The sequence below is a fragment of the Thauera sp. GDN1 genome (assembly GCF_029223545.1).
Lineage (GTDB): Bacteria > Pseudomonadota > Gammaproteobacteria > Burkholderiales > Rhodocyclaceae > Thauera.
Genome location: NZ_CP097870.1, coordinates 1 through 55829, shown reverse-complemented (window position 1 = coordinate 55829; position 55829 = coordinate 1). Strand labels below are relative to the sequence as shown.

The window sequence follows — 55829 nt, the reverse complement described above, 5'->3', positions numbered from 1 at the left end:
CGCGACCTCGGCGTGGCGGTGGACCAGGTGCCCGGCGCGGGCGCGGCGGGCGGCATGGGCGCGGCGATGCTGGCCTTCTTCGGCGCGACGCTGAAGCCCGGCATCGAGATCGTCACCGCGGCGGTGGACCTCGACACGCACGTGCGCGACGCCGACCTGGTGATCACCGGCGAGGGCCGCATCGACTTCCAGACCGTCCATGGCAAGACCCCGATCGGCGTCGCCCGCGTCGCCAGGCGCCATGGCAAGCCGGTGATCGGCATCGCCGGCTCGCTCGGCGCCAACGTGGGCGTGGTGCACGAACACGGCATCGACGCGGTGTTCAGCGTGCTGAGCAGGCCGTGCACGCTGGACGAGGCGCTGGGCGATGCGGCGGCGAACGTGGCGCTCACCGCGCGCAACGTGGCGGCGGTGCTGCGGATGGGCATGGCGCGCAGCTGATCCGGCTTCCCGCGCGTCGGGCCCGGGCTCCCGGCCAGGTGCGGAGCGGACGCGCGCTCGTCCCTCATTCGTGTTGTCACGACTGCACCGCGGCGCGGTGTGCGGGCATCATGCGGGTTCGCCCCGGCTCCCGAGAGCCGGCCGACTCCTCCGGCGCGGCAGCTGCGCGCGCATGAACGCCTGAATGGACATCATCTTCGGCATCATCCTGCCGGTCTTCGGCACGCTCGGTCTCGGCTACGCCGCGGCCCGCTTCGGCGCCTTCGACGAGGCCGCGAACCGCGGGCTGTCGCTGTTCGTGTTCAACTTCGCGCTGCCGCTGATGCTGTTCCGCGCGATCGCGCAGGCCGAGCTGCCGGACGCGATGCCCTGGGGCTACCTGCTGTCGTACTACATCGGCGCCTTCGGCGTGTATGCGCTGGCGATGGCGGGCGGCAGGCTGCTGTTCGGGCGCCGGCTCGACGAGCAGGCGGTGCTCGGGCTGGGCGCGGGCTTTTCCAATACCGCGATGCTCGGCATCCCGCTGGTGATGACCGCCTACGGGCCGGATGCGGCGCTGCCGCTGTTCGTGATGATCGCCTGCCACAGCCTGCTGCTGCTGCCGCCGAGCACGGTGCTGATCGAGGCCGGACGCGGCGGGAAGGAGGGCTTCGCCACGATGCTGCTGAAGCTGGCGAAGAGCGTGCTGGCGACGCCCATCATCTGGGGCCTGTCCTGCGGGCTGGCCTTCGCGCTGCTCGGCATCGCGCTGCCCGGCCCGCTCGACGCGGTCGCCAAGGGCCTGGGCAGCGCGGCCACGCCGTGTGCGCTGTTCGCGCTCGGGGCCTCGCTGACGCGCTACAGCCTGGGCGGCAACCTGCGCGAACCGGCGCTGCTGGTGGCCCTCAAGACCCTGCTCCAGCCGCTGATCGTGTGGCTGCTCGCCACCCAGGTGTTCGAGGTCCCGCCACTGTGGGTGGCGACCGCCGTGCTGCTGGCGGCGCTGCCGGCGGGGATCACGCCCTACCTGTTCGCCCAGCGCTACGGCGTGTGCCAGTCCACGGTGGCCTCGGCGGTGTTCCTGTCCACGCTGGTGTCGGTGGCGACCCTGTCGGCGCTGCTGTTCGTGCTGCGGCCCTGAGCGCCGCCGGGGGCGTCCTGCTCAGCGCTGCGCTGCCTCCGCGAAACGCCGGCAGTGCACCGCGGTGACATCCACCAGGTTGCCGGTGGCGGCGTGGAACAGCGAGCCGAGGGCGCGATCGTTCTGCCAGCTCTCGTGCACCGCCAGCGAGCCGCGCAGGCCTTCCAGCTGCACCGCATCGGGGGTCGGCGCGGCGAAGTCCACCATGCGCAGTTCGCCCTCGCCGTCGATCAGTACGGAAAAGCGCAGCGCGCCGGAAAGGTCGGGTGAGGCATCGCTCTCCCCGGCGGCGAAGCGCCGGGTTTCGGGCTGGCCGGGGATGCGCCACAGGAAGTCGGGGGTGACGAGCTCGAAGCGGCTCACGCTGCGGCCGTCGGCGGCGAGGCCGAGCAGCAGCCGGGTCTCGTCGGCGTCGTCGAGGCGGGTGCACACGATCAGCGCGGCGGCGGCAGGCGCTGCGGCAGGCGCTGGCGCCTCCGCCCTGCAGCCGGCGGCGAGGACGAGGCCGATCGACGCGAGCAGCATGGCAGCGGCGGTCGCCGGCGGCGGGGGCCGGCGCGCGGGAGTCGTTCGCATCGCTTCCATCCGGGAAAGGGGCAGGCGGACATTATGTCCGAACTCCGCACCGCGCCCGTGCCGCCGGCCGCCTTGAAAAGGCATATTCCGTGAGCTTAAGTGGGGAGACGGACCCACAACGGCGGACCGGACACGGAGACCCCCATGCTGATCACCCGCGAACTGCTGACCCGGATGGGTGCCACCGCGGCCAATGCCGACAGGTACCTCGACACCCTGAACGCGGCCCTGGCGATGCACGGCATCGACTCCCGGCTGCGCATCGCGCACTTCCTCGCCCAGGTCATGCACGAATCCGGCTGCCTCCGGCTCACCGTCGAGAACCTGAACTACTCCGCCGCAGGCCTGCGTTCGACCTTCCGCAAGTATTTCCGCACCGACGCCGAGGCCCAGGCCTACGCCCGCCAGCCCGAGCGCATCGGCAGCCGGGTCTATGGCGGGCGCATGGGCAACGGACCCGAAGCGAGCGGCGACGGCTACCGCTACCGCGGCCGCGGGCTGATCCAGCTCACCGGCAAGGACAACTACCGCAGCTTCGCGCAGTGGGTGGGCGCCGACGTCGTCGCCGATCCGGACTGGGTCGCCGAGCGCTACGCGGTGCAGTCGGCGGTGTATTTCTGGGAGCGTAACGGCCTCAATGCCCTCGCCGACCTCGACGACCTGAGCGCGATCACGCGCCGCATCAACGGCGGCCTCAACGGCTACGAGGATCGCCACGCCCTGCTGCTGAAGGCCAGGCGCGCGCTCGCCGAGCTGGCCGCGGCGGGGGCGGTCGAGACCGCGCCGCGGCCGTCGGCGCTGCAGCCCACCCATCGCGTCAAGGCCACGCAGCTCACCTTGCGCAGCGCGCCGGTGGTGGCCGAGCGCACCCGGCTCGCGCTGCTCGACCAGGGCGAGGGCGTGCAGGTCCTGGGTGCCGCGTCCGTGCCCGGCTGGGTGCAGGTGCGGGTGTCGCTGAGCGGCCTGCTGCGCGAGGGCGTGGTGGCCGAGCGTTACCTCGCGCCCCTGCCGCGCACGCGCAGCCGCGGCCCGATCGTGGTGCCGCCGCCGGTACTGCCGACCCTGCCGGTGGCGCACATGGAGCAGGCGCGCGCCGACGTCACCCGTCGCCGCGACGGCGGCCGCGCCTATCCGCTCGGCGAGCCCGGACGCCCGGCACGCGGCGGGCGCAGCGCCGCGACCCTGGCGCAATCGGTGGCGGCGATCGTCGATTACCTGGACGTGGCCGACGCCGCCCACCTGCGCTACCAGCCGCGCGGCGGCACCACCTACTGCAACATCTACGCCACCGACTTCGCCTACCTGTGCGGAGCGTACCTGCCGCGGGTGTGGTGGACCGACCGCGCGCTGCTGCGCCTGCGCGAGGGCGAGAAGGTGGCGGTCGAGTACGGCCGCACGGTGCGCGAGCTCAACGCCAACGCCCTCCACGACTGGCTGGAGGACTTCGGCCCGGCCTTCGGCTGGCAGCGCGAGATCGACCTGAATGCGCTGCAGGCCGCCGCCAACGCCGGCGAGGTGTGCGTGATCGTTGCCCGCCGCGTAGACCTCAACCGCCCCGGCCACATCACCGCGGTGGTGCCGGAAAGCGAGGCCGCGAAGGCGGTGCGCAACGCCCGGGACGAGGTGCTGCGCCCGCTCGAATCCCAGGCCGGCACGCGCAACGTGCGGCGCGCGCCGGCGGCGAATGCGTGGTGGCTCGCCAGCCGTTTCCAGAGCTTCGCCTTCTGGCGCCATCCCTGAGGCACCGCCGCGGCCGGCGGGGCGAATGCCGCCGCCGCGCCACTGAAAGCCAATCGAAAGCCCTCCTCCGTATCGTCCGCCCCACCCTGCGAGGCGGCACGTGTCCGCCGCGCAGCGAACACATTCCGATACGGAGGAGATCGTCATGTTGCTGAAGAAGACCCTGTTCGCCGCCACCACCGCGGTGCTGGCCACCCTCGCCGCGGGCGTCGCCCACGCCGCCCCCGAGAAGCCCGAATGCATCGCCCCCGCCAAGCCCGGCGGCGGCTTCGACCTCACCTGCAAGCTGGTGCAGAGCGCGCTGCAGAACGGCAACTACCTCGAGGCGCCGATGCGGGTGACCTACATGCCCGGCGGCATCGGCGCGGTGGCCTACAACACCGTGATCGCCAACCGCCCGGCCGAAGGCGGCACCGTGGTCGCGTTCTCCGGCGGCTCCTTCCTGAACCTGGCGATCGGCAAGTTCGGCAAATACACCGAGCAGGACGTGAAGTGGGTGGCCGCGGTCGGTGCCGACTACGGTGCGGTGATCGTCAAGGCGGACTCGCCCTACCAGTCGCTGAAGGACCTGATCGAGGCCACCCGCGCCAATCCCGGCAAGGTCATCTACGGCTCGGGCGGTTCGGTGGGCAGCCAGGACTGGATGAAGTCGGCGCTGATCGCCAAGCAGGCCGGCGTGAACTACAAGGACATGCGCTATGTTGCCTTCGAGGGCGGCGGCGAGGCGATGACCGCGCTGATGGGCGGCCATGTGCAGGCCTACACCGGCGACGCCTCCGAAGTCGCCGCCCACCTCAAGGGCGGCCGCGTGCGCGTGCTCGCGGTGCTCGCCCCCGAGCGCCTGCCGGGCGAACTCGCCGCCATCCCGACCGCGATCGAGCAGGGCTACAACGTCGACTGGACGATCGCGCGCGGCTACTACATGGGACCCAAGGTCGCCGACGCCGACCGCCAGTGGTGGACCGCCACCTTCGACAAGATGCTGGCCGCGCCGGAGTTCGACAAGTTGCGCCAGGAGCGCGGCCTGTTCCCCTTCGCCCTCACCGGCCAGGCGCTCGAGGACTACGTGAGCGCGGAAGTGAAGCGCTACACCGCACTCGCGCACGAATTCGGCCTGCTCGCCCGGTAAGCCACCGTCCTCGCCACCCCGGGCCGGTCACGGCCCCGGGCCTCCTCATCGGGAGATCGACATGAGTGAAAGAATCCTCGGCGGCGTGCTGCTGCTGGTCAGCATCGCCGGCATCCTGATCGGCTGGAACTACGTGCCGCCGGTGTCCTACGAGCCGGTCGGGCCGCGTGCCTTCCCGCTGCTGGTGCTGTTTCTGCTGGGCATCTGCGCGATCACGCTGATGCTCGACAAGAAGAGCGAGACGACGTGGGCGCCGCCGCCCGTGCTCGCCCGCATCGGCCTGCTGTTCCTGATCGTGCTGGCCTACGCCCTGCTGTTCGACAAGCTCGGCTTCGTGATCGCCACTGCGCTGATGACCATTCCGGTCGCGCGCTTCTTCGGTGGCAGCTGGAAGCAGTGCGTGCTCGGCGGCATCGGTCTGGGCGTGGGCATGTTCTTCTTCTTCGACCGCCTGCTCGACGTCGCGCTGCCGACCGGGCTGTGGCTCGACGGCATCCTGGGGTAAAGCCATGGAAACCTTGTCTATGCTGATGCAGGGCTTCGCCGTCGCCGGCACGCCCGAAAACCTGATGATCGCGCTGATCGGCTGCTTCATCGGCACCGTGGTGGGCCTGCTGCCCGGCCTCGGCCCGATCAACGGCGTCGCCATCCTGCTGCCGATCGCGTTCGCCATGAAGCTGCCGCCCGAATCCGCGCTGATCCTGCTGTGCGCGGTCTATGCCGGCTGCGAGTACGGCGGGCGCATCTCGGCGATCCTGATCAACGTGCCCGGCGACGCCGGCGCGGTGATGACGACCATGGACGGCTATCCGATGGCGAAGAAGGGCCTCGCCGGCCCGGCGCTGTCGATGTCGGCGCTCGCCTCCTTCACCGGCGCGCTGGTCGCCACCCTGGGCATCGTCGCCTTCGCGCCGCTGCTCGCCGAATGGGCGATCGCCTTCGGCCCCGCCGAGTACTTCGTGCTGATGGTGCTGGCGCTGTGCTGCCTCGGCGGCCTGGTCGGCGACTCGCTGCCCAAGGCGCTGACCGCGTGCCTGATCGGCCTGCTGCTGTCCACCGTGGGCATCGACGCCAACAGCGGCGTGTATCGCTACACCTTCGACGCGCTGCACCTGCAGGACGGCATCCCCTTCATCGTCATCGTGATCGGCCTGTTCGCGGTCAGCGAGCTGATGCTGATGCTGCAGAACGAGCATGCCGCGAGCGAGCCGATCACGCTGACCGGCCGGCTGATGTTCAGCACGAAGGAGTTCCTGATGGCGAAGTGGACGCTGCTGCGCTGCTCGCTGTCGGGCTTCTTCATCGGCGTGCTGCCGGGCGCCGGCGCCACCATCGCCTCGGCGATGTGCTACGCCGCCGAGCGCCGCATGGCGGGCAAGGACAGCGAGTTCGGTCGCGGCGACATCCGCGGCGTGGCGGCGCCCGAGGCGGCCAACAACGCCTCGGCGAACGGTTCGCTGGTGCCGATGCTGACGCTGGGCGTGCCGGGTTCGGGCACCACCGCGGTGATGATCGGCGCGCTCACGCTGTACAACATCACCCCGGGGCCGACCCTGTTCCAGGACCAGCCGGTGATCGTGTGGGGCCTGATCGCCTCCCTGTTCATCGCCAACGTCATGCTGCTGGTGATGAACATCCCGCTGATCCGCGTGTTCGTGGCCTTCCTGTCGATCCCCAACTGGCTGCTGGTGCCGGGCGTGGCGGCGGTGTCGCTGGTGGGCGTGTATGCGGTGCATGGCACGACCTTCGACCTGATCCTCGGCACCTTCATCGGCGGCATCGGCTACCTGCTGCGGGTGATGAACTTCCCGATCGCGCCCTTCATCCTCGGCTTCGTGCTCGGCGACATGATGGAACAGAACCTGCGCCGCGCCCTGTCGATCAGCGACGGCGACGTCGGCGTGCTGTTCGCCAGCCCGATCGCGATCGGCCTGTGGGTGGTGGCCGCGGGGATGCTGGTCGGTCCGCGCCTGATGCGCATGCTGGATCAGCGCAAGTCGGTGCCGGCTGCCGCGTAAGCCGCGACGCCCATCTCGGCGGCTTGCCGGCCGGTTCCTCCCCGGCCGGCAAGCCGCGCGGGCCGCGGCCCACTCCCGGTCCGCAGCCCCTTTCGACGAGCGCCTTCGGGCGCTCTTTTTTTGCTGCGCCCGGCATGGGGCACGCCTGCTTGTCCCGCCGCCGCCCCTCCCGCCCAGTCCGATCGCCTTCGGCCTGCACCACGCGCTTGCTCGAGAGGCGTGGCGGGCGGGGTGGATCGGCGTATCGTTGCCCGGAGCGGTCCTTGGGGAACGGACGATGGGGCGCTACGACGCGTTCATTTCATACAGCCACGCGCGCGATCGCGGGATCGCGACCGCGCTGCAGGACGTGGTGCAGCGCCTGGGCAAGCCCTGGTATCAGCGGCGGGCCCTGCGGGTGTTCCGCGACGACACCAGCCTGGCCGCGACGCCGGCGCTGTGGCCGTCGATCGTCGAGGCCCTGGAGGGGTCGCGCTTCCTGATCCTGCTCGCTTCGCCCGAGGCGGCGGCGTCGCACTGGGTCGATCGGGAGGTCGCGCACTGGCTGGCGCACAAGGGGGCGGACACGCTGCTGCTCGCGCTGACCGCGGGCGAGCTGAGCTGGGACGAGGCGGCGGGCGATTTCGCCTGGTCGGCGCAGACGCCCTTGCCGCCGGCCCTGAAGGGGCGCTTCGCGCACGAGCCGAAATGGGTGGACGTGCGCGACTGGCGCCTGCGCGCGGCGCTGCGCGCGCAGGATTTCGTGGCCCGTGCGGCGGACCTCGCCGCGGTGGTGCGGGGCATGCCAAGGGAGGATCTGCTGTCGGAGGAGCTGCGCCTGCAGCGCCGTGCATTGCGCCTGGCGTGGTCGGCGGCGGCGGCGATGCTGGGGCTGGCGGTGGCTGCGGCCGCGGCGGGGTGGATGGCGGCGAACGAGCGCGACCGCGCGCTGCGTGCGCTCGAAGGCGGGCGGATCGCGCAGTCCTTCGGCTTCGACATGGTGGTGGGCGGGCGGCCGGCGGGCGGCTTCGCGCCGGAGACGATCGGCGCGGTGGTGGAGCGTTCGCGCGCGATGCAGCAGCGCCTGGCGAGCACGCCCGAGATGCTGCCCGACCTGCGCCGGCTCGAGGCGATGGCCCTGCGCGAGCTGGCCACCACGCAACTGGTGCGCGGCGATGCGGCGGCGGCGCTGGCGGCGGCGAGCGCGTCGCGCGAGATCATGACGGCGCTGGTGGCGCTCGATGGCGCCAATCGCGACTGGCGGCGGGAGTTGTCGATCGCGCACAACCGGGTGGGCGAGGCCCTGCTGCGCAGCGGGGATCCGGCGCGCGCGCTGGCGGTCTTTCGCGCCGGCCTCGACGAGCGCGAGCGCGTTCGGCCTGCGGACGACGATGCGGCGCAGACCGGACGGGACATCGCGGTGAGCCACGAGCGCATCGGCGACGTGCTGCTCGAGCTGGGCGATCCCGACGCGGCGCGGACCCATTACCAGACCAGCCTGGCGCTGCGCCGCACGCTGGTCGAGTCCGACCCGGCACGTCCGCAGTGGCTGGCCGATCTGGCGGTGAGCCACGACCGCATGGGCCGCCTGGCCGAGCTGTCCGGCCGTGTGGACGAGGCCGAGCACGCCTATGCCGCCGCGCGCGAGCTGCGGCGCCGGGCGGTGCAGCGCGAGCCGCACAGCCCGGCGTGGCAGCGCGACCTGGCGGTGAGCGAGCACAACCTCGGCCGCATCCTGCTGCAGGCCGGGCGCACCGACGCCGCGCTGGCGGCCTTGCGCGCCAGCCTGGCGCTGCGCGAGGCGCTGGCGCAGGCCTACCCCGACGACGTGCGCCTGCAGACCGACGTGGTCGGCAGCCTGGTCGAGCTGGCCCGGGCCGGCGATCGGCCGCGCGCGCATTACGAGCGCGCGCTCGCGATCCTGCGCCGCCTGGACGGGCGTCTGGACGTGAACCAGACTGAATGGGAAGGGGCGATCGAGCAGTTGCTGGCCGAATTGCCCCCGTGAGCGGACCGGGTGCGCCTGCAGGGAGGTGGCGATGTGGCGAGCGATGATGCGGGCCGGCGTGGCCGCCCTGGTGCTGCTGGCGATGGCGCTGCCTGCGCGCGCGCAGTGCGTGGAGGATGCGCGCGCGGTGGCGCTCGACGCGGACAACGTCGTGCGCCTGCGCAGCCATGTATGCACCCTGGGCTCGGGCCCGGACGCGGCGCAGCTGAGGGTGGAGCAGCACCGCTTTTCGGACGTGGCGGCGAGCCTGATCGTTGCGCGACGGGCGTCCACGCTGCTGGCGCGGACGATCGGCCGGCCGGTGCTGGTGGATAACGCGGTGTCGCGCGCCTACGCGGAGCTGATCGCGCGCTTCGGGGTGACGATGGAGTTCACCGGCGAGGAGGTGAGCGACGGCATGCTCGCCGGGCTGTCGATCGACACCTCCGAAGGCGGCGGCATGGTCGGCGAATCGGAGGATTCGATGCCAGCGGGGCGCCTGAGGTCGGTGCTCGGCGCGGACGACCAGTGGAACGACTATCCGGCGGCGGACGAGATCGCCGCGCTGCGCCGCGGCATGATCCCGCCCGGGCTGCGCTTCTTCTACGAGGTGTGGTGCAACGACGAGGATGGCGACGCTCCCGAGGGCGGCGCGCGTTGCGCGGACATGGATCCGGGGTCGGCGCAGATGCGTTTCTGGCGCGGCATGCGGGAAGAGGACCTGCAGCTGCATGCGCAGCGGGTCCAGGCCTACAACCGCTTGTTGTCGCAGTTCAGGGCCGAGCTGCGTGCCAGTCGCGGCGGCGAGGCGCCGCTGACCGCAGAGCCGATCGGGCGCAGCGCCCTGCCGCGCGCACTGCAGCTGTACCGCTACGTCGCCGGCGAGGCGTGGCCGGAGGATTTCGTGTTCCTGGTGGGCGGCATCACCACCACCTGCGGTGACGGCATCGGCGGCATCGGCGGCTGGATCTTCCGTCACACCACCCGGACGCCCTTCCTGGAGGCGGTGCTGATCGAGAACGCCTCGGCGCGGCCGCTCGCGCTCGCGGCCGTGGTCGGCACCCGCGTCCAGGCGCCGCGCCTGCGGCCCATGCCTTACCCGGCCGCGGCCGGACAGCCGCTGCCGCTGCAGGTGACGCTGGCACCGGGGCAGCGCCTGCTGCTGCCGACGCGGATCGTGTTCGCGCCCGGCCGGCTCGACAAGGCGATGTTCCGCTACACCGAGACCTCGCGCGAGATCTGGCAGCAAGTGGGGACGAACGGCCTGCTCGGGGATGTGGCCGCACACGGCGCGCCGATCATGCGCGACTATGCCTACGGGCCGGAACTGGCGGTGAGCGGGCTGCAGGTGGACGGCCGGCGCGTCGACCTGGTGCGCCAGCGCGCCAACTTCACCGTGCTCGCGGTGAGCAGCCAGATCGGCTCCTGCCCCTATCTGCTGTCGGCCGACGCGCACGGCGCGGACTGGATCGAGCACGGCAAGGTGCTGCACCGCGCCCAGGGCAGCGCGCGCGAGGAGACCGCAAGCCTGGTGGTCCCCGGATTCCGGCCGCTCTTCCGCGTGGAGGAGCGCGAAGCGGAGGCGGCGTTCATCGACCTCGCGGAACTCGCGCTGCGCCTGAAGGATGGCCGGGTGCTCGTCCTGGCGCCGGCCGAAGCCCGCCTCGCCGCCCGCGATCGCGACTACCTGCGCCTGCTGTGGGGCGAGGCGGCGGAATTCGCCTTCGCCCTGCCGGCCGGCGTGAGCGCCGACGACGTCCTCGAGTCCCGCCTGTCCCTCACCGGCTTCTACGAGCCCTACCGCGCCCCTGTCGAACGCACCGTCTTCGCCCCCGCCCCCATGCGCTGCCAGCCCGGCAGCGCACTGTAGGCAAGCCGGCGCCGCGGCTGCGCGCTCGCCGCCGGGCCGGGTGGGGGGCTCAGAAGCGGTGGCGCATGCCGGCCATCATCACCTGGTGCTTGTCGCCCGCGTCCGGCGTCAGGTTGCCGATCGCGTAGTTGGCGCCGTCCTCGTTGTCGAGCTGCGAGTAGCCGGCGTACAGCGTGGTGCGCCTGGACAGCGCGTGCAGATAGTAGGCCGACCAGCCGCTGGCGTCCTCGCTCGCGGCGCCGTCGGATTCGTCGCGCTCGGCGTAGCTGATCGCCACCGTGTTCGCCGGATCGAGGCGGATCTCCGCGCTGAGGTCCCAGCTGCGCGCCTTGCCATTGCCCACGGTGCCGCGCTCCTCGTCCTGCGACCAGGCGAAATAGGGCTTCACGATGCCGAAGTCGTAGGACAGGGCGAAGCCGTCGGTGCGCACCTTGCCGCCGCTGGCGTCGCGCTGCACGGTCTGCGTGACCAGCGAGCCGGCGAGCGCGCCATTGGCGTAGAGCGCCGCGATGCCGTGGCCGTCGCCCTCCTGGCGCGCGCTCGAGTCGGTCCCGCTCTCCTTGCCGAACCAGTAGCCGCCCTCGAGCTCGAAGCCGGCGAGCTTGGCCGAACGGTACTTGATCATGTTGTCGAAGCGTACCTCGTAGGCGGGCTTGACCGCGCCGGCCTTGCGGATCAGGAGGCCGGCGCTGCGGTCGGCGTTGCCGGTGGCGTCGAAGGGGTCGAGGGCGTCGAAGGCCGGCGAGTACTGGCGGCCCAGGGTCAGGCGGCCGAGGCCGTTCTCGAGGCCGACGAAGGACTGGCGGCCGAACAGTCGGCCGCCCTGCTCGAGGGTGCCGGTCGAGGGGTCGAAGCCGCTCTCGAGCACGAACAGGGCCTTGTTGCCATTGCCGAGGTCCTCGTTGCCGCGAAAGCCGAGGCGGGAACCGTTGAGTTCGCCGTGACCCACGCCCTGGTAGCGCTGGGAACCGGATTTCTCGTAGCCGAGGTTGAGGTCGATGAGGCCGTAGACGGTGACGTTGGACTGGGCCAGCGCGAGCGACGGCGCGGCGAGGGCGGCGGCCATCAGGACCGGCGCGGAAAGGCGTTGCATGGGAGTCTCCTCGATCGTTCGGGTGCACGCGCCAACGGGATCGGGCGCGTGGCGCGCATTGCAGCGCCGACGCCTTTCGATCGGCTTTCAGTGCGGCCCGCGGGCGAGGAGAAAACGGGCGGGGGCGTTCGCAGGGGGATCCCGCGGCTCAGGATGCCGGTGCGCCGCCGAGCGGCAGCTCTACCTCGACGCACAGTCCGCGCCCACCCTCGCCGTCGTGCAGGCTGACGCGTCCGCCGTGGGCGAGCGCGATCTCGCGCACGATCGCCAGCCCGAGCCCGCTGCCCTCGCTGTCGCCCTGGCCGAGGATGCGGTAGAAGCGGTGAAAGACGCGCTCGCGCTCGGCCACGGGGATGCCCGGGCCCTGGTCGCAGACGCTGACCATCGCCTGGTCGTCGAAGGCGGCGACGGCGACGGTGACCGCCGAGTCGGGCGGGCTGTAGCGGATCGCGTTGTCGATCAGGTTGGATACCATTTCGCGCAGCATAGGGGCATTGCCTTCCAGGGTCAGCGCGTGGCCGATGCCCTCGTAGGCGAGGTCGATGTTGCGCTTGAGCGCGAGCGGGGCGAGCTCCATCGCCACCTCCTTGACCAGGCCGGCAAGGTCGAAGGGGGCGCGCTCGCCGATCACGCCGTTGACCGCTTCGGCGTGCGACAGGGTCAGCATCTGGTTGGCCAGCCGGCGTGCGGCGCGCGTGCTTCTGAGCAGGCTGGCGAAGGTCTCCAGCATTTCGTCCGGATCGGTCTGGCGCAGGCCGTACTCGGCCTGGGTGGTCAGCACCGCGAGCGGGGTGCGGATCTGGTGCGCGGCGTCGGCGAGGAAGCGCTTGCGCGCGGCGAGCATCGCCGACAGGCGCTCCATGTGGTGGTTGATGGCGTCGACCAGCGGCGCGACCTCGCTCGGCACGCGCTCGAGGCGCACCGGGGTCAGGTCCTCCTCGTCGCGCTTGCGGATGTGGTCGCGGATGCGCAGCAGCGGGCGGAAGGCGGTGCCGAGCGCGGCCAGTACCAGCAGCGCGCCGACCGCCACCAGCAGGGACTGGCGCTGCAGGCTGGCGACGAACAGATCCCGCGCCAGCGCCCGGCGCGCGCCGGTGGTCTCGGCGAACACGATCAGCACCGCGTCGCCGCCGGTGAGCGCGGGGTCGTACAGGCGCTTGCGCATCGCCGCCATGCGCACGGTCTCGCCCGCATAGGGCAGGTCGAAGATCCGCACCGTCCCGCCTTCGTCCGGCAGTGCCGGCGGGCGCAGGTCGGCGTAGCCGGTGACCAGCCCGCCGGCAGGGTCGAACACGGCGTGGAAGATGCGTTCTGCGGCATCGTCCTCGAAGCCCTCGAAGGCGGCGTAGGGGATGTCCACCTGGATCCGGCCGGCGAGCGAGTGGGTGCGCTCGCCGATCGCACGCACCGAGGCGGTGAGCGTGCGGTCGTAGGCCTGGTTGACCGCGTCGAGCGCGCTGCGGTAGGTGAAGAAGGCGTTGATCAGCAGCAGCGCCGCGAGCGGCGGCAGCAGCCAGGCGAGCACCCGCCGGCGCAGGCTGCCGCCGTGGGCGGGCCAGGCGGCTGCCGGTTCCGGCCGGGCGGGGGTGCCCATGTCAGTCCGCCGGCTTCTCGGCGAGCAGGTAGCCCAGGCCGCGCAGCGTGTTGATCGCCACACCGGCGCCCTCGAGCTTCTTGCGCAGGCGCGAGACGTAGATCTCGATCGCCTCCACGCGCGCATCGGCATCGAAATCGAACACCTTCTCGAACAGCGCCTCGCGCGCCACCGGACGACCCACGCGCGCCAGCAAGGCCTCGAGCACCGCCAGTTCGCGCGGCGTCAGCGCCAGCGGCTGGCCACCCACCGCCGCCATGCGGGTGGTGGTGTCGAATTCGAGCCGTCCGAGGCGCACCAGCGGCACCTGGTTGCCGGCGCGGCGCAGCAGGGCCTTGATGCGCGCCTCGAGTTCGGCGAGCTCGAAGGGTTTCGTCAGATAATCGTCGGCGCCGAGGTTGAGACCCTGCACGCGCTCCCCGGTGCTGCCGCGCGCGGTCAGCACCAGCACCGGGGTGGGCGGGCCGCCGTCCGCGCCGCTCTCGCGGTGGCGCAGGCGGCGCAGTACCTCGAGGCCGTCGAGGCCGGGCAGCGACAGGTCGAGGATCACCAGGTCGTAGCGCTCGGTGCGCAGGGCCTGGTCGGCGTGGTCGCCGCGGCCGAGCACGTCCAGCACGAAACCGGCCTGGCGCAACGAGCGCCCCACCCACTCGGCGAGTTCGGCGTGGTCCTCGACCAGGAGCAGGCGCATCGGCGGTTCCAGTGAAAGTGAATCGAAAGGCGTGTGCGGGATTATCTGTGCAAAGCCGGGACGCGTCCAAGGCGGCGGACGCCGCAGCACCCCGGGGGCCGGAAGCGTAAGGCGGGCATGCCGCCACCAAATGGGGAGAACGGAACGGTGAATTGCAGGGGCGTGGGCGGCTGGCTGAGATCCGCACTGTCGTTCGTGGCGCTGGCCGCGGTGACGGCAATGGCGCACGCCGAGCCGATCGGCGACCGCCTGGCCCAGGCCCGTGAGGAAGGCGTGGTGGTCGTCTACGCGGCGGCAGACCTCGATGTGGTCAGGCCGGTGGTGGAGGATTTCGAGGCCCTCCACCCGGGCGTGCGGGTGGAATACCACGACATGCATTCGGCCGAACTCTACGCGCGTGTCGTCGACGAGGCCCGGCGCGGAGTGGTCGGCGCCGACGTGGTGTGGAGCTCGGCGATGGACCTGCAGGTCAAGCTGGTCAACGACGGCCATGCCCAGCCGCACCGCTCGGCCGAGACCGCCGCGCTGCCGCGCTGGGCGGTGTGGAAGGACGAGGCCTTCGGCACCACCTACGAGCCGGCGGCCATCGTCTATAACAAGCGCCTGCTCGCCGAGGCCGACGTGCCCGACAGCCACGCCGGGTTGATCCGCCTGCTCGACCGCGCGCCGGCGCAACTGCGCGGGCGGGTCGCCACCTACGACCCCGAGCGCTCCGGCCTCGGCCTGCTGCTGCACACCCAGGACGCGCAGGCCAACCCGATCGTGTTCTGGCAGCTCGTGCGCGGCATGGGCCAGAACGGCCTCGAGCAGCATGCGGTCAGCGCCGACATGCTCGACCGCGTCGCCGCCGGCAAGCTGGTGCTGGCCTACAACGTGCTGGGTTCCTATGCGCACCGGCGTGCGCGCAACGATCCGGCGCTCGGCGTGGCACTGCCGCGGGATTACACCCTCGTCCTGAGCCGGGTCGCCTTCATCGCGCGCGGCGCGCGCCATCCGGCAGCGGCGCGGTTGTGGCTCGACCACCTGCTGTCGACCCGCGGCCAGGCCTTGCTCGCTGCCAACCTCGGCCTGCTGCCGGTGCGCACCGACGCCGGCACCGCGGGCGCGGACAGCGCCGCGGCGCTGCTCCACCAGAACCTGCAGCACGCCTTCCGCCCGATCCGCATCGGCTCCGGGCTGCTCGCCTACCAGGATCAGGCCAAGAAGGACGCCTTCCTGCGCCAGTGGGATGCCGCTACCCGGCCGGTTACCGAGTGAGATCGGTACCAGCGCTCCTGTTCAGCCATCACCGCAGGGCATGACGCCCGCGCGTTCCCTTCCGGGCAGCCATGCCCACGTCCCATCCCGCTCTGCCGCCGATGTCCCTCCTCTCCGCACTCCGTCTCACCGCCTGGCGCCAGGTCGTCCCCACCCTCGCGCTCGCCACGCTCGCCGGCTGGCTGGCCGAGCGCCTGCATCTGCCGCTGCCGTGGATGATCGGGCCGCTGTTTGCCGTGGCCGGCGCGCGCATGGCCGACATCGACCTGCGCCCGCTCCCCGGCGGGCGCCAGACCGGGCAATGGGCGATCGGCGCCGCGCTCGGCCTGTACTTCAGCCCGGAGGTGGTGGCGCAACTCGCCTTGCATGCACCGCTGGTGGTCGCCGCCGCGCTCGGCTCGCTGGTGCTCGGCATGGGCTACGCCTTCATCATGTTGCGTCTGGCCCGGGTCGATACGCCGACCGCCTTCTTCGCCGCGCTGCCGGGCGGCGCCTCGGAGATGGCCAACCTTGCCGACCGCTACGGCGGCGCGGTGGATCGCATCGCCGCGGCTCACGCCATCCGGGTGATGATGGTGGTGTCGGTGCTGCCCTTCGCGCTCACCTTCGCCGGTGTGCATGGCACGGACCTCTACGTGCCGCTGGCAAAGGCGGTGGATGCCCGGCACTTCCCGCTGCTGATCGGGGCGAGCCTGCTCGGGGTGAGCGCGTTCAAGCTGCTGCGCATCGCCAACGCCTGGGTGCTCGGGCCGCTGCTCGGCGTGGCGGTGGCAACGCTGGCCGGCGTGCCGCTGTCGGCGCTGCCGGCCTGGGTGGTCAATGGCGGTCAGTTGCTGATCGGCTGCGCCCTTGGTTGCCGGTTTTCGCGCGAGTTCTTCCGTGCCGCACCGCTTTTCATGGCGGTCGCAGGGCTGACCGCGGCGATGTCGATCGTGCTCGCCTTTGCTTTCGCTGCGCTGCTCGGGCTGGTCTCGGCGGTCCCTTTGCCCACGCTGGCGCTGGCGACCGCGCCCGGTGGGGTGTCGGAGATGTGCATCACCGCCAAGGTGCTGCAGCTCGGCGTGCCGCTCGTCACCGTGTGTCACGTGTTGCGCGTGGTGGTGCTGACCGTGGGCGCGCAGTGGAGCTTCGGCGTCTTCCGCCGCCTGGTGGCGGCGTGAGGGTGGATCGGGGGCGACGGCCGGCATGCCCGCGTGGACGCGCCTTCCGTCGCCGGCGCGGGTTCACGCGCCTTCCGCCAGCGTCGGATAGTCGGTGTAACCCTGCGGCCCAGGAGTGTAGAAGGTCGCCGGATCCGCTGCGTTGAGCGCGGCCTTGCGGCGGATGCGCTCGGGCAGGTCGGGGTTGGCGAGGAAGGCGGTGCCGAAGGCGACCGCATCGAGCTTGCCGGCGGCGATCGCGGCCTCGGCCTCGTCCGCGCTGTAGCCCATGTTGCCGATCAGCACGCCGCGGAAGGCGGCGCGCGCCGGCGTCATCACGTCGCCGTGCTGCTGGCCGAAGAAGTCGCCGCGCATCAGGTGCAGGTAGGCGAGGTGCCAGTCGTTGAGGCAGCCGGCCAGCCAGGCGGTCAGGCCGATCGGGTCGCTGTCGATCATGTCGTTGTAGCTGTTGAGCGGCGACAGGCGCACGCCGACGCGGCCGCTGCCCCAAACCTTGCACACCGCATCGATCACCTCGAACAGCAGGCGGGCGCGGTGCTCGCGCGGGCCGCCGTAGGGGCCGCCGCGCTTGTTGCTGCCGTCGCGCAGGAATTCGTCGAGCAGGTAGCCGTTGGCGCCATGTACTTCGACGCCGTCGAAGCCGGCGGCGCGTGCGTTCTCGGCCGCGCGCGCGAAGCCGGCGACGATGCCCGGCAGCTCGTCGTCGCGCAGCTCGCGCGGCACCACGTAGGGCTGCTTGCCCTGCGGCGTATGGACCTCGTCGCCGGTGATGGCGAGCGCGCTGGGCGCCACCGGCTGGCGGCCGTCGTTGAGCAGCGGATGGCAGGCGCGGCCGCCGTGCCAGATCTGCAGCACGATGCGTCCGCCGGCGGCATGCACCGCGTCGGTGACCTTCTTCCAGCCGGCGACCTGGGCCTCGGAGTGGATGCCGGGCTCGTGCCAGAAGGCGGAGTTGCCGTCCATCGCCATCGTCGCCTCGGCGATCAGCAGGCCGGCGCTGGCGCGCTGGGCGTAGTGGGTGGCCATCAGCTCGCCGGGCACGTGGCCGTCCTCGGCGCGGCAGCGGGTCAGCGGGGCCATCAGGATGCGGTTGGGCAGGGCAAGCTCGCCGGCCTGCAGCGGGGTGAACAGGTCGCTCATCGGAGGTGGGTCCTTGGCTGGTTGTGATCGGGGCGGCTGTCGGCAAGGGTAGCGCGCAGCCGCCGGTATCGGGATGCCGGCGTGTGACCGGCGGCGCGCGCGATCGTTTCCGCCACCGCTCAGTCGCGGGCGAGCGCGGCGAAGCAGCGGCGCGCGGCGACCTCGGCCCGCGCGGCGAGGCGCGCGGCACGCCGGTCGCGAGTGGCCGCCGGCTCGGCGAGCGCTTCATGTGCGGCGTGCACGACCGCGCTCGCGGGCGGCGTATCGAGCACCCCCAGGTGGGCTGCGTGGCGATGCCAGCTGCGCACATAGGCGCGCACCTTCTCGCCCTGCGCCGAGCCCTGCACCAGGCTGGCCGCCGGACGGGCGAAGGCTTCGGCGACGATGCGCACGTGCAGGCTGCTCGCCAGGCACAGCCGGGCGCCGGCGATCAGCGCGCAGAGCTGGAGCACATGGCGGGTGGTGGCGACGATGCAGTGCCCGGAGGCCTGCAGTCGTGCGCGCAGGCGGTGCAGGACTTCGGGCGAGTCGTGCCATGGCGCCCGTCCGGCGCAGAACAGCACCACGCCCCAGCCGGTGTCGCGCTGCAGCCGGTCGAGCGCGGCGGCGAGGGCGGCCAGGCTGAGGTCGTCGCCGAATTCGGCACCGAGCTGGGCGGCGATCCAGCCCCCGGGGAAGCGGGCGGACACGCGGGCCGCCGCCCCCCGCTCCGCTTCACGGGCGATCTCGCTGCCGAGCACGCGGGCGACCAGCACCGCGGGATCGGGCGCGAGGCGGGCGTCGATGCCGGCGGCGGCGAGCGCACGCCGGCTGTCGCGGTCACGCACATGCAGGACCGCCGCCCCGCGCAGGGCGGCGATCGCCTCCTCGCGCCAGGCCGCCGGCAGGTGCGCGAAACCGACGCCACCGCTGCCGGCATGGGCGATGCGCAGACCGGGCGGGAACAGCGTCGTCGGCGCCAGGTAGGGCAGGTGACGGGCGATGCCGAGGTGATGGCGTGCCCACGCGTCGCGGCCCCCGAGGTCGCGGTCGTGCGCGGCGATCAGGGCTTCGGCCTGCGCCGGGCGGGCGAGCATCACCGCCGCCTCCCATGCACCGCAGCCGAGGATCTCGCCGCCCACCTGCAGCAGATCGGGCGCCGGGCGGGCCGGCTGCAGCCGATGCCGGTGGCGGATGCGGTCGGCGATCGCGTCCAGCCGCCGCACCCGCGCGCCGCCGGCCGCACGCAGGTCGTGCTCGGCCAGTCCGGCCCAGAGCAGCGGGCGGCCGGGGGCGAGGCGCGCGGCCAGCGCCGCGGCGATGCGGCCGAGCAGCAGATCGCCCAGGTTGTGGCGATCGAAGGCGCCGAACAGGATCAGCGGCGGCCCCCCGTCCTCACCCGCGGCCTCCGCGCACGCCCCCGGCGCGCAGGCCGCGGATGGGCCGCGCGGACGCTCTCCGGGCGCGGGCAGTGCGTGCTTGGGCAGTGCGGGAGCGGGCATGGACGGGCGACCCAGGCAGAAGGGGCAGGCGTGCGCGGGGACTTGCAATCACGCCGGATGGCCGCATCTTGCTGGCTGTGGCCGGCATTTTCAATTCGACACCGGGCATCGCCGCCCTTTGCGCCACAATGCGCTGTCCGTGCCCCTGCGCCGCATGCGGGTCCGCCCGCAGTCACGTCCGGCGCGCGCAGCGAGCGTGCTCACGGAATCTTTTCCCCGCCGAGGGCTCTGACCCTTGCGACCCGGCACGGAACGCCCGTGCCCGCCATCAGGACCGACTCATGTACAGGGATCCCCGATTTTCCGGCATCTTCCAGACCCTTGGCGGACCGGCCGCCAAGCCGCCCACGCTGCTGCAGAAGATCGTCGGCGCGGTGGTGATGGCGGGCGTGTTCGTGCTCGCGCTGACCTTCTCGGTCGCGCTGTTCGCGGTGCTGCTGACCGTGGGCGTCGTGGTCTGGGGCTACCTGTGGTGGAAGACGCGCGCGGTGCGCAAGGCGATGCGCGAGCAGATGGACGCTGCGGGCGGACGCGGCCCCGGAGCGGGCGGCGCAGCCCGCAACCAGGGCCTGATCATCGAGGGCGAGGTCATCCGCGAGGTGCGCGTCGAGGACGAAGACGCGCCCCGGCGCCGCGACTGAGCCCATCCGCCCGCCGCGGGCAGGCCCGTCGCCGCCCGCGTGCGCTCCAGTTCCCTGCCCCTGACCCGGTGCTTCAGGCCTTTGCGGGCGGCGTCGGCTGAATCGGCGGCAGCGCCAGTTCGCGGCCGTCGGGCAGGCTGCGGATGTGCACATCCACCTGGTTGAAGGCGATCTCGAGGCCGTTGTCGCGGAAGCGACGGTCGATCTCGCGGCTGATCTCGTCGATCGCGGCATTGCGGTCGACCAGTTCGCGCACATGCACGCGCAGCTCGTGGTCGAGCGTGCTGGGGCCGAAGGCGAGCAGGAACACCAGCGGCGCCGGGTCCTTCAGCACGCGCGGGTTGTCGTCGGCGATCTGCAGCAGCAGTTCGCGGGTGAGCTCGAGGTCCGAGCCGTAGGACACGCCCACCTTCACTGTGACGCGGGTGACGGTGTCGGTCAGCGACCAGTTGGTGAGCTGGCCGGTGATGAAGGCCTTGTTGGGGACGATCATCTCCTTGCGGTCGAAGTCGGTGATCGTGGTGGCGCGGATCTGGATGCGGCTGACCGTGCCCGAGACGTTGCCGATCGTCACCGTGTCGCCGATGCGCAGCGGGCGCTCGAACAGGATGATCAGGCCGGACACGAAGTTGGCGAAGATCTCCTGCAGGCCGAAGCCCAGGCCCACCGACAGCGCCGCCACCAGCCACTGCAGCTTGTCCCAGCTCACCCCCAGCGTGCCCAGGGTGGCGACGATGCCGGCGCCGACGATCACGTAGGACAGCAGCGTGGTGATCGCGTAGGCGCTGCCCTGCGCCAGCTTCAGCCGCGACAGCACCAGCACCTCGAGCAGGCCGGGCAGGTTGGCGGCGAGCATGAAGGCGATGGCGGCGATCACCAGCGCGCCGATCACGTCGGCGAGGCTGATCGGCACCATGCTGGCGGCGTCGCCGCTGCCGCTGCCGTATTCGTACAGCGTGATGTTGTCGAGGTATGCGAACACGGTGATCAGGTCGGCCCACACCCAGTACAGCACCACCAGCAGGCCGCTCAACAGGCCCAGATGGAGCAGGCGCAGCGACTGCTGGTTGATCTTGGCGACGTCGAGCACCGGGATCTCGATGGTGGTCTCGGTGTCGACGGGGCCGGCCTTGTCCTCGCGTTCGGCGGCCTCGCGCCGGGCCACCGCGCGCTGGTAGTCGAGGCGGCGGGCGGCGATCGTCAGCGCGCGCACCAGGGTCGCCTCGAGCAGGCGCCAGACGATGAGAACGAACAGGGTGTCGATCAGGCGTCCGGTGAGCTTGAGCGCGGTGTAGTAGTAGCCCATCAGCAGGGCGCCGATCAGGGTCAGCGGCATCAGCGCCAGCGCCAGGCCGATCACCACGCGCAGCGGCGAGGGACGCGCGTCCTGCGACTTGTGCACCAGCAGGCGGGCCATCAGCCAGGCCATGGTCGCATAGCCGGCGAGCAGGGTCAGGATGCCGAACACGTCCTTGGCCAGCACCTCGGGCTGGCGTTCGGTGAGGGTGACGATGGCGACCACCGCGAGCACGACCAGGCCCAGTCGGCGCAGCGAGCGATGCAGCTCGCGCACCTGCCCCTGCGGCCACTGGAAGTGGCGTTCGGCCACGCCGCCCGGCTCCATGACCCGGTAGGCGGTGTAGAACACCAGCCAGGCCTGGGCCATCTGCATCAGGGCAGCGCCGAGCGCGGCGTTCTGGCCGCGCGCGTCCATCTGCAGGGCGAGGCCGCCGAGTGCCAGCAGCAGGCTCACCGGCAGCGCGAGCAGCATGTTGAACAGGATCGCCAGCGGCGTGTGCAGCTGGCTGTCGCGGCGCACGTAGCCGATGTCGGCGTGCAGGCGCTCGAGCTTGTCGCGCAGCCAGCGCCGGCGGCTGAACAGCGCCAGGCTCAGCAGCAACACCGGCAGGAACAGGAAGGGGCGCGCCTGCAGGCCGGCCCACAGCTCCATCGTCGCCGACTGCCAGGGGATGGCGGCCAGCTGGGCGCTGAGCTGGGCCGGCATGGCCCCCAGCCATGCGAGGTCGAGCGGGCGGTTGCTCGGGATCCAGAACATCCGTTCGTCGAGCGTGGTGCGCAGGCGGTCGGCGTTGGTCTGCAACTGGCGCTCGTTGAGCTGCAGCGTGATCGATTCGTTGAGCAGGTTGTTGAGCTCGCGGTTCAGGCGCTCCAGCAGCTCGGCGCGCGTGCTCAGCAGCGCGATCAGCGGCTCGCGCATGCTCGCGTCGGCCTGCCCCGGCGGGGCCTCGGCGAGCAGGCGGTCGGCGAAGGCCTGCGGGCGGGCGAGCTGCTCGCGCTGCTTGTTGACCTCGAACTGGTAGAGGCGGATGTCGGCGATCTGCTCGGCCAGGCTGCCATCGATCGTCGGCTGCGGCAGGGCGCGCTTCTGCTCGATCAGGATGCGCGACAGCAGCAGGCTGCCCTGCAGCACGTCGATCTGCTCGTCGATCACGGTGTTGCTGCGGTTGAGCGCGTCGAGCTGCTGGCGCACGGCGAGGTTGCGCTGGGTGAGCTTGTTGAGGTTCTCGGTGGCGCGCAGCAGGTACTCGGAGAGCTCCTGGTTGGTGGCCGTCTCGCGCGCCAGCAGGCTGTCGGCGGTGGCGGTGGTGCCGGCTTCTCCGGCCAGGGCCTGGACGGTCAGCGCCGCCTGTGCGCTGCGGCGCTGGTTGATCGCGGTCTGCAGGGCCTGGACCCGCGCCTCGAGGCGGGCGACTTCGTGGGTGGCGAGGTCCTGGCGCGCCTGGCCGAGGTCGAGCAGCGCGCTGCTGGCGGCCAGTTCCTCGCGGCGCAGGGCCACCTTGGCGTCGAGCGCATGCCATTCCGCGGCGAGCGCGTCGCGGCGTTCCGGGCTCAGCGGCCGTCCGTCGCGGCCGGGCTCGCGATTGGCGCCGAGCGCGGTCTCGATCGTCGCCATCCGCGCCTGGCTGGTGCTGATCTCGGTCTGGGCGCGTTCGGGGCCGGTGCGGGCATCGATGAGCAGGGTGTTGGCCTCGTCCAGGCGGCGACGCCAGTCGGTCAGCGCCGCGTTCCGTTCGGCGAGGCGCCGTTCCAGTTCCGCGTCCGGGGTCGCGGGGTCGATCGCCGGTGCCGGGTCCGCCTGCGCCTGCAGGGCGGCGAGCTGTTCGCGCGCGCTGCGGGTGTCCTGCGGTGCCGTTGCCACGCGGGCATGCAGCGCCTCGCGCTGCGTGCGCAGGTCCGCGGCCGTCGTCAGGCTGGCGAGGGCCTGCTCCAGCGCCTGCTGGACCGTGCGCTGCTCGGCCTCGGGCAGCTTGCGGTCGGCCACCGCGGACAGGCGGCCGCGCAGATCCTCCGCCGTGGGCACGGCGGGCGCCTGCGCCGCGGCGTGCAGCGCGAGCAGGGGCAGCATCAGCAGGACGAAAAGGCGGAGCAGGGACATGGGGTGGAGGCTTGGAGTCGAGGCTTCGGATGGGTGGGGAGCGCGGCAGCGGTGCGGGCACGGCCGCTGGCGAAGCGCGAGTTTAGCGCGGGGCCGGCGGACCGGTGGCGCGCCCGATCGTAAGGGAGTTTCGCTGCCCGTTGCCCGGGCCTGTGCCCCGCGGGGGCGTGTGATGGATCCTGCCTGGCGGTCGATGTATTTCCTTGAATACGTATCGCATGACGACTATCGTGTGTGGCCTCGAGTAGACACAAAACAAAAACCATGGATGAACAGGTTCAACGCTTGAAGGTGCTCGGCGCCGGCGTCTTCAGCATGATGCTCGCGCTCGGCATCGCACGCTTCGCCTATACCCCCTTGCTGCCCTTGATGCAGGCGCAGGCCGGACTCGGCCTGGCCGAGGGCGGCTGGCTGGCGGCGATCAACTATGCCGGCTACCTCACCGGCGCGCTGACCGCGGCCTCGATCAGCGATCTGGTGCTCAAGGACCGCCTGTACCGCATCGGCATGGTGGTGGCGGTATTGAGTACCTTGATGATGGCGCTCACCACCGATGTCTGGTTGTGGGCCGTGTCGCGCTATCTTGCCGGTCTGTCGAGTTCAGCGTCGATGCTGCTCGGTACCGGCCTGATCCTGAACTGGCTCATCCGCCACAACCACCGCCCGGAGCTCGGCATTCACTTCTCCGGCCTGGGCCTGGGTATCGCCGGCTGTTCGATCGTGGTCGCGCTGCTCGGCGCCGTGCTCGACTGGCGCGAGCAGTGGTATGCCTTCACCGCGATCGCTTGTGTGCTGCTGGTGCCGGCGCTGGCCTGGCTGCCGGCGCCCGACAGCAGCGCGGTGACCAAGACCGGCGCACCGATGCACGACAATCCGCCCGGCGCGCTGTTCCTGCGCCTGCTGATGGCCGCCTATTTCTGTGCAGGGGTGGGCTACGTGATCAGTGCAACCTTCATCGTCGCCATCGTCAATCGCCTGCCGGGGCTGGAAGGCCAGGGGAGCTGGATCTTTCTGGTCATCGGTCTCGCTGCGGCGCCGACCTGCATCGTGTGGGACCTGGTCGCGCGCCGTACCGGCGAGCTCAACGCCCTGCTTCTTGCCGCGATGCTGCAGATAGTCGGCATCCTGCTGCCCGTTCTGATCGGGGGCGTGCTCGGCACGGTGGCGGGGGCGGTGTTGTTCGGTGGCACCTTCATGGGCATGGTGAGCCTGGTGCTGACCATGGCCGGGCGCTACTACCCGACGCGGCCGGCGAAGATGATGGGCAGGATGACGATCTCCTATGGTGCCGCACAGATTCTCGGCCCCGCGGTGACCGGGTGGCTGGGTGCGACCTTCGGCAGCTATGCGGGCGGGCTCTATGTCGCCGCGTCGGCGCTGGGGCTGGGGGTGGTGGTGCTGCTGGTGCTGAAAGTGGTGGAGCGCCGCGACCTGCACGCCGCGCGCGTCGCACCGGCGGCCTGAGCGGCGGCGCTCAGCGTTGCGGCGGCCAGGGCCGGCCGTGGCGCAGGCAGAAGTCGCGCAGCAGCAGGTTGGCCATCGCGTAGCGGGTCGGGAACACCGCCGGCAGCGCATCGACGTGGAAAAAGCGCGCGTCCTCGATCTCGTCCGGTGCGCACACGATGTCGCCGTCCTCGTACTCGGCCTGGTAGCCGAGCATCAGCGCATGCGGGAACGGCCACGGCTGGCTGGCGAAGTAGCGCAGCTTGCCGATGCGCAGCCCGGTTTCCTCCTGGATCTCGCGGTGCACCGCCTGTTCCGCCGACTCGCCCGCATCGACGAAGCCGGCGAGCGCGCTGTACAGGCCGGGCGGAAAGTGCGGCGAACGCCCGAGCAGGATCTCGGCGCCGCGCTCGACGGCCACGATGACCACCGGCGACACGCGCGGATAGTGCTCGCGGCCGCAGGCCGGATCGGTGCAGCGGCGCATCACCGCCGGCGCGGCGGCGCGCGCGGTGGGCGCGCCGCACTGGCCGCAGAAGCGGTGCGAGCGGTCGAACTCGAGCAGTTCGAGCGCCCGTGCGGCGAGGCTGCGGGTGGCCGCGGGCAGGGTGTCGAGCAGCGCCTTGAGGTGGTGGAAGGCATGCGCGGGCGGCGCTTCGAGCTCGCGGGCGACCTCGACCACCGTCCACGCCTGGCCTTCGGGGCTGCAGAAGTCCAGCGTCCGCAGCGCGTGCCGGCCCGCCAGCCAGGGCTGCGGCGCGCACGCCAGGCGGCCTTCACCATCCACCAGCAGCTGATGGCCGCGGAACACCAGGGTGCGTGCAGGCGTCATGACGGCGGCGGAGATCGGAGACTGCGGCGGAGGGCCGGGGACGACGACGTCAGCGCTGGCCGACGCGGGCGCCGGCGAACAGGGCCTTGTGCTCGGCCGGCTGCGAGCGCCAGTACTGCGGCGGCGCCTGCACCTGGGCGCCGAGCCGCGCCGCGGCGTGCCAGGGCCAGCGCGGATCGTAGAGCACGCCGCGGGCGATCGCGACGAGGTCGGCGTGGCCGTCGGCGATCACGGCCTCGGCCTGTTCGGCCTCGGTGATCAGGCCGACCCCGATCACCGGCAGCTTCACCGCGCGCCGGATCGCGGCCGCGAGCGGGATCTGGTAGCCGGGGCCGAGCGGGATCTTCTGCTGCGGCGACAGACCGCCGCTCGACACGTGCACGAAGCTGCAGCCGCGTGCCTCCAGGGCCTGGCAGAAGGCGATGCTCTGGTCCACGTCCCAGCCGCCGTCCACCCAGTCGGTAGCGGACAGCCGCACACCGAAAGGCAGCTCGGCGGGCAGCACGGCGCGCATCGCGTCGAAGACCTCGAGCGGGAAGCGCAGGCGGTTCTCCAGCGAGCCGCCGTAGCGGTCCTCGCGCCGGTTGGAGAGCGGCGACAGGAATTCGTGCAGCAGGTAGCCGTGGGCGCAGTGCAGCTCGACCAGGTCCAGGCCGAGGCGAGCGGCGCGCACGGCGGCGCCGACGAAGTCTTCGCGCACGCGGGCGAGTCCGGCCTCGTCGAGCGCGACCGGGGGCAGTTCGCCCGCCGCATGCGGGATCGCCGACGGGGCGACCGTCTCCCAGCCGCCGGCGTCCGGCGCGAGCAGCTGGCCGCCGTCCCACGGCGCCTGGCTGGAGGCCTTGCGCCCGGCGTGGGCGAGCTGGATGCCGATCGGCATCACGGCGTAGCGGCGCACCGCGGCGAGCACGCGGCCGAGCGCCGCCTCGGTCGCGTCCGAATACAGGCCGAGGTCGCCCGCGGTGATGCGGCCCTCGGGCGACACCGCGGTGGCCTCGATGATCAGCAGGCCGGCGCCGGACATGGCCAGGTTGCCCAGGTGGATCAGGTGCCAGTCGGTGGCGCAGCCTTGCTCGGCGGAGTACTGGCACATCGGGGCGATGACGACGCGGTTGGGCAGGCGCAGGCGGCCGAGGTCGAAGGGCGAGAACAGGATGCTCATGGGCGTGATCGGAGAGGGTGTGCGGGCCGGAACGTGAAGGCGGAAGGATGGGTGAATTCCGCGCCCCTGTCGACCTCCGCGGGCGATCGCGGGGATGGGCGCCGGGGCGTCGCCACGGGGGTGCGGAAATCGCCGCGGAAGGCGTCCGTTTCACGATGCGAATGCAGGTTTCGATGCCGGCGGGGGCGATAAGTGGTATTTTCCCCGGCGACAGCGATGCTGCTGCCGGCATGCCGTGCGGACGGCGTGCGGTCGTCATCGGATAGTCGGGACAAGATCTAAAACATCTAGGGGAAACAAATGTCTGCAGGGAATTCGAAGATCATCTACACGCTCACGGACGAGGCACCGCTGCTGGCGACGTGCGCGTTCCTTCCGATCATCCGGACCTTCACCGGCCCTGCAGGCATCGACATCGAGAAGGCCGACATCTCGGTCTCGGCCCGCGTGCTGGCCGAGTTCCCCGAGTACCTGAGCGAGGACCAGCGCGTGCCCAACACGCTGGCCGAACTGGGCAAGAAGACGCTCGAGCCCGACGCCAACATCATCAAGCTGCCCAACATCAGCGCCTCGGTCGCGCAGCTCAAGGCCTGCGTCAAGGAGCTGCAGGAGAAGGGCTACAAGATTCCCGACTACCCGGAAGATCCGAAGACCGACGAAGAGAAGGAAATCCGCGCGCGCTACGGTCGCTGCCTCGGCTCCGCGGTGAACCCGGTGCTGCGCGAAGGCAACTCCGACCGCCGCGCCCCGGCTGCGGTCAAGAACTACGCCAAGAAGCACCCGCACTCGATGGGTGAATGGAAGCAGTGGTCGCAGACCCACGTCTCGCACATGCATCACGGCGACTTCTACCATGGCGAGAAGTCGATGACGCTGGACAAGGCGCGCGACGTCAAGATGGAGCTCATCACCAAGTCGGGCAAGACCATCGTGCTCAAGCCCAAGGTCGCGCTCCTGGACGGCGAGATCATCGACTCGATGTTCATGAGCAAGAAGGCGCTGTGCGAGTTCTACGAGAAGGAACTCGAGGACTGCCGCGAGGCCGGCATCCTGTTCTCGCTGCACGTGAAGGCGACGATGATGAAGGTCTCGCACCCGATCGTCTTCGGCCACTGCGTGAAGATCTACTACAAGGACGCCTTCGAGAAGCACGGCAAGCTGTTCGACGAGCTCGGCATCAACGTCAACAACGGCATGGTCGACCTGTACGACAAGATCAGGCAGCTGCCCGAATCCAAGCGCGACGAGATCATCCGCGACCTGCACGCCTGCCAGGAGCATCGCCCGGCGCTGGCCATGGTCGACTCGGCCAAGGGCATCACCAACTTCCACTCGCCCAACGACATCATCGTCGACGCCTCGATGCCGGCGATGATCCGCCAGGGCGGCAAGATGTGGGGTGCCGACGGCAAGCAGTACGACAGCAAGTGCGTGATGCCGGAGTCGACCTTCGCCCGCATCTACCAGGAGATGATCAACTTCTGCAAATGGCACGGCAACTTCGACCCGCGCACGATGGGCACGGTGCCGAACGTCGGCCTGATGGCGCAGAAGGCCGAGGAATACGGCTCGCACGACAAGACCTTCGAGATCGCCGAGGACGGCGTGGCCAACATCACCGACCTCGCCACGGGTGAAGTGCTGCTGAGCCAGAACGTCGAGGCCGGCGACATCTGGCGCATGTGCCAGGTCAAGGACGCCCCGATCCGCGACTGGGTCAAGCTCGCCGTCACCCGCGCGCGCAACTCCGGCATGCCGGCGATCTTCTGGCTCGATCCCTATCGTCCGCACGAGAACGAGCTGATCAAGAAGGTGAAGACCTACCTCAAGGATCACGACACCAGCGGCCTCGACATCCAGATCATGTCGCAGGTGCGCGCGATGCGCGTGACCCTCGAGCGTGTCGCGCGCGGCCTCGACACCATCTCGGTGACCGGCAACATCCTGCGCGACTACCTGACCGACCTGTTCCCGATCATGGAGCTGGGCACCTCGGCCAAGATGCTGTCGATCGTGCCGCTGATGAACGGCGGCGGCATGTACGAGACCGGTGCCGGCGGTTCCGCGCCCAAGCACGTCCAGCAGCTCACCCAGGAAAACCACCTGCGCTGGGATTCGCTGGGCGAGTTCCTCGCCCTGGCGGTGTCGCTGGAGGACCTCGGCATCAAGACCGGCAACGCCCGCGCCAAGCTGCTCGCCAAGACGCTGGACGAGGCCACCGGCAAGCTGCTCGACGAGAACAAGTCGCCCTCGCCCAAGACCGGCCAGCTCGACAACCGCGGCAGCCAGTACTACCTGGCCAAGTTCTGGGCCGAGCGCCTGGCCACGCAGACCGAGGACGCCGAACTGGCGGGCAAGTTCGCCCCGCTCGCCAAGGCGCTCGCCGACAACGAGCAGAAGATCGTCGCCGAGCTCGCCGAGGTGCAGGGCAAGCCGGTCGACATCGGCGGCTACTACAAGGCCGACGCCGAGAAGACCAAGGCCGTGATGCGTCCGAGCGCCACGCTCAACGCCATCCTGCAGGGCGCGCGCGCCGCCTGAGGCGGATGAGCCGACACCGGCCGCGTGCGGCCGGTGAAGCGCAGGCGGGGCGGGTCGACCATGCGGTCGGCTCGCCCCGTTCGTCGTTTACGCCGTGGCTCGTAGCGGGTGTGCGGGTGGCCTGGAGCCCGCGCATCCAGGCCGGACGCAGCGCGGCGGATGCGGGGCGCTCGATGGCGGCGCGCACCTGCGCCAGCAGCCTCGTCTTGTCCGCGCCCAGCGTGCCCTTGAGCACCAGCCAGTTCGAGGCGTGGTCGGAGCGGAACACCGTGCGCCGCAATTCCAGCGCCGCCAGGAAGCGCGCCATCTCGGTGAACAGCCCCTGCTGCGACAACGCCTGCCAGTCCGGCCAGGCCTGCAGGAAGCGGCGCCCGCCGTCGTGCAGGGTCACGACCAGCGTGGACAGGTATTCGGGCTGCGTGCCATAGCGCTCACCGGTACGGCGGATGCTGTCGATCACCTCGGCCTCGTCGCGGGCGCGGAAGGCCTTCTGCGGCGCGGTGTACATCTCGCAGAAGGTGCATCTGTTCCACGAGCAGCCGTCGGTGACCGGCAGGATCAGCGATTCGGCCTCGCTCGGCGGGCGGAACACGGGTTCGACGTAGCGGATCGGCAGGGCGGACGCGGCGCATCTCGGCATTGCAGGACAGGGGTGCAAGTCTAGCTGCTGCCCGCCGTGCCGGCGCGCGGGGCTCAGTCCCTGCGTCCGGCGCTCAGCCGATCGATCATCGCGCGCACCGCGCGGATCTGGATGCCGTCGCGGGTGGCATAGTCGCCGTCGGTGTAGCCCCACCAGTCCCAGCAGCCGTTGGGATTCTTCCACGGGATCGACACCGCCTGCGGGAACAGCACCACCAGGCGGTTGGTGTCGGCCCAGCGGTCGTAGCCGGTGTTGCGGACGAAGGTGGTGCCGTTGTACAGCCCGCCACCGGGTGGCCGGCGCAGCGGCAGGAAGCTCTGGCCCTGCTTGCAGCCGTGGAACACCACATGCAGCCGGCAGCGCGCGCCCGCCTCGCAGTCGGACGGGATGTACACCCAGCCGGTCTTGTCCAGGCCGGTGCCCCACAGGTAGCTGAAGAAGCCGGTTTCGGGAATGTAGGCGCGCTGGTCGAACTCGGCGAAGCGGCCGGCCGGGGTCGGCGACGTGCGCGGCGGGGCGACGTCGGGGCCGTAGATCCAGTCGAGGATCGCATGCGCGGCCTCGAAGCCGCAGCTGCCGATGTAGGGCTCGTCGGTCGCCCCGCAGGAGCCGCCGTAGGCGGTGGTGGGCATGGTGTGGCCGGCGGCCTCGAGCGTCACCGTCTCGAGCGCGGCCGCGGGCAGGCCGAAGGCGTCGTAGTAGCCGTGCAGCTGGCGGGTGATCGGCGCCGGCACCAGGGCATCCTTGCCGCCGACCACGGTGATCACGCGCTGGCGGGCGATCCGCGCCGGGTCGTCGATGCGGCCGGCGGCATGGAAGGCGCGCGTGGCGGCGACCAGCTCGGGCACCGCCGTGCTGGCGTCCCCGACCTTGCACGCCAGGGCCGGCTCGCCGGTGCAGGAGCAGTCGGTGGTGGCCTTGAGCACGCTGTCCTGGGCGCAGTAGTAAGGGCCGCCGGCGACGATGCCGGCGCCGCGGATGATGGAGGCGTGCGCCACCTGCATCTGCACCGACATGAATCCGCCCGAGGAGATGCCCGATACCGAGCTGTCCTCGATGGCGATGTTCAGCGCCGGCAGCGGGGGCGGCGGCGCGGCAGGGCTGGCCGTGGCGACGACGAGCAGGACGGACGCGGCAAGCAGGCGTGCGCGCGAAGGATGGAAGCGGAACGGGGATTTCATGGCGGGACTCCGGTCACCGATGCGATGCAGCCGGTCTCGCGCGCGCCGGCCGCCGCCGCGCGCGCATGACGCGGACGCCGGCGCCGGTCCTACATCGAGTGCGGAACTTCGGGAAAGCCTGCGGAGGGCCCAACCGCATGCGTCGGCCGCAGGGCGGAGGACGTGGTGCCGTCGCGGCGGGCGGACTCGAGCGCGAGCGTGAAGTTGCCGTAGCGCCCGTCGTGGGTGATCTCCCTGCCGACCCAGGCCGGCAGCTTGAGCGGGGTGTGTTCGTGGGGCAGTTCGACTTCGGCGACCACCAGTCCGGCGTGATGGCCTTCGAACACATCGACCTCGAACACATGGTGGGCGTGATCCACCAGGTAGCGCGTCTTGCGCACGATGCGGCGGGCGCAGTGGCTGGCGAGCATCGCCTGCGCGTCGGTGACCGGAATCGCGTACTCGAATTCGTCGCGCCCGTAGCCCACCTTCGGCGACTTCAGGGTCAGGTAGGCACGCTCGCCGCGGATGCGGACGCGGGTCGACATCGAGCCCGATTCCTTGGCGAGATAGCCCTGGACGATGCGTTCGCCCTGGCGGCCGTCGAGGATCCGCACATCGCGGACCAGGAACCTGCGTTCGATCTCTCGCGCCATCGTCGGATGCCCGGTCTGGAAGAAATCGAATTGTAGCAAACGATTTCCGTCCTGTTGTTGCGGTGCAGCGTGCGACCTCCATGAGCTGCGGCCAGCCGCCGTCCCCACGCTCGGCGGGCAATTGGCTAGACTATCGAGTATTACCTTTACGGGACGCACCATGACCGCACCCACCCTGATCGCACTGATCTCGCAGAAGGGCGGATCGGGCAAGACCACGGTGGCCATGCAGCTCGCCGCCGGCCTCGCCCTCGAGGGCTACCGCGTGGCGCTGGCCGACCTCGATCCGCAGGAAAGCGCCTCGCGCTGGGCCGAGTCGGCGCCGCCCGAGGCGCCGTTCGCGGCCGAGGTGGTGCGCCTGAAGGGCGACGCCGCGGCAATGAAGAAGACGCTGCGTCCGGTGGCCAACAAGGTCGACATCGTGGTGATGGACTGTCCGCCGTCGATCGAGCATCCGCACACGATGAGCGCGCTCGAGCTGTGCGACTTCGCGCTGGTGCCGGTGGTGCCGAGCCCGACCGACCTGTGGGCGACGCGCGGCATCGAGCGCCTGATCCTCGACCGCCAGCAGGGCCGCCCCAAGCTGCGCGGCGCCCTGCTCCCCAACCGCGTGATGCGGACCGCGCTCGCCGGCGACGTGCTCGACGTGCTGCGCGACTTCAGCCTGCCGGTGCTGGACGTCGCGCTGTCGCAGCGCAGCGCCTACGCGCTGAGCGCGGTGCGCGGGACCTCGGTGTTCGGCCTCGGCCGCGCAGCGGCGGCGGCGCAGGAGGAGGTCGCCGGACTGGTCACCGCCGTTCTGAAACTGATCGAGGAATGAGCATGAGCACCGCCAGCGGGACGAAATCGAAGTTGCGCGCAAGCCTCAAGCAGGAAGACGCCGCGCTGGCGCAACGCAGCCGCAGCGCGCGCGCGCCGGCGGCAACGGCAAAGGCTGCGCCTGCGGTCGCCGAGGCGGCGGCGCCGGTGGTCGGCGCGCCCGCCGCGGCGGAGGTGATCGCTCCGGTGTTGCCGCCGCCCAAGCCGGCCGAAAAGCCTGTCGAAGGGGATCGCAAGGACAAGCACGAGAAGGTGGAGCGCGACTCCTTCTCGATGCCGGCGAGCGAGCACAAGCGCATCAAGGCGCTGCGCGAAGCGCTGGGCAAGGACGGCGTGCTCGCCAGCAAGTCGGAGGTGCTGCGCGCCGGCCTGGCCCTGCTCGCGGAGCAGGACATCGCCGAGGTCGTGCGCCTGGTCGCCGCGCTGCCCAAGGTGGCCAAGGGCAAGCGCGCCAGGAAGCACTGAGGGCTGCAGCGGCGGCGCCGTGACGGCGCGGGCGGGCTTGTCCGCGTTCTGGCGCGAAAGCTTCATCCGGCGGTGAACAGTGCGTTCAGCGAGGTGTCGAGTTCGGCGTCGGCCGGCTCGGAAGCCCTGTTCGCCGCCCTCGAATCGGCAACCGAGGTCGCCTCCGAGCTCTACGAGAAGGTCGGCGAGTCCAGCGAAGCGCTGATCTCCGACGGCGAAAACTGAGTTCGTCCGCGCCAGACGAGGGCGCTGCGGGTGGTCGTCCCGGTTCTGGCCGGTTCAGTCGTCCCGCATGCCCCAGCGCCGCGATCGCTCTCGAGGCGGACGAGCTGGCGCCGGATCTGTTCCACGCTGCTGGCGGTGGCGACGATGAGCTCGGTCTGCAGCAGGTCGCCGTGCAGCGTGGTGTTCGCCATCGCCAGACGCTCGCGCAGGCGCAGGCGCTCGAGCTCTTCCCGCAGTTCGGCGTTGGTCGCCCACATCTGGCTGTAGGACGGCATGCCCTCGGTCTCGAGCGCGGAATCGATCTCGTCCATGCGGTCCGAAATCTGCATCGGATTCTTCTGCGTCATCGTCGTCTCCTCGAATGGGGCGCCAGGGCCGGCGACGGGGCCGGACCGGTGCGCGCCAAGATCAGCGCTTCTTGCCGGCGGACTTGCCCTTGCGCTTGCTGCCGGCCTTCTTGTCCTTCGCGCGGCGTGTCTTCCCCGTCTTGGCCCGGGCCGCCGGCGACAGCCCGGCGACCAGCGCCATCACCTCGGCGGTCCCCTGGGCGGCGAGGACGGCGAGGCCTGCACGCACGAGTTCGGACTTGCTCGGCCGCCGTCCCGCGGCCTTGAGCGCGTCGCGCAGGGTGACGAGCCGGCGGCGGTCGCTGGCGGCGAGCTTGAAGCGCTCCTGCGCGCGCTTTTCCGGCTTGATCGCGGCGGTGGCCTGGGCCGGCGCGGGTGCGGCGCTCACCGGCGCCACTGCCGGCTGGGCCGTGATCTCGGGCAGGGCGGGCGTCACGGGTGCGGCGGGCGATACAGCGTCGGCGGTCTCGGCGGTTGGCGTTTTCCTCCCCGGCTGGGGTGATTCCGGCAGGCGTTCCTCGAGCGCTGCATCCTCCTGCCTGAGCGTTGCGCGCAGGGCGCTCCGGGTCTTGTTGCTCACCGCATTCTCCTGGTTCTTAAAGGTAATACTTTATTATTATTTGATCCCGGCGCGCGCGCAAGCGCCCCGGTGCCCCTCACGGGCGTCGAGGCGGAAGGCGAATGTGCTCAGGCGAGGGAGCGGGTGGCGTCGGTGGCGGTCGACTATGCGCCGCCGGAGCCGGGGCGGTGGCGCGCGAGGCTGCTCCAGCGCGCGTGCAGTGCCTCGAGGCTGCGGCTGTGGGTGACGATCATCACCTCGTCGCCGCGGCGCAGGCGGGTGTCGGGTTCGGGCAGCGTGAAGCGTTCGTCGCGGTAGAAGAACATCACCCGGCTGTCCTCGGGCAGCGCGAGCTCGGCGATCGTCTTCTCGTCCTCCTCGCGGGCGACGAAGGCGAACACGCGCGCCTCGCCCTTGACCAGCGCAATGATGTCGAGATGGTCGCGGCCCTCGAACAGGTCGGCAAGATAGCGGCCGATCGTGCGCGATGGGATCACGATGTCTTCCAGTCCGAGCTCCAGGCTGAGGTGCTCGAACTCCGGGTCGTCGATGCGGGTGACGACGCGCGCGAAGCCGAGCGAGCGCCCGGCGAGGCTGGCGAGGATGTTGGTCTGGTCGTTGCCGGTGAGGCAGAACAGCACGTCGGTGAGCTCGGGATCGGCCTCGCGCAGCAGCGCCGGCTTGCTGCCGTCGCCGTGCAGGAAGCCGCAGTCGAGCTCTGCCGACAAGGCCTCGATGCGCGCCTTGTCGCGGTCGATCAGCACCACCTCGTGCCCGCTCTGCAGCAGGCGGCGTGCGGTGGTCACCGACAGCGCCCCCGCGCCCACGAATACGGCTCTCATGCGGCCTCCGCGCGTTTTCCGAACCAGGTGCCGGGATGCAGCACCACCAGCAGGGCGAAGATCTCCACCCGCCCGGCGAGCATGTCGAAGCATAGTACGAGCTTGAGCAGCGGCTCCAGCTCGGGGCGTGCGATGCCGGCGGACAGGCCGACGGTGGCGGTGGCGGACACGACCTCGAACAGCGCGTCGACGCCGTCGTAGCCATGGGCGACGAAGACGAGCCAGGACAGGAACACCACCAGCACGTAGAGCAGGATGATCAGCAGCGCCCGCCACAGGTCCTCGTCGTCCAGCCGCCGGCCGTCGAGCCGGGGTTCGATGACCGCGTGCCGCGGCGCCGCGGCGCGCGCCAGCACGAGCTGCAGCATGCGCAGCAACAGCAGCAGGCGCAGCAGCTTGAAGCCGCCGGCGGTGGAGCCCACGCTGCCACCGGCGAGCATGGAGGCCGCGAGGGTGAGCTTGGAGGCGTCGTCGAGCGTCGCCAAGGGTTCGAGTGCGAAGCCGGTCGTGCTCTGCGCGCTCATCGCCAGCAGCAGGGCGTCGGCCAGGTTTGCGCCGGCGCCGCCCTCGCCCGCCGGCATCCACAGCCACAGCAGGCCGGTGGTGAGCGCGGTGGCGGCGAGCAGCAGGCGCAGCTCGGCATCGCGCGCGAGCGTCCGCGGCGCACGCCACCGGTCCTCGTGCCAGGCGCGATGGTAGAGCGGCAGCGCCACCGCGCCGAGCAGCGCGAAGGCCAGCACCACGCCGGCGGGCCCGGCGCCCCAGTGTCCGAGGCTGGCGTCGAAGCTGGAGAAGCCGCCGGTCGATACCGCAGCCAGGGCATGGACCAGCGCGCCGAAGGCATCGCCGGTCGCCAGCCAGATCGCCGCCACCGCGGCCATCGTCAGCACCGCATAGACGGCGAGGATGCGGCGCGCGTACACCCAGGTGCTCGACACCAGCGTCTCGCCGGCCGCCTCGGTCTCCATCAGCTGGCGGGCGAACAGCCCGTTGTGCATGAACAGCGCCAGCGACAGCACGACGATGCCCAGCCCGCCGTACCATTGCAGCCAGGCGCGCGCGAACAGGAAGGATTGCGGCTTGTCCTCGACCGTGGCCAGGGTGCTGAGCCCGGTGGTGGTGATGCCGGACACCGCCTCGAACAGCCCGTCGACCCAGGTCTGACCGCCGAGTGCGGCGAGCGGCCAGCTCATCGCCAGCGCACCGAGCACGAAGGACAGCACGACGATGGTGAAGGCCTCGTTGAGCTGCAGGCGCTGCGGGGCCTGCAGGCGCGCGAGCGGCAGGCACAGCACGACCGGCACCACGACCGGCATGGCGAACACCGGGGCGAGCACAGCCTCGCCGAGCACGATGGCGGCGAGCAGGGGCACCGCGTCCAGCGCGGCGAGCACCAGGCCGAGGACGCCCAGGTACTTCAGCAGCACCCGCCACCGCAGCGCGTGGCGCAGGGTATCGATCTGTCCGTTGGCCATGGCGTCGGTATCCGTCGATCGCCCGCCGCAGCGGGCTCATCGACAGTATAGGCGCGCGGCCGACCGGGCGCCGCGCCGGCCCGGCGCCCCTGGGTGCGGCGGATGCCGCCCGATGAGGGCGCCTCAGCGCATCTCGAACAGCTCCTGGTGGAAGCGCCCGGCGCCGAGCCCGCGCGCGCCGAAGGCCTCGCGCAGGGCCTGGCCGAAGCCGGCCGGGCCGCAGAACCACACGCCGGCGCGCGCCCAGTCCGGCACCGTGCGGCAGATGCGCTCGGCGTCGAGGCGGCCGTCGCGCTGGGTGACCAGCACGTGCAGCCTCACCCGCGCCTCGGCGGCGAGCTCGCGCAGGCGGGCGATGAAGCCCTCGTCGGGTGCGGCGGTGCTGTAGAACAGATCCACCGGCTTGTCGCCGTCCTGCTGCGCGAGCGCCTGCAGGCGGGCGACGAAGGGGGTGATGCCGATGCCGCCCGCGACCCAGATCTGCTGCGGCTGCGCGGTGGCGAAGTCGAAGCGGCCATACGGACCCTCGACGCGCACCGGGTCGCCCGTCTTCAGCGTCGCCGGCAGCGTGCGGGTGTAGTCGCCGAGCGGCTTGATCATGAAGCGCATGCGGCCGTCGCCCCGCCAGGCCGAGGAAATGGTGAAGGGATGCGGGCCCTCGCGCTCGTCGAAGGTGACGAAGGCGAACTGGCCGGCATCGTGACCGGGCCAGGCCGACTCCAGCCGCAGCCCGACCTCGAGCACCTGGTTGCCGGGATGCTGCACCACCGTGTCGATCGTGCCGAGGGCGCGGTGCGTGCGGCCGATGCGCCCCGCCAGCGACAGCGTCGCGGCATAGCTGCCGGCGGCCATCAGCACGCCCATCAGGATGCCGATCGGGCTGCTCCAGTAGGCGAAGGGCAGCAGCACCACCGCATGCACCACCAGCGCCAGATACACCGCCGCCATCACGCGGTGGGTCTGCGCGAAGCGGCGGTAGGGGAAGCGCTTGATCAAGGCGATCGCGGCCAGCACCGCGAAGGCGTAGAAGGCCCATTCGCCGATGCTCTCGGCCAGGCCGCGCTGCTCCTGGAAGAAGCGGAAGATGTCCACGGTCTGCTCGGGCCGCGGGCCGCGCGCGGGCTTTTCCAGCCAGCCCCAGCCGACGGCCCATTTCGTGCCCTTGGCCCACAGCCAGTGCACCACGCCGATCGACAGGCCGGCGATGCCCAGCCACTTGTGCAGGCGATAGGCCTTGTCCATGCCACCGAGCAGCGGCTCCAGCGCCACCGGACGCAGGGCGAGGATCATGGCGATGCTCATGACGCCCATGGCGACGACGCCGGTGTAATTGACCGCGATGGCGCGCACCGCGAAATAGGTGTTGCCCTCGATCAGCAGCGGATCGGCCCACCACCACAGCAGGCTGAGTCCGGCCAGGATCAGGACGAGTGCGAGTTTGATGTTCTTCATGACGGCTCCCTTGCGCAGGGAATGCGTGCGCGTCTCGCGCCGAATTCCACATGAGGATTGTGCGCCGCGTCATCCGTCCGCCTTGTACCGGCATGTATTCCTTCCGGGCTGTCGGCCAGGCCGGCAAGGCCGTCCGCAGCCCCGGCCGGCGCGGCCGGATCGCCTTCTTTCGTCCGCGCGGCTGGTCAGCGCCGCGGTGCGGCTATAGACTCGCGGGCGAATCTCAACCGGCCGCCGGTCGCGGCCACTGCGCGGCAGTCCGAACATGCTCCAGCAATCCACGCCCTTCCCCGCCTGGCTCCAGCACGACATGGAGCAGGTCAACGCCCTCATCCGCCGCCAGTTCGACAGCGAGGTGGTGCTGATCCGCCAGGTCGTCGAGTTCATCCTGCACGCCGGCGAGCGGGACCGCCCCGCCCTGGTGCTGGCGGCGGCGCGCGCGCTCGGCCACGAGGGCGACCGCAGGTACGCGCTGGCGGCGGCGGTCGAGCTGATCCACATCTCGCTCGCGCTGCACGACGGCGTGACCGAGGCCAGTGGCGGCGCCGCGGATGCGCACAGCGAGGGCGCCCTGTTCGGTAACGCCGGCAACATCCTGCTCGGCGACCTGCTGTACACCGGCGCCTTCCGCATGATCGTGGATCTGGACGACATGGAGGTCATGCGCGTGCTGGCGGATGCGACCAACGTGATCGCCGAGGGCGAGGTGATGTACCGCGCCGCGCGCGATGCGGCGGTGGGCGATGCGGGGGCCTATCTGGACATCGTCGGCCGCCGTCGGGCCAAGCTGTTCGAGGCCGGGGCGGAGTGCATGGCGATCCTGCACGGCGCCGCGCCGGACGTGCGCGCGGCGCTGGTGCGCTTCGGGCTGCATGCGGGCATGGCCCATGCGTTGCGCGCCGAGGCGCAGGATGCGGCGCGCTTCGGCATCGCCGACGCGCAGGCGCGGGCGGCGAGGGAGTCGGAGGCGGCGCATGCGGCCATCGCCGGCTGCGAGGCGAGCGCGCTGCCGATGGCGGACGCGCTCCACGCGAGCATCCGGTAGGCGAGACGGGATCGCGGCTGCCGCCGCTCCCACAGGGCGCGGCGCGCGTTTCACATGGGGCTGCGCGGCGCGCGTTTCACAGGCCGCGGCTCAGGCCGCGCGGCACTCGTTGGCGAGCGGCTTCTGCGTGCGGCCGTCGAGCAGCAGGCCCTTCCACGGCAGGTCGATCCACACCAGGCCGCTGGCTGCGTCCTCGAAGCGCGGCAGGCCGGAGTAGGACGGGTCGCGTTCGAGCTGGTACTGCTTGCCCTTCCAGGCGAGCTGGATGCGGTGATTGACCGCGTTGGCGACCTCGCGCTGCAGCCTCAGGCGTTCGCCGCGTTCGCAGCGGTAATCGCCGCTGGGCAGAGCGAACTCGAACTGGCCGCTCTGCTCGGTGACGCCCGGCGCGGTTTCGACGGCCGCGGGCTGCAGGGCACAGGCGGACAGGAGCAGGGCGGCGAGGCCGGGAAGTGCGAGGCGGATCATCTGGCGCGACCGGGTGATGAGGACCGCGTCATTGTAGGGCGCGGCCCTGCCCGCATCCGCACCGGTCCGGCGGCGCTCGGTAAGCATTCGTTACAGGGGGTCGTCCGGCCCGTGGCGCACCGCGCCGTCGAGCGCGCGCGCGGGCCGGACGACTCGGGTCACTTCACGTCCAGCACGCTGTCGTCCCATTTCTCGTGCTTCTGCAGCCCGAGCAGGTTGGCGACGGTGGCGGCGATGTTCGACAGGCCGGCGGTCTCGGTCTGCCTGAGGCCCAGTTTGCCGCCGCTGACGTTGTCGTAGAGGACCAGCGGCACCGGGTTCAGGGTGTGCGCGGTCTTGGCCTTGTACGAGCCGTCCTTGTTCGTCGCCGGCTGCCTGGTCTTCTTGTCGAGTTCGAACATCTCGTCGGCGTTGCCGTGGTCGGCGGTGATCAGCGCCACCCCGCCGGCGGCGTCGATCGCCGGCAGCAGGCGCGACAGGGCGAGGTCCACCGCCTCGATCGCCATGGTCGCGGCGCGGAAGTTGCCGGTGTGGCCGACCATGTCGCCGTTGGCGTAGTTGCAGCGCAGCACCTTGTACTGGCCCGATTGCAGCGCAGCGATCATCGCGTCGGTGATCTCGGCGGCCTTCATCCACGGGCGCTGCTCGAAGGGCACGACGTCGCTGGGGACTTCCTGCCAGGTCTCGCCGTCGAACTTGTTCGAGCGGTTGCCGTTCCAGAAATAGGTGACGTGGCCGAACTTCTGCGTCTCGGAGCAGGCGAACTGGGCCAGCCCCGACTTGCTGAACCACTCGGCCGAGGTGTCCTTGATCGCCGGCGGCGCGACCAGGAAGCGCTTGGGCAGCTGCAGGTCGCCGTCGTACTGCAGCATGCCGGCGTAGGTCACGCGCGGATGGCGTACGCGGTCGAACTCGCTGAAGTCTTCCTCGACGAAGGCGCGGGTGATCTCGATCGCGCGGTCGCCGCGGAAGTTGTAGAACACGACCGCATCGCCGTCCTCGATGGTGCCGATCGGCTTGCCATTCTCGGCGATGACGAACTCGGGCAGATCCTGGTCGATGGTGCCGGGGTTGCGCTCGCGCAGGCCGTGCACGGCTTCGGTGGCGTTGGCGAACTGCGGGCCTTCGCCGAGCACGTGCGTGCGCCAGCCGCGCGCGACCATCGGCCAGTTGGCGTCGTAGCGGTCCATGGTGATGCACTGGCGGCCGCCGCCCGAGGCGATGCGGGCGTCGAAGCCGGCGCCGCTGAGCTCCTTCAGGAAGGCTTCGAAGGGCACGACGTAGTCGAGCGCGCTGGTCTCGGGCACGTCGCGGCCGTCCAGCAGCGCGTGGATGCGCACCGTCGGCACGCCCTCCTCCTTCGCCCGCAGCACCATGGCCTTGAGGTGGTCGATGTGGCTGTGCACGTTGCCGTCGGAGAACAGGCCGATGAAGTGGAGCACGCCCGCCTTTCCGTTTTCGCCCGCCCTGGCGCCGGCGACGATCTGCTGCCAGGCCTCGCCCTGCCAGATCGCGCCCTCGGCGATGGCGTTGGCGACCAGCGCCGCGCCCTGCGCATAGACCTGGCCGGCGCCGATGGCGTTGTGGCCGACCTCGGAGTTGCCCATGTCGTCGTCGGACGGCATGCCGACCGCAGTGCCGTGGGCGCGCAGGCGGATGTTCGGGTACTCGGCGAACAGGCGGTCGAGCGTGGGCTTGCGCGCGGCGTCGATGGCGCTGCCGACGTCGTGCTTGGGAATGCCGTAGCCGTCCATCACGACGACGACGACGGGGCCCTTGACGCCCTCGAAGGCGGGGAATTTCTGCAGCATGGTCGCTTCCTGAAGGAGAAAACCGGGGCCGGCGCGGCAGGCGGGCCGCGGGCCGGCGAAAACGATATTTTCCTTCAAATCAGGGGCGGATTCTCATGTGCGTTGTTAATCGGCGTAATGCCTCATGCCGGTGCGTCGTCCTCGCCGCGCCCGCCCCACAGCGCCTCGCCGCCGGCGTCGCGGTAGCTCAGGTAGGCGCGCAGGTCGAACTCGTACTGGTGGTAGTCGGGCTCCATGTGCAGGCAGAGCTGGTAGAAGGCCTTGTCGTGATCGCGCACGCGCAGGTGGGCGAGCTCGTGCACGACGATCATGCGCAGGAACTCCTCCGGCACCGCGCGGAACAGCGTGGCGATGCGGATCTCGCGCTTGGCCTGCAGGCGCGCGCCCTGCACGCGCGAGATCGCGGTGTGGGTGCCGAGTGCGTTGCGGATCACGTGCAGGGTGTTGTCGAAGCGCACCTTGCCGAGCGGCGGCGCGCTGCGCATGTGCTCGGCCTTGAGCGCCTGCACGTAGTCGTAGAGCGCGCCGTCCGCGCGCACGGTGTGGGCCTGCGGATAGCGCCGACGGAGGGCGGCGGCGAAGCTGCCGTGCTCGATCAGCGTCGCCACCTGCTGGCGCAGTGCCGGCGGGTAGCCGGCGAGATAGTCGGGAGTGTGCCGTTTGTTCATCGTGCGTTCGTGTAAATGAAATCCTTACACCTAAGGCATCGCCTGGCTATTCGGCATCCGCATGGATCCATAAGATTTGTGCACTGCAGGAGGCGCACGACGACGATCATCGGCGGGCGGCCTCCCCCGGAATCTGAAAGGAGTTTTGCTCATGTTAGCCCCCAAGATCCTGCCCTGGGTCGCCCGCAAGGCCGGCATTTCCGAATGCGACGCCCTCGATGCCTGGCAGCACGCGGTGGCCGAGGCGGCCGTCGCGGCAGGCGCGCGCAGCGGCGCGAGCTTCGATGGCCTCGCGCTCGAGCGCTTCATCACCCTGGCCCATGCGCGCGCCACCGATCGTGCGGTGCAGGCCAGGCGGCCGGCGCCGGGCGCGAGCCGGCTGCGGCAAAGGCCGTTCGCGCAACTCTGCGCCGGCTGATCCCGCCATCGGCCGCGGGTCGCCACGAGGGCGGCCACGCCGGACGGCAGGGGCCGCGCACGCAACACTTTCGTTTTGTCTCCCTCCTCCACTTCAACGTGGTTCGTGCCCGCAGCTTGCGGGCACTTTTTTTTGCCTCGGCTCAGGCGGCCGGCGACCTCTCGACCGAATTCATGATGCGCTTCAGCACCGGGTCGTCCGTCGCCATGCATGCCTTGGTCGCATCCTCGAAGCAGTCGACGAACAACTGGCCGTGCGCGCTGAGGGTGTCGTTGCGCCGGACCACGATGCTGGTGCGCATCTCGGGCAGGCGCTCACGAATCGGCAGGGCCTGGACGCGACCGCGCAGCATCGGGGTTTCGAGCAAGGGCCAGGGGCAGAGGGTGAGCATGTCGCCGACCTCCAGCATGCTGATCGCGACCAGGCTCGAGCGCGCGAAGTGCACACGGTGCGGCGGAGGCGCGATGCCATGGCCGGCCAGCAGGTCGATGAGCGGCTGGTCCTGGCCTTCGCCGCGCATGGTCAGCACCCAGTCCTGATCGACGAGTTCCTGGAACGAGGTCGCGCGGGCGAACGGATGGCCGAGGCGGCCGACGACGGCGAAGTCGCAGCGGAACAGGTCGCGCGCATGGAACAGGGACGACTCGGTGGGCGCGGGCGGCATCGCGATCACCAGGTCGAGGGTGCCGTCGCGCAGGAGCGGATGGGCGCTCCCCACCACCTCGGTGACGTCCAGATGCACGTCCGGGCGCAGGGCGTGGAAGCGGGCCAGGGCGTGGGGCAGGATGGACTGCGCGACCCAGGGCGTGATCCCGATCGTCAGCGTGCCGCCGGCCGTGCCGCGGATCTGCGCGATCTCCGCCTCGGCACGGCTGACCTGGCCGAGGATCAGGCGGGCATGGACGAGGAACTGGCGGCCGGCATAGGTCAGCACCGCGCCCTGCGACTCGCGCTTGAGCAGGGGCGTCGCCATCGTCGCCTCGAGTTCGCGCAGGGCCTGGCTGACGGCCGCCGCCGACACGCCGAGCGCGCTCGCCGCGGCGCGCACGCTGCCCTTGTCGGCGACGGCGAGGAGGTAGCGCAGCTGGTTGATCTTCATCGATGCAGGCCTGTGCGGGTGGTCATGACCGCGAACGTCGGCTTCACGACTGCGGCCGGCGTGGCACCAGCCAGCGCAATGGGCCGCCGACCAGCGCGCGGAAGCGCACGTTGTGCAGGCAGATGCCGCCGACGAGGCCGACCACGCAGCCGAGCAGGGTGTCGATGAAGCGCGATGCGATCAGTTCGGCGAGCGGCGCGTGGCCGAGGGTCGCGGCTTCGGCGAGGAGGATGGTGAGCGGGGTGATGAAGATCACCGCCAGGCCGTAGTGGCGCACCACCAGGGTCTCGATTGCGAACGCGAGCAGGATCACCAGCAGCGCCACGCGCCAGGGGTCGAGCGGCAGGCTCAGCAGGCCCCACGCGAGCAGCATGCCGATCGCGGTGCCGAGCACGCGATGGAGCTGGCGGTTCCACACCGCGCGCAGCGAGGCGCCCTGGATCACCGCGAGGCAGCTCACCGGGACCCAGTAGGGGCGGTCGAGTTGCAGCGCCTGCGCGATCGCCAGCGACAGGCCGACGAAGGCGCCGATCAGCACCGCGTCGAGGACGACGAAATCGAAGCTGGGCGGCGGCAGGGGCGCCACCGGGTCGGGCGCCTGCAGGCGCAGCACGTACAGGCTGTAGAAGAAGGCGATCAGGCTGGCGAGCAGCGCGCCCATGGTGAGCAGGCCGACGCGCAGCGGGATCTGTTCCACCGTGCCCGGCGTGTAGGCGCCGATCGCCGCCGCCATGATGAAGAACAGGCTGCCCGGCGGCCCCAGTCGGTAGAAGCGGCAGACCATCGTCACCAGCGTTGCGATCAGCGCTAGCACGCCGACCTTGGCCAGCGGCAGGAAGTGCGTCATCAGGCCGAGGGCGTAGCTCGCGGTCAGACCGAAGGCGCAGGCCATCAGCCACACCATGCGGTGCGACATCGGCGTGTTCGGCAGGTGGAGGAAGGCGAGGCCGCCGATCGAGGAGATCAGGCCGTATTCGAGGTGGCCGAACCAGGCGCCCACCATCAGCGGCAGGCCGGAGGCCAGGGCCGCCGCGAACGGCATCTGCCAGCGCCGGGTGCTGGGGCTGATGGTGGTGAGGTGCCGCCATTCGGCGCGAATCAGGTCCTGCGCGCGTTGCAGTGGTGAGCGGGTCGTCATGGGTGTGGTCGGGCGGCTGTTGCGCCGATGTTTAGCACAGCGCGGGCGGCAGGGCGATGGTTTCGAGCCGGTCGGGCGTCGGTCGAGGGCCGCCCCGCTGCTTCAGGCGTCCTGCCGCGCCGCCTCGCGGCCGAGCAGGGCCAGCTTGCGCGCGCTGCCCCAGCGGTAGTCGCCGACCTCGCCGCCGGCGCGGATCACGCGGTGGCAGGGGATCAGGTAGCCGATGGTATTGGCCGCGATCGCGCTGCCGACCGTGCGCGGTGCGCGCGGCATGCCGAGCTCGCGCGCGAACTGGCGGTAGGACAGCACGCGTCCCGGCTCGATGCGGATCAGCGCCTCCCACACCTTGATCTGGAAGTTGGTGCCGCGCAGCACCAGATGCACGCTGCCGCGGGTCGGCGGGCGCGGGAAGATGCGCTGCATCAGCGCATGGGCGTGCGCGTCGTCGCGCCGCAGCGTGGCGGCGGGCCACAGCACGCGCAGTTCGGCGTGCATGGCTTCCTCGTCGCCGGTGCTGAAGGCGAAATGGCACACGCCGCGCGCCGTCCATGCCACCAGCGCCGCGCCGAAGGGCGTGGGCGCGATGCCGTGGCCGATGTCGATGCCGCGCGCGGCGGCACGGATCTCGGCGGGCGTCATCGCCTCGCAGCTCACCAGCAGGTCGTGCAGCCGGCCGCCGCCGCTCAGCCCGGCGTCGTCGGCCACCGTCAGCGTGTCGGCGGCCGCGGCCAGGCGCGTGCGGGCGTATTCCTTGGTCAGGTACTGCAGGAAGCGCTTCGGGGAGATGCCGGCCCAGGCGCTGAACACGCGCTGCAGGTGCTGGGGGCTCAGGTGCACCGCGGCGGCAATGTCCGCGAGCGCGGGCTGGGCGCGGGCGTTTGCGCGGATGAAGGCGATCGCGCGCGCGACGATGGCGTAGTGGCGGGCCTGCTGGTCGAGCGTGTCCATGGCGTGTCTCCCCGACGGCCGCCCGTCCTCCGGTCGTGGGCTGTGTGCCGGGGCGGGCCGGGTCCAAGTATGCCGCTGCGGGCGGGGCGATCAACCCGATTCTTGCGGTCCGGGTCACGTGCGGAGCTGGCGTGGATGCGAGCGTGGCCGCTCAGAACGGCGCCGGGCTGTCGAACAGCATCGGCACCCGGGTGTGCGGATGCATGAAGGCGATCTGCGCGGCGTGCAGGTGCATGCGCGCGCAGGCTGCCGCGCTGGCGGCGGGGGCGTAGAGCGGGTCGCCGAGGATGGGATGGCCGATGGCGAGCAGATGCACCCGCAACTGGTGCGAGCGTCCGGTCACCGGCTTGAGCTCGACGCGCGTCACCGCCTCCTCACCCTCGCCCGCGCGCGTGAGCACCCGGTAGCGGGTCAGGGCGCGGCGGCCGCGGACCGGGTCGACGATCTGGCGCGGACGGTTGGCGGCGTCCTCGCCCAGCGGCAGGTCGATCTCGCCGCTGTCCTCGGCGACGTGGCCGTGGACCAGCGCGACGTAGCGCTTGCCGACCGTGCGCTGCTCGAAGGCCAGGCTCATGCGGCGCAGCATCTCCATGCCGCGGGCGAACAGTACCAGCCCGGAGGTGGCGGCGTCGAGCCGGTGCACGATCAGCGCGTCCGGCCACGCCGCCTGCACGCGCGCGGCGAGACAGTCCTGCCGGCCTTCGCCGCCGGCGGGGACGGAGCGCAGGCCCGCGGGCTTGTCGACGACGAGCAGGCAGTCGTCGACGTGCAGGATGGGCGGGCAGGATGGAGCGGACATGGCGGGGTGAGCGTGGTGTGAAGGGCACAAACGACAACGGGAGCCTGCGCTCCCGTTGTCTTCCGCACGAGGCGGGATCGAGGCGCCGTCGGCGACGACGGCCCTGCGGTGGATCAGAACACGCTGAACGGGTAGTCGAGGAAGATGCGGACTTCCTTGCCGGTGCCGTTGCGCTTCTGATCGGCAAAGACATCGCTCGAGATGTGGAGAACAGAAGCGCGCAGGCGGAGGCTCAGATCCTTCGCGGGGCCATCCTGCACGGTGTACGAGATCTGATTGAAGAACTCGCGCTCTTTGCCGTCGGTGGTGTTTGCACCGTCGATGTCAGTGCCACGCACATATGCGACACGGTAGGTCAGCCCCGGCATGCCGTACCCGCCGAAATCGACCGTATAGGCGAGCTGCCAGGAGCGCTCATCCTTGGCGTTGAAGTCGGACCAGTAGGAGTTGGCCAGCCAAATCGAGGAGCCACCATTGCCGGTACCTTCATCATTCTGGTACCCGCCGTAGTCGAAGCCGACGTCGCCGCTGCTGCGCTGGTAGGCCAGCGTGAAGGCGTGCGGACCGGTGGCGTAGATGGCGGCGAGGCTCCAGATGCGGTTCTTGTCATCGCTGACGTCGTACTTGGTGCGATAGCCGTTGAAGTCGAAGGTCAGCGAATTGCTGGCGATCGGCATCGTGTAGGCCAGGTTCACGTACTGACGCTTGAACGAGTTCGTGCGCACGACGTTGTCGACGTCCGAGAAGTAGAGCGCGCCACCCAGTGCGTCGTTGAACTGGTAGCGGCCGCCGAACACGTCGATGCCCTTCAGGCCACCGCTGTCACGGCCTTCGTCGCTCTTGCGCGACTGGGCGTGGAAGGTGCCGGCGACGAGCTCGAGGCCTTCGATCTCGTTCGAGGTCAGCATGGTGCCGGTGAAGCTCTCGGGCAGCAGGCGTGAATCGTCGTGGTTCAGCACCGGCAGGCTGGGGCGCAGGTCGCCGTAGGCGAGCACGGTGTTGGACAGGCGGACCTTCAGCGAGGCGCCGCCCTTGGCCACGTCATGCTCTGGATCGCCGTTGCTGTCCTGGATGAAGAAGTCGATACCGCCGTTGCCGCTGCGGCGGCGGGTGCTGTCCAGACGCAGACCGTAGGCGGCGAAGGCGTCGATGCCGAAGCCGACCGTGCCCTGGGTGAAGCCGGATTCGAAGTTGGCGATCACGCCCTGGCCCCATTCCGAGCCGTCCGGCCGGCCGTCGCTGTAGTCACGGTTGATGTAGGCGTTGCGCAGCAGCACGTTCAGCGAGCTGTCTTCCACGAAACCCTTGGCGTCGGCCTGTCCGCCGGCCAGCGCGGGGGTCGCGCTCGCCAGTCCCAATACGATCAATGCTGCCAGCTTCTTCGACATGTGGTGTCGTCCTGTGAGTTGGTTGTTGTGTGCGTCGACGCGCCTCGTGGGCGTGCGAGGGCGCGGATTCTCGCACTCAATCGCGGTCGCTGCAGCAGGGTGTGGCGAGTTTGCATCACATTGTTTCAGGCGTTCGAGGGTGTCGGGCAGGCCTTCCTGGCGCGCCGGCTCAGCCCGCCAGGAAGGCCTGCAGATCGGCGAGCAGCTCCTCCGGCGCCTCCTCGGGGATGAAGTGGCCGCAGGGCAACGGATGCCCGCTCACGACATCGGCCTTCTCCCGCCAGGTCGCGAGCACGTCGAAGAGGTCGTGCATCTTGCCGAACTGGCCCCAGATGGCGAGCAGCGGGCAGCCCACGCGCAGGGCGAGGTCGTGCGCGTCGTCCTCGAAATCGCGCGTCGCCGCGGCGCGGTAGTCCTCCAGCGTGGCGCGGATGGTGCCGGGCAGGGTGAAGGCGCGCAGGTACTCCTGGATCAGTGGCTCCTCGATCGCGCCGGTGCGGAAGGACAGGGCGCGGATGACATGGCGCAGGAAGGCCTCGGGCGCGGCAGAGATCATCACCTCGGGCAGGTCGGGCGCCTGGAAGAAGAACCAGTGCCAGTAGGCGGCCGCCAGGTGGCGTTCGGTTCGTGAGAACACCGTGTGCGTCGGCACGATGTCGAGCACGCACAGCCGGGTCACGGCCTCGGGGTAGTCCAGCGCCTGACGGTGCCCCACCCGCCCGCCGCGATCGTGGCCGACCAGCGCATAGCGTTCGTGCCCCAGCGCGCGCATCACCTCGTGCATGTCGCGCGCCATCGTCTTCTTGTCGTAGCCGTCGCGCGGCTTGTCGGAGTCGCCGTAGCCGCGCAGGTCGGGGCAGACGACGGTGTGGTGCTGGGCGAGCCGGGGGGCGATCTTGTGCCACATCTGCGCGGTCTGCGGCCAGCCGTGGAGCAGCAGCACCGGCGGGCCATTGCCGCCGGCCCACAGGTTGATCCTGATGCCGTTCGCCTTGATCGTGCGACGCTCGAGTCCGGTCATGAAGTCCATTGTGGGTTCCTCCTTGGGGGGGTGATCGGTCACCCGGGGGCAGCAGGCCGACCGGCGCGGCGGCCGTGCTTTCCGTGGCGCGGATTCATTCGCGCTTCGAGGCCTTGTTCTGGTACGAGAACGCGCTGCAGAAGATCGCGTCGATGTCCACCAGCTCGCCGATCGTCGCTCCCGCCTTGAGCTTTTCCTGGACGAGATGCTCGGTCTCCAGCAACTGGCGGGCCTTCGCCAGGATGTCGGCAGCCTCGGCCAGCGGCACGACCACCATGCCATTGACATCGGCAACCACGATGTCCCCGGGCAAGACTGCCACCCCGGCGCACTCGATCTGCACATTGACGTTGCCGGGCCGGCTCAGGTCGATCGCCTTGAACGAGGCGGCCAGGTCGGATGCGAGCGTCTTCACGGTGACCGCCGTGCCGACGAAGCGGATGCCCTCGAAGAGCGGCTTCATGTTGGAGGTCATCGCATTGAAGCGGCCCATGCAGTCCGACAGCGCGCAGGTGATCGAGTCGTGGGCGAGCAGATCCCTGAAGCCCGCCACGATCTCGGCGGGCGGCCGCTGGATGGTTTCGTTGATCATTGGGCGCCTCCTGATCGTTCTCGCAGGATAGTTCACCGTGCCGCAGTCGGGCGTTTGGTGCAGGGTGCCGACAGCTGCCGTCAGCCGGCGGCGCCCTGCTCCGCCCACCACATCGACATCGGCACCGCGGTTTGTTCGCGCTTACGTGAGCCAGCTTGATCGGGTGAGGGGGCTGCGTCGCCTCCACACGGACGGCGACTGGCGGGCCACGCGGTGATGCGATCGCCCTTAGCGAATGAGTCAGGTGTCCGTCGCCAGCATGTTCATGATCAGCCGGATCATCGTTTCCTTGTTCGTCGGCGCGGATTCGGCTACCAGCAGCGCGAGCGCGGCGAGGCCGATGTCGTTGATGACGGGCTGGCCGCGTGCGTCGAGCAGGCGGCCGTTGCGGTTGAGGAAATCGACGAACAGGAAGGCGCCGCTGCGTTTGTTGCCGTCGGAGAAGGGGTGGTTCTTGATGACGAAATACAGCAGGTGGGCGGCCTTGGCTTCGACGCTGGGATAGGCGGGTTCGCCGAAGACGGTCTGGTCGAGGTTGCCGAGCAAGGCGGCGAAGGCGTCGTCACGCTCACGCGCGAAGAGTTCGGTCGCTTCGCCGCGTGCGATCAGATCGGCCTTGAGGCGCGCTAGTGCCGCGCGGGCCTCGTCGGGCGTCGGCAGCACGCCGCCGCGTTGCTCGCGCGGCTCGGTCAGCAGGCCTTCGTCGTAGCGTTGCAGCAGCAGGAAGGTCTGCGCGTAGCGGGTGACGATGTCGACCAGGCCACGACCGGTTTCTGCGAGCAGGTCGGGGCTCTGTGCGGCCTTGCGGACGAGCTGCAGGGCGACCTCGAGCTCGCGGGCGTTGGTCTCGAGACGCTGGCGGTTGAGGGTGTAGCCTTGGGTGAGGTGTTCGCGCAATGTGCGTGTGGCCCATTGGCGGAAGCGGGTCCCTTGCGCCGACTTGACCCGGTAGCCGACGGAGATGATGACATCGAGGTTGTAGTGGTCGACCTGGTAGATTTTTCCGTCAGCGGCAGTATGTGCAAAATTTGCACATACTGCCGCTGGCTCCAGTTCCCCTTCCGCGAATACGTTGCGCAGGTGCTTGCTGATCACCGAGCGCTCGCGCCCGAAGAGCTGCGCCATCTGCTCCTGCCGTAGCCATACGGTTTCGGCCCCGAACCGTACCTCGGTCACGGCCGAGCCGTCTTCGGCCTGATAAATCAGGATGTTGCTTTCACTCGGCTGTTCCATGGCCGGTCCTCCGGTCGATGTCCGGATAATCGCACCAAGCCCGGATTTATGCAAAATGCATAAAATCAAACGTCGATGTTCTGCGCATACAGCGCATTACCCTCGATGAACGCCCTTCTCGGCTCCACGTTGTCCCCCATCAGCGTGGTGAAGATCTCGTCGGCGGCGATCGCGTCGTCGATCTGCACGCGCAGCAGGCGGCGGACGGCGGGGTCCATGGTGGTTTCCCACAGCTGCTCGGGGTTCATCTCGCCGAGGCCCTTGTAGCGCTGCTTGCTGAGGCCGCGCTCGACCTCGGCGAGCAGCCAGGTGATGGCGTCGGCGAAGCGGGTGACCGCCTGGCGCTTCTCGCCGCGGCGGATCTCGGCGCCGGGGCCGATGAGGCCGGCGATGGCCTGGGCGGCGTTGCGGATGCTGCGGTAGTCGCCGGAGACGAGGAAGTCGTGCTCGACCCAGCCGAACTTGCGGTTGCCGTGGTGCAGGCGCTCGATGGTGAGGCGCCAGCCTTCGGATTCCTCGTGGTACTCGGCGTAGATCTGCAGGCCGTCGGGCAGGTGGGCCTGGATGCGCTCGGCCGAGGCGCGGGCGGCGGCCTCGTCGTCGAGGCTGACCTCGAGGTCGTGGGCGAGCATGACCTGCAGCACTTCGGGGTCGATGTAGCTCGCCAGGCGGCGGACGACGGCTTCGGCGAGCAGGTAGCTGCGCGCCAGCCCGCCGAGGGCCTCGTCGGCGATCGGCGCGGCGCCTTCGTGCGGAGTCAGGCTGGCGCCGTCGAGCGCGAGCTTGAGCAGGTGGCCGTTGAGCTCGTGGTCGTCCTTGATGTAGATCTCGGTCTTGCCGTGCTTGATCTTGTACAGCGGCGGCTGGGCGATGTAGATGTGGCCGCGCTCGACCAGCTCCGGCATCTGGCGGTAGAAGAAGGTGAGCAGCAGGGTGCGGATGTGCGCGCCGTCGACGTCGGCGTCGGTCATCAGGATGATGCGGTGGTAGCGCAGCTTCTCGGGCTTGTAGTCGTCCTTGCCGATGCTGGTGCCGAGCGCGGTGATCAGGGTGGCGATCTCCTGGCTCTGCAGCAGCTTGTCGAAGCGCGCCTTCTCGACGTTCAGGATCTTGCCCTTGAGCGGCAGGATCGCCTGGAACTTGCGGTCGCGGCCCTGCTTGGCCGAGCCGCCTGCGGAGTCGCCCTCGACGAGGTAGAGCTCGCACAGCGCGGGGTCCTTCTCCTGGCAGTCGGCGAGCTTGCCGGGCAGGCCGACGCCGTCGAGCACGCCCTTGCGGCGCGTCATCTCGCGCGCCTTGCGGGCGGCGTCGCGCGCGCGCGCGGCTTCGACGATCTTGTTGCAGATGGTCTTGGCGTCGATCGGGTTCTCGAGCAGGAAGTCGCCGAGCTTGCTGGCGACGACTTCTTCCACCGCCGGACGGGCTTCCGAGGACACCAGCTTCATCTTGGTCTGGCTGGCGAACTTGGGGTCGGGCATCTTGACCGACAGCACGCAGGCCAGGCCTTCGCGCATGTCGTCACCGGTGATGTCGACCTTGGCCTTCTTGGCGATCTCGTTCTCTTCGATGTACTTGTTGATGACGCGCGTCATCGCCGCGCGCAGGCCGGTGAGGTGGGTGCCGCCGTCGGCCTGCGGGATGTTGTTGGTGTAGCACAGCACCTGTTCCTGGTAGCTGTCGTTCCACTGCATCGCGACTTCGACCGTCAGCTCGGCGTCGTGGCCGTGGCCGGTGGGGATGCGGGTGTTGCCCTGGGCGTAGAACACGTTGGGGTGCAGCACCGTCTTGGCGCGGTTGATGTACTCGACGAAGCCCTTCACGCCGCCGGCGAAGGCGAAGTCTTCTTCCTTGCCGGTGCGCTGGTCGATCAGGCGGATCTTGACGCCGTTGTTGAGGAAGGAGAGCTCGCGCAGGCGCTTGGCGAGGATGTCGTAGTGGTACTCGACGGTGCCGAAGATGTCGTCGTCGGCCAGGTAATGCACCTTGGTGCCGCGCTTGGTGGTCTCGCCGATGACGCGCGCCGGGCTGACCTCGACGCCGTCGACGACCTCGATCACGCGGTTCTGCGGCTTGCCGCGCTCGAACTCGAGCAGGTGGCGCTTGCCGTCGCGGGCGACGGTGACCTTCATCCACTTCGACAGCGCATTGACGCAGGACACGCCGACGCCGTGAAGGCCGCCGGACACCTTGTAGCTGTTCTGGTTGAACTTGCCGCCGGCGTGCAGCACGCACATGACGATCTCGGCCGCGGAGCGCTTGGGCTCGTGCTTGTCGTCCATCTTCACGCCGACCGGGATGCCGCGGCCGTTGTCGGTGACCGAGATCGAGTTGTCGGCGTGGATGGTGATGACGATGTCGTCGCAGTGGCCGGCCAGGGCCTCGTCGATCGAGTTATCGACGACCTCGAACACCATGTGGTGCAGGCCGGTGCCGTCGGAGGTGTCGCCGATGTACATGCCGGGGCGCTTGCGCACCGCCTCCAGCCCTTCGAGCTGCTGGATGCTGGATTCGTCGTAGTCGTTGCTCCCTTGCGGGGCCGGCGTGTTCTGCGGTTCGGACATGGTCATCTCGGTGATTCGTAAAGAACGGGGTGCTGCGGTGGAGCGTTTACCTGCTGCTTAAATGCGCATCGGCATCACGACGTACTTGAACTTGTCGTTGCCCGGCAGCGTGATGAGCGCGCTGGAGTTGCCGTCGTTGAAGCGCCAGTCGACCGTCTCCGAGCTCAGGTTGTTGAGCACGTCGAGCAGGTAGGTGACGTTGAAGCCGATGTCGAGCTTGTCGTCGTGATAGTCGATCTCGAGCTCGTCCTGGGCTTCTTCCTGTTCGGCGTTGTTGGAGACGATCTTGAGCAGGCCGTCCTCCAGCACCATGCGCACGCCGCGGAACTTCTCGTTGGTCAGGATCGCGGCGCGCTGCAGCGCGGCCAGCAGCGGCTGGCGGGCGAAGTTGACCAGCTTGGGATGGGCCTGCGGGATCACGCGCTCGTAGTCGGGGAACTTGCCGTCGATGAGCTTGGTGACGAGCTCGATCGAACCGAAGCGGAACACCGCCTGGTTGCCGGCGAGCAGGATCTCCAGCGGGTCGTCGTTGTCGGCGAGCTGGCGGGCGAGCTCGAGCACGGTCTTGCGCGGCAGGATGGCCTCGGTGCGCTGGGCGACCGATGCTTCGAGGTCGGACGCCGCATAGGCCAGGCGGTGGCCGTCGGTGGCGACCATGCGCAGCTCGCCGCCGTCGGCGATCAGCAGCAGGCCGTTGAGGTAGTAGCGGATGTCCTGCTGCGCCATCGCGTACGAGACCTGGGCGAGCTGGCGCTTGAAGGTGCGCTGGCCGATGGTCAGGCGGGCGCCGGCGTCCTCGGGCGGGTTCAGGCGCGGGTAGTCGGCGGCGGGCAGGGTCTGGAGCTGGAAGCGGCTGCGGCCGGCCTTGACGGTGAGGCGCTTGTCGTCGAGGGTGAGGCTGATGTCGCCGCTGTCGGGCAGGGCGCGCAGGATGTCCTGCAGCTTGCGCGCGCCGACGGTGATCGCGGCGTCCTCGCCGCCGATGTGGCCGCCGGTGGTGGTGCGGATCTGGATCTCGATGTCGGTGGCCAGCATGGTGAGCTGGTCGCCGTGCTTCTCGATCAGCACGTTCGACAGGATGGGCAGCGTGTGGCGCTTCTCGACGATGCCGGCAACCGACTGCAGCGGGGCAAGGAGCGCATCGCGGGTGGTGGTGAGCAGAAGCATGGCGTCTTGGATCGGGTCGATGGGTTGATCGGAAGTGTGCGGAGGGCTCAGCCGCGCAGGACCTGGGTGAGCACGTGGACGTCGTGGTTGAGCTGGTGGTCGCCGAGGCGCAGCTCGGTGATGGTGCGGCAGGCGTGCAGCACGGTGGTGTGGTCGCGTCCGCCGAAGGCCTCGCCGATCGCCGGCAGCGACATCGGCGTGAGCTCCTTGGCAAGCCACATCGCCACCTGGCGCGGGCGCGCGATCACGCGGGTGCGCTTCTTGGAGTGCATGTCGGCGACCTTGATCTTGTAGTAGTCGGCGACGGTCTTCTGGATGTGCTCGATGGAGAGCTGGCGGTTGTGCGCGTGCAGCAGGTCCTTGAGCGCTTCCTTGGCGACTTCCAGGCCGATCTGGCGGCCGTGGAAGCGGGCGTAGGCGACCACCTTGTTGAGCGCGCCTTCGAGTTCGCGCACGTTCGAGCGCAGGTTCTTGGCGATCAGGAAGGCGACGTCGTCGTCGACCAGCACGCGCAGCGCCTCGGCCTTCTTCTTCAGGATGGCGACGCGCATCTCGAGCTCCGGCGGCTCGATCTGCACCGTCAGGCCCCAGTCGAAGCGGGAAATGAGACGGTCTTCCAGGCCCTGGATGTCCTTCGGGTAGGTGTCGCAGGTGATGACGATCTGCTTGCGCGCCTCGGTGAGCGCGTTGAAGGCGTGGAAGAACTCTTCCTGGGTCCGGTTCTTGTTGTTGAAGAACTGGATGTCGTCGATGATCAGCATGTCGAGCGAGCGGTAGTAGCGCTTGAACGCGTCGAAGCTCTTCTGCTGATAGGCGCGCACCACGTCGGCGTAATAGTCCTCGACGTGCACGTAGCGGATGACCGCGCGCGGGTTGTGCTTGAACACCGCGTTGCCGATGGCGTGCACCAGGTGGGTCTTGCCCAGGCCGACGCCGCCATAGACGAACAGCGGGTTGTAGGAGGTGCCCGGGTTCTGCGCCACCTGCATGGCGGCGGCGCGCGCGAGGTCGTTGGCGCGGCCGGTGACCAGGGTGTCGAAGGTGAAGTCGGGGTTGAGGCGCGTCTTCTCGTAGGCGAGTTCCAGGCCGCTGACGGGCTCCGCGTCGCGGGCGGCAGGCGCCGGGCTGCGGCGCGCACGCGGGGGCGCGACCGGCTCGGGCGGCGCTTCCGCGGCGCTGCCGGTCTGGGGGGGCGGCGCCGCTTCGGTGGCGGCGGGCAGGGGGCTGGTGGCCGGCGTGCTCTGCGCTGCGGCCGGGGCGCTGGACGCGGTGGTGGCGCGCGCGGGGCGGGCGGCGCCGGCCGGCGGCAGCTGCAGGTCGACTTCCAGCGGCACGCCGGCGAATTCCTCGCCGAGTTCCTGGATGCGGCGCAGGTAGCGCTCGCGCACCCACTGCAGCACGAAGCGGTTGGGCGCGATCAGCGACCACACCGAGCCCTCTCCGGGTTCTGCCCGCAGGGTCTTGATCCAGGTGTTGAATTGCTGCTGGGGCAGCTCCTGTTCAAGGCGCGACAGGCAGAAGGACCAGAAATCTTGAGTCAC

At 70.4% G+C, this 55829-nt stretch carries 48 protein-coding genes (1 of these 48 running past the window's edge); 17 read left to right on the top strand and 31 right to left on the bottom strand.

Features of this window, described 5'->3' with window-relative positions; genetic code table 11:
• Both CKCBHOJB_RS00240 and CKCBHOJB_RS00235 read left to right on the top strand, forming a co-directional pair.
• Window positions 1-441, top strand: partial view of a glycerate kinase gene (locus tag CKCBHOJB_RS00240; RefSeq protein ID WP_281050079.1) — the 3' portion only. 702 nt of this gene lie to the left of the window's left edge; 441 of the gene's 1143 nt are visible here — the last part of the coding sequence; its start codon lies beyond the left edge, outside the window; the stop codon is at window positions 439-441.
• A gap of 184 nt (window positions 442-625) precedes the next feature.
• On the top strand, window positions 626-1561 hold the full coding sequence (locus tag CKCBHOJB_RS00235) for an AEC family transporter (protein ID WP_281050078.1): 936 nt from the start codon (window positions 626-628) through the stop codon (window positions 1559-1561).
• 21 nt (window positions 1562-1582) lie between these two features.
• On the opposite strand, the gene CKCBHOJB_RS00230 is transcribed toward CKCBHOJB_RS00235, so the two are convergent.
• Window positions 1583-2137 (bottom strand): hypothetical protein, encoded by a 555-nt coding sequence (locus CKCBHOJB_RS00230; RefSeq protein ID WP_281050077.1) that lies wholly within the window; start codon window positions 2135-2137, stop codon window positions 1583-1585.
• Between the two features lie 144 nt (window positions 2138-2281).
• On the opposite strand from CKCBHOJB_RS00230, the gene CKCBHOJB_RS00225 reads away from it, so the two are divergent.
• The 6 genes from CKCBHOJB_RS00225 to CKCBHOJB_RS00200 all read left to right on the top strand — a co-directional run bounded on the left by CKCBHOJB_RS00225 (window position 2282) and on the right by CKCBHOJB_RS00200 (window position 10860).
• Window positions 2282-3877, top strand: a complete 1596-nt coding sequence (locus tag CKCBHOJB_RS00225; protein WP_281050076.1) for a glycoside hydrolase family 19 protein — start codon at window positions 2282-2284, stop codon at window positions 3875-3877.
• A gap of 145 nt (window positions 3878-4022) precedes the next feature.
• Window positions 4023-5006 carry a tripartite tricarboxylate transporter substrate binding protein gene (locus tag CKCBHOJB_RS00220; protein ID WP_281050075.1) on the top strand — a complete coding sequence of 328 codons (984 nt, stop codon included), beginning with the start codon at window positions 4023-4025 and terminating at the stop codon, window positions 5004-5006.
• Between the two features lie 61 nt (window positions 5007-5067).
• Window positions 5068-5511 carry a tripartite tricarboxylate transporter TctB family protein gene (locus tag CKCBHOJB_RS00215; RefSeq protein ID WP_281050074.1) on the top strand — a complete coding sequence of 148 codons (444 nt, stop codon included), beginning with the start codon at window positions 5068-5070 and terminating at the stop codon, window positions 5509-5511.
• Between the two features lie 4 nt (window positions 5512-5515).
• Complete coding sequence (locus CKCBHOJB_RS00210; protein ID WP_281050073.1) at window positions 5516-7024, top strand: tripartite tricarboxylate transporter permease; 1509 nt, start codon at window positions 5516-5518, stop codon at window positions 7022-7024.
• A 277-nt stretch (window positions 7025-7301) separates the two neighbouring features.
• The gene (locus tag CKCBHOJB_RS00205) at window positions 7302-9011 is read left to right on the top strand and encodes a tetratricopeptide repeat protein (protein ID WP_281050072.1); all 1710 of its coding nucleotides are present in this window, start codon (window positions 7302-7304) and stop codon (window positions 9009-9011) included.
• Between the two features lie 31 nt (window positions 9012-9042).
• On the top strand, window positions 9043-10860 hold the full coding sequence (locus CKCBHOJB_RS00200; protein ID WP_281050071.1) for a hypothetical protein: 1818 nt from the start codon (window positions 9043-9045) through the stop codon (window positions 10858-10860).
• Between the two features lie 49 nt (window positions 10861-10909).
• Here CKCBHOJB_RS00200 and CKCBHOJB_RS00195 read toward each other — a convergent pair whose 3' ends face one another.
• From CKCBHOJB_RS00195 to CKCBHOJB_RS00185, 3 genes are all read right to left on the bottom strand, one after another.
• Entirely contained in the window at window positions 10910-11953 is a 1044-nt protein-coding gene (locus CKCBHOJB_RS00195) for a porin (RefSeq protein WP_281050070.1), read from the bottom strand.
• A 148-nt stretch (window positions 11954-12101) separates the two neighbouring features.
• Window positions 12102-13547, bottom strand: a complete 1446-nt coding sequence (locus CKCBHOJB_RS00190) for a sensor histidine kinase (RefSeq protein ID WP_281050069.1) — start codon at window positions 13545-13547, stop codon at window positions 12102-12104.
• Between the two features lies 1 nt (window position 13548).
• Window positions 13549-14238 (bottom strand): response regulator, encoded by a 690-nt coding sequence (locus CKCBHOJB_RS00185; protein ID WP_281050068.1) that lies wholly within the window; start codon window positions 14236-14238, stop codon window positions 13549-13551.
• Window positions 14239-14385: 147 nt separating this feature from the next.
• On the opposite strand from CKCBHOJB_RS00185, the gene CKCBHOJB_RS00180 reads away from it, so the two are divergent.
• Together CKCBHOJB_RS00180 and CKCBHOJB_RS00175 are read left to right on the top strand one after the other, a co-directional pair.
• On the top strand, window positions 14386-15495 hold the full coding sequence (locus tag CKCBHOJB_RS00180; protein WP_281050067.1) for an ABC transporter substrate-binding protein: 1110 nt from the start codon (window positions 14386-14388) through the stop codon (window positions 15493-15495).
• A 101-nt stretch (window positions 15496-15596) separates the two neighbouring features.
• Complete coding sequence (locus tag CKCBHOJB_RS00175) at window positions 15597-16655, top strand: AbrB family transcriptional regulator (RefSeq protein ID WP_281050066.1); 1059 nt, start codon at window positions 15597-15599, stop codon at window positions 16653-16655.
• A gap of 63 nt (window positions 16656-16718) precedes the next feature.
• Here CKCBHOJB_RS00175 and CKCBHOJB_RS00170 read toward each other — a convergent pair whose 3' ends face one another.
• Window positions 16719-17795 (bottom strand): alkene reductase, encoded by a 1077-nt coding sequence (locus CKCBHOJB_RS00170; RefSeq protein WP_281050065.1) that lies wholly within the window; start codon window positions 17793-17795, stop codon window positions 16719-16721.
• Window positions 17796-17914: 119 nt separating this feature from the next.
• A complete protein-coding gene (locus CKCBHOJB_RS00165) occupies window positions 17915-19276 on the bottom strand; it encodes a polysaccharide pyruvyl transferase family protein (RefSeq protein WP_281050064.1) in 1362 nt (453 codons plus the stop codon).
• Between the two features lie 281 nt (window positions 19277-19557).
• Between CKCBHOJB_RS00165 and CKCBHOJB_RS00160 the strand changes: the two genes are divergently transcribed.
• Window positions 19558-19917, top strand: a complete 360-nt coding sequence (locus CKCBHOJB_RS00160) for a hypothetical protein (protein WP_281050063.1) — start codon at window positions 19558-19560, stop codon at window positions 19915-19917.
• Window positions 19918-19990: 73 nt separating this feature from the next.
• Here CKCBHOJB_RS00160 and mscK read toward each other — a convergent pair whose 3' ends face one another.
• A complete protein-coding gene (gene mscK / locus CKCBHOJB_RS00155; protein WP_281050062.1) occupies window positions 19991-23314 on the bottom strand; it encodes a mechanosensitive channel MscK in 3324 nt (1107 codons plus the stop codon).
• Between the two features lie 264 nt (window positions 23315-23578).
• On the opposite strand from mscK, the gene CKCBHOJB_RS00150 reads away from it, so the two are divergent.
• The gene (locus tag CKCBHOJB_RS00150) at window positions 23579-24778 is read left to right on the top strand and encodes a YbfB/YjiJ family MFS transporter (protein WP_281050061.1); all 1200 of its coding nucleotides are present in this window, start codon (window positions 23579-23581) and stop codon (window positions 24776-24778) included.
• Between the two features lie 10 nt (window positions 24779-24788).
• On the opposite strand, the gene nudC is transcribed toward CKCBHOJB_RS00150, so the two are convergent.
• Together nudC and CKCBHOJB_RS00140 are read right to left on the bottom strand one after the other, a co-directional pair.
• A complete protein-coding gene (gene nudC / locus CKCBHOJB_RS00145; protein ID WP_281050060.1) occupies window positions 24789-25589 on the bottom strand; it encodes an NAD(+) diphosphatase in 801 nt (266 codons plus the stop codon).
• A 49-nt stretch (window positions 25590-25638) separates the two neighbouring features.
• On the bottom strand, window positions 25639-26751 hold the full coding sequence (locus CKCBHOJB_RS00140; RefSeq protein ID WP_281050059.1) for an NADH:flavin oxidoreductase/NADH oxidase: 1113 nt from the start codon (window positions 26749-26751) through the stop codon (window positions 25639-25641).
• Window positions 26752-27051: 300 nt separating this feature from the next.
• On the opposite strand from CKCBHOJB_RS00140, the gene CKCBHOJB_RS00135 reads away from it, so the two are divergent.
• Window positions 27052-29292 carry an NADP-dependent isocitrate dehydrogenase gene (locus tag CKCBHOJB_RS00135; RefSeq protein WP_281050058.1) on the top strand — a complete coding sequence of 747 codons (2241 nt, stop codon included), beginning with the start codon at window positions 27052-27054 and terminating at the stop codon, window positions 29290-29292.
• Here CKCBHOJB_RS00135 and CKCBHOJB_RS00130 read toward each other — a convergent pair.
• The 3 genes from CKCBHOJB_RS00130 to CKCBHOJB_RS00120 form a co-directional block, all read right to left on the bottom strand.
• On the bottom strand, window positions 29258-29932 hold the full coding sequence (locus CKCBHOJB_RS00130; protein ID WP_281050057.1) for a hypothetical protein: 675 nt from the start codon (window positions 29930-29932) through the stop codon (window positions 29258-29260). The two genes, CKCBHOJB_RS00135 and CKCBHOJB_RS00130, sit on opposite strands and share 35 nt — an antisense overlap.
• 53 nt (window positions 29933-29985) lie before the next feature.
• Window positions 29986-31113 carry a poly(3-hydroxybutyrate) depolymerase gene (locus CKCBHOJB_RS00125; RefSeq protein ID WP_281050056.1) on the bottom strand — a complete coding sequence of 376 codons (1128 nt, stop codon included), beginning with the start codon at window positions 31111-31113 and terminating at the stop codon, window positions 29986-29988.
• 89 nt (window positions 31114-31202) lie between these two features.
• Window positions 31203-31787 carry a CYTH domain-containing protein gene (locus CKCBHOJB_RS00120; protein ID WP_281050055.1) on the bottom strand — a complete coding sequence of 195 codons (585 nt, stop codon included), beginning with the start codon at window positions 31785-31787 and terminating at the stop codon, window positions 31203-31205.
• 121 nt (window positions 31788-31908) lie between these two features.
• On the opposite strand from CKCBHOJB_RS00120, the gene parA reads away from it, so the two are divergent.
• Window positions 31909-32568: a ParA family partition ATPase gene (gene parA / locus CKCBHOJB_RS00115; RefSeq protein ID WP_281050054.1), complete on the top strand. Its 660-nt coding sequence runs from the start codon at window positions 31909-31911 to the stop codon at window positions 32566-32568.
• Between the two features lie 2 nt (window positions 32569-32570).
• On the top strand, window positions 32571-33032 hold the full coding sequence (locus tag CKCBHOJB_RS00110) for a hypothetical protein (RefSeq protein ID WP_281050053.1): 462 nt from the start codon (window positions 32571-32573) through the stop codon (window positions 33030-33032).
• 170 nt (window positions 33033-33202) lie between these two features.
• Here the strand turns inward: CKCBHOJB_RS00110 and CKCBHOJB_RS00105 are convergent, their stop codons facing one another.
• The 5 genes from CKCBHOJB_RS00105 to CKCBHOJB_RS00085 all read right to left on the bottom strand — a co-directional run bounded on the left by CKCBHOJB_RS00105 (window position 33203) and on the right by CKCBHOJB_RS00085 (window position 37932).
• Window positions 33203-33604: a hypothetical protein gene (locus tag CKCBHOJB_RS00105; RefSeq protein ID WP_281050052.1), complete on the bottom strand. Its 402-nt coding sequence runs from the start codon at window positions 33602-33604 to the stop codon at window positions 33203-33205.
• Between the two features lie 61 nt (window positions 33605-33665).
• Window positions 33666-34184, bottom strand: coding sequence for a hypothetical protein (locus CKCBHOJB_RS00100; protein ID WP_281050051.1), 519 nt, complete (start codon window positions 34182-34184; stop codon window positions 33666-33668).
• Window positions 34185-34327: 143 nt separating this feature from the next.
• Window positions 34328-35005, bottom strand: a complete 678-nt coding sequence (locus CKCBHOJB_RS00095) for a TrkA family potassium uptake protein (protein WP_281050050.1) — start codon at window positions 35003-35005, stop codon at window positions 34328-34330.
• Window positions 35002-36480: a potassium transporter TrkG gene (locus tag CKCBHOJB_RS00090; protein ID WP_281050049.1), complete on the bottom strand. Its 1479-nt coding sequence runs from the start codon at window positions 36478-36480 to the stop codon at window positions 35002-35004. The genes CKCBHOJB_RS00095 and CKCBHOJB_RS00090 overlap by 4 nt, the downstream gene beginning before the upstream one ends.
• 123 nt (window positions 36481-36603) lie before the next feature.
• Window positions 36604-37932, bottom strand: a complete 1329-nt coding sequence (locus CKCBHOJB_RS00085; protein ID WP_281050048.1) for a ferric reductase-like transmembrane domain-containing protein — start codon at window positions 37930-37932, stop codon at window positions 36604-36606.
• A gap of 265 nt (window positions 37933-38197) precedes the next feature.
• On the opposite strand from CKCBHOJB_RS00085, the gene CKCBHOJB_RS00080 reads away from it, so the two are divergent.
• Window positions 38198-38977 (top strand): polyprenyl synthetase family protein, encoded by a 780-nt coding sequence (locus CKCBHOJB_RS00080; RefSeq protein WP_281050047.1) that lies wholly within the window; start codon window positions 38198-38200, stop codon window positions 38975-38977.
• 90 nt (window positions 38978-39067) lie between these two features.
• Here CKCBHOJB_RS00080 and CKCBHOJB_RS00075 read toward each other — a convergent pair whose 3' ends face one another.
• From CKCBHOJB_RS00075 to CKCBHOJB_RS00065, 3 genes are all read right to left on the bottom strand, one after another.
• Window positions 39068-39445: a hypothetical protein gene (locus CKCBHOJB_RS00075; protein ID WP_281050046.1), complete on the bottom strand. Its 378-nt coding sequence runs from the start codon at window positions 39443-39445 to the stop codon at window positions 39068-39070.
• Between the two features lie 158 nt (window positions 39446-39603).
• Window positions 39604-41256 carry a 2,3-bisphosphoglycerate-independent phosphoglycerate mutase gene (gene gpmI, locus CKCBHOJB_RS00070; RefSeq protein ID WP_281050045.1) on the bottom strand — a complete coding sequence of 551 codons (1653 nt, stop codon included), beginning with the start codon at window positions 41254-41256 and terminating at the stop codon, window positions 39604-39606.
• A gap of 122 nt (window positions 41257-41378) precedes the next feature.
• Window positions 41379-41924: a YgjP-like metallopeptidase domain-containing protein gene (locus CKCBHOJB_RS00065; RefSeq protein WP_281050044.1), complete on the bottom strand. Its 546-nt coding sequence runs from the start codon at window positions 41922-41924 to the stop codon at window positions 41379-41381.
• Between the two features lie 151 nt (window positions 41925-42075).
• On the opposite strand from CKCBHOJB_RS00065, the gene CKCBHOJB_RS00060 reads away from it, so the two are divergent.
• The gene (locus CKCBHOJB_RS00060; RefSeq protein WP_281050043.1) at window positions 42076-42342 is read left to right on the top strand and encodes a hypothetical protein; all 267 of its coding nucleotides are present in this window, start codon (window positions 42076-42078) and stop codon (window positions 42340-42342) included.
• Between the two features lie 142 nt (window positions 42343-42484).
• Here the strand turns inward: CKCBHOJB_RS00060 and CKCBHOJB_RS00055 are convergent, their stop codons facing one another.
• From CKCBHOJB_RS00055 to dnaA, 11 genes are all read right to left on the bottom strand, one after another.
• Window positions 42485-43441, bottom strand: a complete 957-nt coding sequence (locus tag CKCBHOJB_RS00055; protein WP_281050042.1) for a LysR substrate-binding domain-containing protein — start codon at window positions 43439-43441, stop codon at window positions 42485-42487.
• 43 nt (window positions 43442-43484) lie between these two features.
• Window positions 43485-44579, bottom strand: coding sequence for an FUSC family protein (locus tag CKCBHOJB_RS00050; protein ID WP_281050041.1), 1095 nt, complete (start codon window positions 44577-44579; stop codon window positions 43485-43487).
• Window positions 44580-44681: 102 nt separating this feature from the next.
• Window positions 44682-45527, bottom strand: coding sequence for a methylated-DNA--[protein]-cysteine S-methyltransferase (locus CKCBHOJB_RS00045; RefSeq protein WP_281050040.1), 846 nt, complete (start codon window positions 45525-45527; stop codon window positions 44682-44684).
• Window positions 45528-45678: 151 nt separating this feature from the next.
• Window positions 45679-46326 (bottom strand): RluA family pseudouridine synthase, encoded by a 648-nt coding sequence (locus tag CKCBHOJB_RS00040; protein ID WP_281050039.1) that lies wholly within the window; start codon window positions 46324-46326, stop codon window positions 45679-45681.
• A gap of 113 nt (window positions 46327-46439) precedes the next feature.
• Window positions 46440-47714 carry an OprD family porin gene (locus CKCBHOJB_RS00035; protein ID WP_281050038.1) on the bottom strand — a complete coding sequence of 425 codons (1275 nt, stop codon included), beginning with the start codon at window positions 47712-47714 and terminating at the stop codon, window positions 46440-46442.
• A 169-nt stretch (window positions 47715-47883) separates the two neighbouring features.
• Entirely contained in the window at window positions 47884-48744 is an 861-nt protein-coding gene (locus CKCBHOJB_RS00030; protein WP_281050037.1) for an alpha/beta hydrolase, read from the bottom strand.
• 85 nt (window positions 48745-48829) lie between these two features.
• Window positions 48830-49327, bottom strand: a complete 498-nt coding sequence (locus tag CKCBHOJB_RS00025) for a hypothetical protein (protein ID WP_281050036.1) — start codon at window positions 49325-49327, stop codon at window positions 48830-48832.
• A 240-nt stretch (window positions 49328-49567) separates the two neighbouring features.
• Window positions 49568-50560 carry a virulence protein RhuM/Fic/DOC family protein gene (locus CKCBHOJB_RS00020; protein WP_281050035.1) on the bottom strand — a complete coding sequence of 331 codons (993 nt, stop codon included), beginning with the start codon at window positions 50558-50560 and terminating at the stop codon, window positions 49568-49570.
• 65 nt (window positions 50561-50625) lie between these two features.
• A complete protein-coding gene (gene gyrB, locus CKCBHOJB_RS00015) occupies window positions 50626-53121 on the bottom strand; it encodes a DNA topoisomerase (ATP-hydrolyzing) subunit B (RefSeq protein ID WP_281050034.1) in 2496 nt (831 codons plus the stop codon).
• A 57-nt stretch (window positions 53122-53178) separates the two neighbouring features.
• Window positions 53179-54288 (bottom strand): DNA polymerase III subunit beta, encoded by a 1110-nt coding sequence (gene dnaN, locus CKCBHOJB_RS00010; protein WP_281050033.1) that lies wholly within the window; start codon window positions 54286-54288, stop codon window positions 53179-53181.
• Window positions 54289-54335: 47 nt separating this feature from the next.
• Window positions 54336-55829: a chromosomal replication initiator protein DnaA gene (dnaA, locus tag CKCBHOJB_RS00005; protein WP_281050032.1), complete on the bottom strand. Its 1494-nt coding sequence runs from the start codon at window positions 55827-55829 to the stop codon at window positions 54336-54338.

Coding starts and splice junctions, on each gene's coding strand:
- CKCBHOJB_RS00235 (WP_281050078.1), top strand. CDS start 626: ATGGACATCATCTTCGGCATCATCCTGCCGGTCTTCGGCACGCTCGGT.
- CKCBHOJB_RS00230 (WP_281050077.1), bottom strand. CDS start 2,137: ATGCGAACGACTCCCGCGCGCCGGCCCCCGCCGCCGGCGACCGCCGCT.
- CKCBHOJB_RS00225 (WP_281050076.1), top strand. CDS start 2,282: ATGCTGATCACCCGCGAACTGCTGACCCGGATGGGTGCCACCGCGGCC.
- CKCBHOJB_RS00220 (WP_281050075.1), top strand. CDS start 4,023: ATGTTGCTGAAGAAGACCCTGTTCGCCGCCACCACCGCGGTGCTGGCC.
- CKCBHOJB_RS00215 (WP_281050074.1), top strand. CDS start 5,068: ATGAGTGAAAGAATCCTCGGCGGCGTGCTGCTGCTGGTCAGCATCGCC.
- CKCBHOJB_RS00210 (WP_281050073.1), top strand. CDS start 5,516: ATGGAAACCTTGTCTATGCTGATGCAGGGCTTCGCCGTCGCCGGCACG.
- CKCBHOJB_RS00205 (WP_281050072.1), top strand. CDS start 7,302: ATGGGGCGCTACGACGCGTTCATTTCATACAGCCACGCGCGCGATCGC.
- CKCBHOJB_RS00200 (WP_281050071.1), top strand. CDS start 9,043: ATGTGGCGAGCGATGATGCGGGCCGGCGTGGCCGCCCTGGTGCTGCTG.
- CKCBHOJB_RS00195 (WP_281050070.1), bottom strand. CDS start 11,953: ATGCAACGCCTTTCCGCGCCGGTCCTGATGGCCGCCGCCCTCGCCGCG.
- CKCBHOJB_RS00190 (WP_281050069.1), bottom strand. CDS start 13,547: ATGGGCACCCCCGCCCGGCCGGAACCGGCAGCCGCCTGGCCCGCCCAC.
- CKCBHOJB_RS00185 (WP_281050068.1), bottom strand. CDS start 14,238: ATGCGCCTGCTCCTGGTCGAGGACCACGCCGAACTCGCCGAGTGGGTG.
- CKCBHOJB_RS00175 (WP_281050066.1), top strand. CDS start 15,597: ATGTCCCTCCTCTCCGCACTCCGTCTCACCGCCTGGCGCCAGGTCGTC.
- CKCBHOJB_RS00170 (WP_281050065.1), bottom strand. CDS start 17,795: ATGAGCGACCTGTTCACCCCGCTGCAGGCCGGCGAGCTTGCCCTGCCC.
- CKCBHOJB_RS00165 (WP_281050064.1), bottom strand. CDS start 19,276: ATGCCCGCTCCCGCACTGCCCAAGCACGCACTGCCCGCGCCCGGAGAG.
- CKCBHOJB_RS00160 (WP_281050063.1), top strand. CDS start 19,558: ATGTACAGGGATCCCCGATTTTCCGGCATCTTCCAGACCCTTGGCGGA.
- mscK (WP_281050062.1), bottom strand. CDS start 23,314: ATGTCCCTGCTCCGCCTTTTCGTCCTGCTGATGCTGCCCCTGCTCGCG.
- CKCBHOJB_RS00150 (WP_281050061.1), top strand. CDS start 23,579: ATGGATGAACAGGTTCAACGCTTGAAGGTGCTCGGCGCCGGCGTCTTC.
- nudC (WP_281050060.1), bottom strand. CDS start 25,589: ATGACGCCTGCACGCACCCTGGTGTTCCGCGGCCATCAGCTGCTGGTG.
- CKCBHOJB_RS00140 (WP_281050059.1), bottom strand. CDS start 26,751: ATGAGCATCCTGTTCTCGCCCTTCGACCTCGGCCGCCTGCGCCTGCCC.
- CKCBHOJB_RS00135 (WP_281050058.1), top strand. CDS start 27,052: ATGTCTGCAGGGAATTCGAAGATCATCTACACGCTCACGGACGAGGCA.
- CKCBHOJB_RS00130 (WP_281050057.1), bottom strand. CDS start 29,932: ATGCCGAGATGCGCCGCGTCCGCCCTGCCGATCCGCTACGTCGAACCC.
- CKCBHOJB_RS00125 (WP_281050056.1), bottom strand. CDS start 31,113: ATGAAATCCCCGTTCCGCTTCCATCCTTCGCGCGCACGCCTGCTTGCC.
- parA (WP_281050054.1), top strand. CDS start 31,909: ATGACCGCACCCACCCTGATCGCACTGATCTCGCAGAAGGGCGGATCG.
- CKCBHOJB_RS00110 (WP_281050053.1), top strand. CDS start 32,571: ATGAGCACCGCCAGCGGGACGAAATCGAAGTTGCGCGCAAGCCTCAAG.
- CKCBHOJB_RS00105 (WP_281050052.1), bottom strand. CDS start 33,604: ATGACGCAGAAGAATCCGATGCAGATTTCGGACCGCATGGACGAGATC.
- CKCBHOJB_RS00095 (WP_281050050.1), bottom strand. CDS start 35,005: ATGAGAGCCGTATTCGTGGGCGCGGGGGCGCTGTCGGTGACCACCGCA.
- CKCBHOJB_RS00090 (WP_281050049.1), bottom strand. CDS start 36,480: ATGGCCAACGGACAGATCGATACCCTGCGCCACGCGCTGCGGTGGCGG.
- CKCBHOJB_RS00085 (WP_281050048.1), bottom strand. CDS start 37,932: ATGAAGAACATCAAACTCGCACTCGTCCTGATCCTGGCCGGACTCAGC.
- CKCBHOJB_RS00080 (WP_281050047.1), top strand. CDS start 38,198: ATGCTCCAGCAATCCACGCCCTTCCCCGCCTGGCTCCAGCACGACATG.
- CKCBHOJB_RS00075 (WP_281050046.1), bottom strand. CDS start 39,445: ATGATCCGCCTCGCACTTCCCGGCCTCGCCGCCCTGCTCCTGTCCGCC.
- gpmI (WP_281050045.1), bottom strand. CDS start 41,256: ATGCTGCAGAAATTCCCCGCCTTCGAGGGCGTCAAGGGCCCCGTCGTC.
- CKCBHOJB_RS00065 (WP_281050044.1), bottom strand. CDS start 41,924: ATGAACAAACGGCACACTCCCGACTATCTCGCCGGCTACCCGCCGGCA.
- CKCBHOJB_RS00060 (WP_281050043.1), top strand. CDS start 42,076: ATGTTAGCCCCCAAGATCCTGCCCTGGGTCGCCCGCAAGGCCGGCATT.
- CKCBHOJB_RS00055 (WP_281050042.1), bottom strand. CDS start 43,441: ATGAAGATCAACCAGCTGCGCTACCTCCTCGCCGTCGCCGACAAGGGC.
- CKCBHOJB_RS00050 (WP_281050041.1), bottom strand. CDS start 44,579: ATGACGACCCGCTCACCACTGCAACGCGCGCAGGACCTGATTCGCGCC.
- CKCBHOJB_RS00045 (WP_281050040.1), bottom strand. CDS start 45,527: ATGGACACGCTCGACCAGCAGGCCCGCCACTACGCCATCGTCGCGCGC.
- CKCBHOJB_RS00040 (WP_281050039.1), bottom strand. CDS start 46,326: ATGTCCGCTCCATCCTGCCCGCCCATCCTGCACGTCGACGACTGCCTG.
- CKCBHOJB_RS00035 (WP_281050038.1), bottom strand. CDS start 47,714: ATGTCGAAGAAGCTGGCAGCATTGATCGTATTGGGACTGGCGAGCGCG.
- CKCBHOJB_RS00030 (WP_281050037.1), bottom strand. CDS start 48,744: ATGGACTTCATGACCGGACTCGAGCGTCGCACGATCAAGGCGAACGGC.
- CKCBHOJB_RS00025 (WP_281050036.1), bottom strand. CDS start 49,327: ATGATCAACGAAACCATCCAGCGGCCGCCCGCCGAGATCGTGGCGGGC.
- CKCBHOJB_RS00020 (WP_281050035.1), bottom strand. CDS start 50,560: ATGGAACAGCCGAGTGAAAGCAACATCCTGATTTATCAGGCCGAAGAC.
- gyrB (WP_281050034.1), bottom strand. CDS start 53,121: ATGTCCGAACCGCAGAACACGCCGGCCCCGCAAGGGAGCAACGACTAC.
- dnaN (WP_281050033.1), bottom strand. CDS start 54,288: ATGCTTCTGCTCACCACCACCCGCGATGCGCTCCTTGCCCCGCTGCAG.